This is a genomic window from Thermomicrobium sp. (assembly GCF_053493975.1).
Window position 1 is genome coordinate 1 of the sequence record NZ_JBRBZA010000031.1, and the last position, 56,909, is coordinate 56,909.

At 64.4% G+C, this 56,909-nt stretch carries 51 protein-coding genes, 1 tRNA gene and 1 pseudogene (1 of these 53 running past the window's edge); 27 read left to right on the top strand and 26 right to left on the bottom strand.

The window, feature by feature from the left end:
- Window positions 1-96: 96 nt before the first annotated feature.
- The 6 genes from ACWIVK_RS05680 to ACWIVK_RS05705 all read right to left on the bottom strand — a co-directional run bounded on the left by ACWIVK_RS05680 (window position 97) and on the right by ACWIVK_RS05705 (window position 7,513).
- Window positions 97-1,077, bottom strand: coding sequence for a hypothetical protein (locus ACWIVK_RS05680; protein WP_448575607.1), 981 nt, complete (start codon window positions 1,075-1,077; stop codon window positions 97-99).
- 46 nt (window positions 1,078-1,123) lie between these two features.
- Window positions 1,124-1,789: a DNA-3-methyladenine glycosylase gene (locus ACWIVK_RS05685; RefSeq protein WP_448575608.1), complete on the bottom strand. Its 666-nt coding sequence runs from the start codon at window positions 1,787-1,789 to the stop codon at window positions 1,124-1,126.
- Between the two features lie 200 nt (window positions 1,790-1,989).
- Window positions 1,990-4,668 (bottom strand): valine--tRNA ligase, encoded by a 2,679-nt coding sequence (locus ACWIVK_RS05690; RefSeq protein ID WP_448575609.1) that lies wholly within the window; start codon window positions 4,666-4,668, stop codon window positions 1,990-1,992.
- Window positions 4,669-5,182: 514 nt separating this feature from the next.
- A complete protein-coding gene (locus tag ACWIVK_RS05695) occupies window positions 5,183-5,479 on the bottom strand; it encodes a hypothetical protein (protein WP_448575610.1) in 297 nt (98 codons plus the stop codon).
- Window positions 5,480-5,492: 13 nt separating this feature from the next.
- The gene (locus ACWIVK_RS05700) at window positions 5,493-6,680 is read right to left on the bottom strand and encodes an aspartate aminotransferase family protein (protein WP_448575611.1); all 1,188 of its coding nucleotides are present in this window, start codon (window positions 6,678-6,680) and stop codon (window positions 5,493-5,495) included.
- Complete coding sequence (locus ACWIVK_RS05705; protein WP_448575612.1) at window positions 6,677-7,513, bottom strand: [LysW]-aminoadipate kinase; 837 nt, start codon at window positions 7,511-7,513, stop codon at window positions 6,677-6,679. The genes ACWIVK_RS05700 and ACWIVK_RS05705 overlap by 4 nt, the downstream gene beginning before the upstream one ends.
- A gap of 316 nt (window positions 7,514-7,829) precedes the next feature.
- Here ACWIVK_RS05705 and ACWIVK_RS05710 point away from each other — a divergent pair, with 316 nt between their 5' ends.
- Window positions 7,830-7,955 (top strand): hypothetical protein, encoded by a 126-nt coding sequence (locus ACWIVK_RS05710; protein ID WP_448575613.1) that lies wholly within the window; start codon window positions 7,830-7,832, stop codon window positions 7,953-7,955.
- Between the two features lie 227 nt (window positions 7,956-8,182).
- On the opposite strand, the gene argC is transcribed toward ACWIVK_RS05710, so the two are convergent.
- The 5 genes from argC to lysW are packed head-to-tail and all read right to left on the bottom strand — an operon-like array spanning window position 8,183 to window position 12,239.
- Entirely contained in the window at window positions 8,183-9,241 is a 1,059-nt protein-coding gene (gene argC, locus ACWIVK_RS05715) for an N-acetyl-gamma-glutamyl-phosphate reductase (protein WP_448575614.1), read from the bottom strand.
- A 34-nt stretch (window positions 9,242-9,275) separates the two neighbouring features.
- Entirely contained in the window at window positions 9,276-10,160 is an 885-nt protein-coding gene (gene lysX, locus ACWIVK_RS05720; protein WP_448575615.1) for a lysine biosynthesis protein LysX, read from the bottom strand.
- Window positions 10,157-11,251 carry a [LysW]-lysine hydrolase gene (locus ACWIVK_RS05725; RefSeq protein ID WP_448575616.1) on the bottom strand — a complete coding sequence of 365 codons (1,095 nt, stop codon included), beginning with the start codon at window positions 11,249-11,251 and terminating at the stop codon, window positions 10,157-10,159. The genes lysX and ACWIVK_RS05725 overlap by 4 nt, the downstream gene beginning before the upstream one ends.
- Window positions 11,248-12,081, bottom strand: coding sequence for an ATP-grasp domain-containing protein (locus ACWIVK_RS05730; protein WP_448575617.1), 834 nt, complete (start codon window positions 12,079-12,081; stop codon window positions 11,248-11,250). The genes ACWIVK_RS05725 and ACWIVK_RS05730 overlap by 4 nt, the downstream gene beginning before the upstream one ends.
- A gap of 2 nt (window positions 12,082-12,083) precedes the next feature.
- A complete protein-coding gene (gene lysW / locus ACWIVK_RS05735; RefSeq protein WP_015922469.1) occupies window positions 12,084-12,239 on the bottom strand; it encodes a lysine biosynthesis protein LysW in 156 nt (51 codons plus the stop codon).
- A gap of 532 nt (window positions 12,240-12,771) precedes the next feature.
- Here lysW and ACWIVK_RS05740 point away from each other — a divergent pair.
- From ACWIVK_RS05740 to ACWIVK_RS05765, 6 genes and pseudogenes are all read left to right on the top strand, one after another.
- Window positions 12,772-13,425, top strand: coding sequence for an ABC transporter substrate-binding protein (locus ACWIVK_RS05740; RefSeq protein ID WP_448575618.1), 654 nt, complete (start codon window positions 12,772-12,774; stop codon window positions 13,423-13,425).
- Window positions 13,406-14,446: pseudogene (locus ACWIVK_RS05745) on the top strand (ABC transporter substrate-binding protein). The gene ACWIVK_RS05740 and the pseudogene ACWIVK_RS05745 overlap by 20 nt, the downstream one beginning before the upstream one ends.
- A gap of 58 nt (window positions 14,447-14,504) precedes the next feature.
- The gene (locus tag ACWIVK_RS05750) at window positions 14,505-14,828 is read left to right on the top strand and encodes a hypothetical protein (RefSeq protein ID WP_448575619.1); all 324 of its coding nucleotides are present in this window, start codon (window positions 14,505-14,507) and stop codon (window positions 14,826-14,828) included.
- 71 nt (window positions 14,829-14,899) lie between these two features.
- A complete protein-coding gene (locus tag ACWIVK_RS05755; protein ID WP_448575620.1) occupies window positions 14,900-15,451 on the top strand; it encodes an ABC transporter permease in 552 nt (183 codons plus the stop codon).
- Window positions 15,452-15,465: 14 nt separating this feature from the next.
- The gene (locus ACWIVK_RS05760; protein ID WP_448575621.1) at window positions 15,466-16,365 is read left to right on the top strand and encodes an ABC transporter permease; all 900 of its coding nucleotides are present in this window, start codon (window positions 15,466-15,468) and stop codon (window positions 16,363-16,365) included.
- Between the two features lie 134 nt (window positions 16,366-16,499).
- Window positions 16,500-17,162: a helix-turn-helix transcriptional regulator gene (locus tag ACWIVK_RS05765; protein ID WP_448575622.1), complete on the top strand. Its 663-nt coding sequence runs from the start codon at window positions 16,500-16,502 to the stop codon at window positions 17,160-17,162.
- Window positions 17,163-17,166: 4 nt separating this feature from the next.
- On the opposite strand, the gene ACWIVK_RS05770 is transcribed toward ACWIVK_RS05765, so the two are convergent.
- From ACWIVK_RS05770 to ACWIVK_RS05780, 3 genes are read right to left on the bottom strand one after another with little or no spacing between them, the layout of a single operon-like run.
- Window positions 17,167-17,295, bottom strand: a complete 129-nt coding sequence (locus ACWIVK_RS05770) for a hypothetical protein (RefSeq protein ID WP_448575623.1) — start codon at window positions 17,293-17,295, stop codon at window positions 17,167-17,169.
- A 16-nt stretch (window positions 17,296-17,311) separates the two neighbouring features.
- On the bottom strand, window positions 17,312-19,411 hold the full coding sequence (locus ACWIVK_RS05775; RefSeq protein WP_448575624.1) for a heavy metal translocating P-type ATPase: 2,100 nt from the start codon (window positions 19,409-19,411) through the stop codon (window positions 17,312-17,314).
- Entirely contained in the window at window positions 19,386-19,757 is a 372-nt protein-coding gene (locus ACWIVK_RS05780; RefSeq protein ID WP_448575625.1) for an ArsR/SmtB family transcription factor, read from the bottom strand. The genes ACWIVK_RS05775 and ACWIVK_RS05780 overlap by 26 nt, the downstream gene beginning before the upstream one ends.
- Before the next feature lie 603 nt (window positions 19,758-20,360).
- Here ACWIVK_RS05780 and metG point away from each other — a divergent pair.
- Window positions 20,361-22,115, top strand: coding sequence for a methionine--tRNA ligase (gene metG / locus ACWIVK_RS05785; RefSeq protein WP_448575626.1), 1,755 nt, complete (start codon window positions 20,361-20,363; stop codon window positions 22,113-22,115).
- A 273-nt stretch (window positions 22,116-22,388) separates the two neighbouring features.
- On the opposite strand, the gene ACWIVK_RS05790 is transcribed toward metG, so the two are convergent.
- A complete protein-coding gene (locus tag ACWIVK_RS05790) occupies window positions 22,389-24,635 on the bottom strand; it encodes a lytic transglycosylase domain-containing protein (RefSeq protein WP_448575627.1) in 2,247 nt (748 codons plus the stop codon).
- Between the two features lie 134 nt (window positions 24,636-24,769).
- On the opposite strand from ACWIVK_RS05790, the gene ACWIVK_RS05795 reads away from it, so the two are divergent.
- The 5 genes from ACWIVK_RS05795 to ACWIVK_RS05815 all read left to right on the top strand — a co-directional run bounded on the left by ACWIVK_RS05795 (window position 24,770) and on the right by ACWIVK_RS05815 (window position 27,885).
- A complete protein-coding gene (locus tag ACWIVK_RS05795; RefSeq protein ID WP_448575628.1) occupies window positions 24,770-25,039 on the top strand; it encodes an SHOCT domain-containing protein in 270 nt (89 codons plus the stop codon).
- A 158-nt stretch (window positions 25,040-25,197) separates the two neighbouring features.
- Complete coding sequence (locus tag ACWIVK_RS05800; protein ID WP_448575629.1) at window positions 25,198-25,476, top strand: SHOCT domain-containing protein; 279 nt, start codon at window positions 25,198-25,200, stop codon at window positions 25,474-25,476.
- Complete coding sequence (locus ACWIVK_RS05805) at window positions 25,473-25,946, top strand: c-type cytochrome (RefSeq protein ID WP_448575630.1); 474 nt, start codon at window positions 25,473-25,475, stop codon at window positions 25,944-25,946. The genes ACWIVK_RS05800 and ACWIVK_RS05805 overlap by 4 nt, the downstream gene beginning before the upstream one ends.
- 82 nt (window positions 25,947-26,028) lie before the next feature.
- Window positions 26,029-26,820, top strand: a complete 792-nt coding sequence (locus ACWIVK_RS05810; protein WP_448575631.1) for a dolichyl-phosphate beta-glucosyltransferase — start codon at window positions 26,029-26,031, stop codon at window positions 26,818-26,820.
- 36 nt (window positions 26,821-26,856) lie between these two features.
- A complete protein-coding gene (locus ACWIVK_RS05815) occupies window positions 26,857-27,885 on the top strand; it encodes a WD40/YVTN/BNR-like repeat-containing protein (RefSeq protein WP_448575632.1) in 1,029 nt (342 codons plus the stop codon).
- Window positions 27,886-27,924: 39 nt separating this feature from the next.
- Here ACWIVK_RS05815 and ACWIVK_RS05820 read toward each other — a convergent pair whose 3' ends face one another.
- The gene (locus tag ACWIVK_RS05820; RefSeq protein WP_448575633.1) at window positions 27,925-29,172 is read right to left on the bottom strand and encodes a multidrug effflux MFS transporter; all 1,248 of its coding nucleotides are present in this window, start codon (window positions 29,170-29,172) and stop codon (window positions 27,925-27,927) included.
- Window positions 29,173-29,643: 471 nt separating this feature from the next.
- On the opposite strand from ACWIVK_RS05820, the gene ACWIVK_RS05825 reads away from it, so the two are divergent.
- Together ACWIVK_RS05825 and ACWIVK_RS05830 are read left to right on the top strand one after the other, a co-directional pair.
- Window positions 29,644-30,834 carry a DUF4352 domain-containing protein gene (locus ACWIVK_RS05825; protein WP_448575634.1) on the top strand — a complete coding sequence of 397 codons (1,191 nt, stop codon included), beginning with the start codon at window positions 29,644-29,646 and terminating at the stop codon, window positions 30,832-30,834.
- 68 nt (window positions 30,835-30,902) lie between these two features.
- A complete protein-coding gene (locus ACWIVK_RS05830; RefSeq protein WP_448575635.1) occupies window positions 30,903-31,253 on the top strand; it encodes a hypothetical protein in 351 nt (116 codons plus the stop codon).
- 262 nt (window positions 31,254-31,515) lie between these two features.
- On the opposite strand, the gene ACWIVK_RS05835 is transcribed toward ACWIVK_RS05830, so the two are convergent.
- The gene (locus ACWIVK_RS05835) at window positions 31,516-32,553 is read right to left on the bottom strand and encodes a helix-turn-helix transcriptional regulator (protein WP_448575636.1); all 1,038 of its coding nucleotides are present in this window, start codon (window positions 32,551-32,553) and stop codon (window positions 31,516-31,518) included.
- A 119-nt stretch (window positions 32,554-32,672) separates the two neighbouring features.
- Here ACWIVK_RS05835 and ACWIVK_RS05840 point away from each other — a divergent pair, with 119 nt between their 5' ends.
- The 3 genes from ACWIVK_RS05840 (at window position 32,673) to ACWIVK_RS05850 (ending at window position 35,037) form a co-directional block, all read left to right on the top strand.
- A complete protein-coding gene (locus ACWIVK_RS05840; RefSeq protein ID WP_448575637.1) occupies window positions 32,673-33,473 on the top strand; it encodes a WecB/TagA/CpsF family glycosyltransferase in 801 nt (266 codons plus the stop codon).
- 152 nt (window positions 33,474-33,625) lie between these two features.
- Complete coding sequence (locus ACWIVK_RS05845; protein WP_448575638.1) at window positions 33,626-34,021, top strand: B-box zinc finger protein; 396 nt, start codon at window positions 33,626-33,628, stop codon at window positions 34,019-34,021.
- A complete protein-coding gene (locus tag ACWIVK_RS05850) occupies window positions 34,018-35,037 on the top strand; it encodes a bifunctional heptose 7-phosphate kinase/heptose 1-phosphate adenyltransferase (protein ID WP_448575639.1) in 1,020 nt (339 codons plus the stop codon). Before ACWIVK_RS05845 ends, ACWIVK_RS05850 begins: the two co-directional genes overlap by 4 nt.
- Here the strand turns inward: ACWIVK_RS05850 and ACWIVK_RS05855 are convergent.
- The 3 genes from ACWIVK_RS05855 to ACWIVK_RS05865 form a co-directional block, all read right to left on the bottom strand.
- Window positions 35,034-36,905: an ABC transporter ATP-binding protein gene (locus ACWIVK_RS05855; protein ID WP_448575640.1), complete on the bottom strand. Its 1,872-nt coding sequence runs from the start codon at window positions 36,903-36,905 to the stop codon at window positions 35,034-35,036. The two genes, ACWIVK_RS05850 and ACWIVK_RS05855, sit on opposite strands and share 4 nt — an antisense overlap.
- Window positions 36,906-37,018: 113 nt before the next feature.
- On the bottom strand, window positions 37,019-37,204 hold the full coding sequence (locus tag ACWIVK_RS05860; RefSeq protein ID WP_448575641.1) for a hypothetical protein: 186 nt from the start codon (window positions 37,202-37,204) through the stop codon (window positions 37,019-37,021).
- 68 nt (window positions 37,205-37,272) lie between these two features.
- The gene (locus ACWIVK_RS05865; protein WP_448575642.1) at window positions 37,273-38,235 is read right to left on the bottom strand and encodes an LLM class flavin-dependent oxidoreductase; all 963 of its coding nucleotides are present in this window, start codon (window positions 38,233-38,235) and stop codon (window positions 37,273-37,275) included.
- 669 nt (window positions 38,236-38,904) lie between these two features.
- Here ACWIVK_RS05865 and ACWIVK_RS05870 point away from each other — a divergent pair.
- The 6 genes from ACWIVK_RS05870 to uvrB all read left to right on the top strand — a co-directional run bounded on the left by ACWIVK_RS05870 (window position 38,905) and on the right by uvrB (window position 46,695).
- Entirely contained in the window at window positions 38,905-40,080 is a 1,176-nt protein-coding gene (locus tag ACWIVK_RS05870; RefSeq protein WP_448575643.1) for an ABC transporter substrate-binding protein, read from the top strand.
- A 41-nt stretch (window positions 40,081-40,121) separates the two neighbouring features.
- Window positions 40,122-41,186, top strand: a complete 1,065-nt coding sequence (locus tag ACWIVK_RS05875; protein ID WP_448575644.1) for an ABC transporter ATP-binding protein — start codon at window positions 40,122-40,124, stop codon at window positions 41,184-41,186.
- Between the two features lie 4 nt (window positions 41,187-41,190).
- Window positions 41,191-42,096, top strand: a complete 906-nt coding sequence (locus ACWIVK_RS05880) for an ABC transporter permease (protein WP_448575645.1) — start codon at window positions 41,191-41,193, stop codon at window positions 42,094-42,096.
- Window positions 42,097-42,145: 49 nt separating this feature from the next.
- Entirely contained in the window at window positions 42,146-42,904 is a 759-nt protein-coding gene (locus ACWIVK_RS05885; protein WP_448575674.1) for an ABC transporter permease, read from the top strand.
- Window positions 42,905-43,149: 245 nt separating this feature from the next.
- On the top strand, window positions 43,150-44,256 hold the full coding sequence (locus ACWIVK_RS05890; protein ID WP_448575646.1) for a class II histone deacetylase: 1,107 nt from the start codon (window positions 43,150-43,152) through the stop codon (window positions 44,254-44,256).
- Window positions 44,257-44,688: 432 nt separating this feature from the next.
- On the top strand, window positions 44,689-46,695 hold the full coding sequence (uvrB, locus tag ACWIVK_RS05895) for an excinuclease ABC subunit UvrB (protein WP_448575647.1): 2,007 nt from the start codon (window positions 44,689-44,691) through the stop codon (window positions 46,693-46,695).
- A gap of 68 nt (window positions 46,696-46,763) precedes the next feature.
- On the opposite strand, the gene ACWIVK_RS05900 is transcribed toward uvrB, so the two are convergent.
- From ACWIVK_RS05900 to ACWIVK_RS05915, 4 genes are all read right to left on the bottom strand, one after another.
- Window positions 46,764-47,159: a DUF981 family protein gene (locus tag ACWIVK_RS05900; protein WP_448575648.1), complete on the bottom strand. Its 396-nt coding sequence runs from the start codon at window positions 47,157-47,159 to the stop codon at window positions 46,764-46,766.
- A 10-nt stretch (window positions 47,160-47,169) separates the two neighbouring features.
- Window positions 47,170-47,367, bottom strand: a complete 198-nt coding sequence (locus tag ACWIVK_RS05905; protein WP_448575649.1) for a DUF981 family protein — start codon at window positions 47,365-47,367, stop codon at window positions 47,170-47,172.
- A 330-nt stretch (window positions 47,368-47,697) separates the two neighbouring features.
- Entirely contained in the window at window positions 47,698-48,357 is a 660-nt protein-coding gene (locus ACWIVK_RS05910) for a response regulator (RefSeq protein WP_448575650.1), read from the bottom strand.
- Window positions 48,335-49,756 carry a GAF domain-containing sensor histidine kinase gene (locus tag ACWIVK_RS05915; RefSeq protein ID WP_448575651.1) on the bottom strand — a complete coding sequence of 474 codons (1,422 nt, stop codon included), beginning with the start codon at window positions 49,754-49,756 and terminating at the stop codon, window positions 48,335-48,337. Before ACWIVK_RS05915 ends, ACWIVK_RS05910 begins: the two co-directional genes overlap by 23 nt.
- 278 nt (window positions 49,757-50,034) lie before the next feature.
- Between ACWIVK_RS05915 and erpA the strand changes: the two genes are divergently transcribed.
- Together erpA and ACWIVK_RS05925 are read left to right on the top strand one after the other, a co-directional pair.
- On the top strand, window positions 50,035-50,418 hold the full coding sequence (gene erpA, locus ACWIVK_RS05920; protein ID WP_448575652.1) for an iron-sulfur cluster insertion protein ErpA: 384 nt from the start codon (window positions 50,035-50,037) through the stop codon (window positions 50,416-50,418).
- A gap of 87 nt (window positions 50,419-50,505) precedes the next feature.
- Window positions 50,506-50,588, top strand: a tRNA-Leu gene (locus ACWIVK_RS05925).
- 518 nt (window positions 50,589-51,106) lie between these two features.
- On the opposite strand, the gene glnA (ACWIVK_RS05930) is transcribed toward ACWIVK_RS05925, so the two are convergent.
- Together glnA (ACWIVK_RS05930) and glnA (ACWIVK_RS05935) are read right to left on the bottom strand one after the other, a co-directional pair.
- A complete protein-coding gene (gene glnA, locus ACWIVK_RS05930) occupies window positions 51,107-52,576 on the bottom strand; it encodes a type I glutamate--ammonia ligase (protein WP_448575653.1) in 1,470 nt (489 codons plus the stop codon).
- Between the two features lie 64 nt (window positions 52,577-52,640).
- Window positions 52,641-54,089 (bottom strand): type I glutamate--ammonia ligase, encoded by a 1,449-nt coding sequence (glnA, locus tag ACWIVK_RS05935; RefSeq protein ID WP_448575654.1) that lies wholly within the window; start codon window positions 54,087-54,089, stop codon window positions 52,641-52,643.
- Between the two features lie 563 nt (window positions 54,090-54,652).
- Between glnA (ACWIVK_RS05935) and ACWIVK_RS05940 the strand changes: the two genes are divergently transcribed.
- On the top strand, window positions 54,653-56,909 hold the 5' portion of the coding sequence (locus ACWIVK_RS05940) for a sensor domain-containing protein (RefSeq protein WP_448575655.1). Its footprint extends 770 nt past the window's final position; only the first 2,257 of its 3,027 coding nucleotides appear in the window; its start codon is at window positions 54,653-54,655; the stop codon falls past the right edge of the window.

Consider the following 56,909-nt stretch of genomic DNA (forward strand, 5'->3'; position numbering starts at 1 on the left):
TCGGCCTCTCGGACCGGCCGCTCGGGCTGCTCGGTCGGTCGGTCTACAGCTGATCGTTCATCTCGGTCGCGATCGCGCCGCCACCACCGTCGCATTTCACTCTTCCCCGACGGGCTCGAGAGCATCCGCTGCAGCGCGCAACCGGTGCAAGAGGGCGAGGAGGGGCGACGGGTCGGCGAAGAGCGCTTCCGGCGGAACGAGTGCCCGCCAACTCGCCCGTAACCTGGGCGGCTGTCCCGCCAGCGCTTCGACCTCCAAATCATTCGGCCGGTCACCGATGCGTGCCCGCAAGGAGCGCTGGCCCTTCGCTCCTCGCCAGGAGAGTTGGAGTTCGGGCTTGCCCCCGTTCTCCTGAACGGAGACTGCCAGCGATGGGTCATGCGTCCCGAGCTCCTCCACGGCCTCGGTCAGTTGCCGCCAAGCGAGCAGTCGCCGGTCGTGCTCGTCCAGCCGCCACGGCCAGCCGATCCGCGCCGAGACGCGCCAGCGGAGCCACCGACTCCGCCACAGGGCCAAACCGGTGAGCAGGAGCGCCCCATGCACTGCCCCGAGCACGACAACAGCCGATCGCGGCCCACTGTACAGCTGCGTCCAGTCACCCTGCATGCCGCTCGCGAGATCGAGTGCCGGGTAGAACACCAGCGTGGTCGCGAGGATCATCCCGCCGGCCGTCAGGAGCAGCGCGGCGACTGGCCGGCGCAGCGGAGCGAAGAGGCCAGCCCCGATAGCGACGAGCGAGAGGAACACACTGACGAGATTGCCGCTCGAGGCGATCCAGAACTGGGCGACCGGGTCCGTCACGCCGGTGTACTCGACCCAACCGAGAAACAGCAGGTACCCGAAGCCGACCACGCGTCCACCGGAAAGCCACACCGCGACCGCGTGCCCGAGTTCGTGCGCGAGGACACTGATCGGTACGAGCACGAACAGCGCCAATTCCACGAGCACCGCCAGTTGCTGGGCGGTCACCGGCTCCGCAAAGAGCTGGTGGCGGGCACGCCAGCCCCGCGCGATCGCGCGGACCGAGAGAGCCGCCAGCGCGACACTGACTAGTTGCGAAACCGGGAAACTCCACATCGGATGATCCGGTCCAGCAGGATCGCCTGGTCCTGCTCTCTCCAGTCTACTCCGTCGCGAGACGCGAAGGACGCCCGGAGACTGCCGGGTGGCCAGGAATCACGAACCGCCACAGGAACTCCTGACCGCGCGAGATCCCGATGCGAGGCGTGTTCGCGACACGCTGCGGCGATGAGCCAGACTGAATCCAGAACGGCGGTCGATCGAACGGCAACCCGTGATGATCGAGCGCGATCCCGAATGCCTGAGCGAGCGCTCCCGGCCCGCTCGCCAGCCGGTGCTCCGCCAATCGGTATCCGGCGCGACGCGACCGTTCCCGGCGTTGCTGCATGATCGCGTGGCCAACCAGCGGCATCGCGGCGCGGAGCAAGACAGCACCCGCCGTACCGTCCGGATCGGTGACGATGTTGCAGCAGGGGTAGACACCGTAGGCCCGATAGACGTAGGCATGGCCCGGTGGCCCCCACATCACCCGGGCCGGTCCGTTCCGATAACGGGCCGCGTGCGAGGCTGGATCCTCTGGCCCGCCATACGCCTCGACCTCGACGAGGACACCAGCGACCAGCTCTCCGCCGACCATGCTCACCAGGATTGCGCCGAGGAGATCGCGAGCGACCTCGACGGCCGGACGCGCGAACCAGTCGCGCGGTAAGGCTCGTGCCGGATCCAATGCGATCTGGCTTGTGTCGACCATCGTCCCGACACCGTCCATCGGTCACTCGTGCGTGCTCGCTCTCCCGCTCGGATGCTCGCTGCTGCGCGGCGAGCCGTGGTCTTCGTCTTCTGCTCGTGCTCTCGCCCGACTGCGCAGCACCGAGCCAGTCAACTCACGCGGGATAACCGGAACCCGGCGAGCCGAACGGTACCTTCCGCTCGCTCGAACGACTGCTCCGGCTGACGAAGCGAGTGGTCTCAAGCCAACTCGTCGAGCCGAGCGCGGATCAGCCGCAGGCGCTCCTCGGCATCGGCCAGCTTCGCACGGTGACGCTCCACCACGTGCGCGGGCGCTCGCGTGACGAACTGCTCATTAGCCAAGAGCGCCCGTGTCCGCTCGAGTTCGGCGAGGAGCTCCTCCAGTTCGCGCTGCAGGCGCTGTCGCTCGGCGTCGCTATCGAGCATCCCACGCAGCGGCAAGTAGATCACGGCGTCGTCCACGATGAGCGAGACGACCTGCTTCGGTGCCTCGAGAAGTTCTTCGACGTAGCTCAAACCGTCGCTCGCGATACGAGCCAGGAAGCGGAAGACGCCTTCGCTGTCCTGGAACGCGCGCCGATGCGAGCCTGGATAGACGATCGCCTGGATCCAGCGCGCTGGCTCGACACCAGCTTCGGCACGCGCGTTCCGTACTGCTCGGATAGCCTCCATCAAGAAGCCGAACTCGCGCTCCGCTTCCTCGTCGATCCGTGCCGCATCCGGTTGCGGCCAGGAAGCGACCATGATGCTCTCCCCAGCGTGCGGCAGCCGTTGCCAGAGCTCCTCGGTCACGAACGGCATGAAGGGATGCAGCAAGCGCAGCGCCCGCTCGAGGACGTACGCCAAGGTCTGCCGGGCTGCTCGCGCGCCGGGGCCACCAGCATTGATCGCCACCTTGCTCGCTTCGATGTACCAGTCGCAGAACTCCGACCACAGGAATTCGTAGAGGAGGTGCCCTGCCTCGTGGAACTGATAGCGTTCGAGTCGGTCGGTCACCTCCGCCGTCACGCGTTCGAGGCGACTATGAATCCAGCGATCAGCCAGACTCATCGCCGAGCGCTCAGGCGGTACGACCGAACCGTCCGGTGCTCGCTCGATCTCCCCACCCGCCAGCGCCCGGAGCGTGTAGCGCGTGGCGTTCCAGATCTTGTTGGCGAAGTTGCGGCTCGCCTCGACGCGGCTGAGGCTGAGCTTCATGTCTGTCCCCGGACCGGCCATGGTCACCAGCGTGAAGCGGAGCGCATCGGCGCCGTACTGCTGGGTGACCTCGGTCGGATCGATCACGTTCCCTTTCGTCTTGCTCATCCGCTGGCCACGCTCGTCCCGCACGGTTCCGTGCAGGTAGACCGTGTAGAAGGGCACCTCGCCCATGAACTCCAGACCCAGGAAGACCATCCGGGCCACCCAGAAGAAGAGGATGTCGTACCCGGTCTCCATCACTGAGCCAGGATAGAAGTAACGGAGATCGTCCGTGTCGTCAGGCCAACCCAGCGTGCTGAACGGCCAAAGCCCGCTGGAGAACCAGGTATCGAGTACGTCCGGATCCTGCTCGATCCGCGTGCTGCCGCAGTGCTCGCACCGCTCGATCGCTTCCTCAGCGGTCACGGTGAGTTGACCACAGTCCTGGCAATACCAGACCGGGATGCGATGCCCCCACCAGAGCTGCCGCGAGATGCACCAATCACGGACGTTCTCCAACCAGTGCAGGTAGACCGCGCGGAACCGTTCCGGAACGAACTGGAGTGTGCCGTTGCGCGCCACCTCGATCGCCGGCTGAGCGAGCGGCGCCATCTTGACGAACCATTGCTTGCTGATCAACGGCTCGACGACCGTGCCGCAGCGCTGGCAATGTCCTAAGCTGTAGCGGTGCGGCTCTGTCCGCACCAGGTATCCCTGGCGGTCCAGTTCCTCCACCACCCGCCGCCGCGCCTCCTGGATCGGGAGCCCAGCGAACGGCCCAGCGTTCTCGTTCAGCGTGCCGTTCGGATCGAGGATGTTGACCGGTGGCAGGCCGTGGCGCTGGGCGATCTCGAAGTCGGTGAAGTCGTGCGCTGGCGTCACCTTCACCGCACCGGTACCGAACGCCGGATCGACCGCCTCGTCAGCCACGATCATCAACCGCCGGCCGAGAAGCGGCAGGATGGCCGTCTTCCCAACCAGGTGGCGATACCGCTCGTCGTCCGGGTGCACAGCGACACCAGTATCGCCGAGCATCGTTTCCGGCCGCGTCGTCGCCACGACGACCGACTCGTCGCTCCCCTCGATCGGGTAACGCAAGTAGTAGAGCGTCCCCTCGATCTCCTCGTGATCGACCTCCAGATCGGAGAGTGCGGTCATGCAGCGCGGGCACCAGTTGATGAGCCGCTCTCCTCGATAGATGAGCCCTTTGTCGTACAGCCGCTTGAAAGCCGTGCGGACCGCCCGCGAGGGGCCGGGATCCATCGTGAAGCGGAAGCGTGTCCAGTCACAGGAAGCCCCGAGGATCCGCAACTGCTCGCGAATGCGACCGCGATAGCGGTTCATCCAGTCCCAAACGCGCTCGAGGAACCGTTCGCGTCCGAGATCGTGCCGGGTCAGTCCCTCTTTGAGCAGTTCGCGCTCGACGACCCACTGTCCTGCGATACCGGCGTGATCAGCTCCGGGGAGCCACAGCGTCGGATACCCTTGCATCCGTCGCCAGCGGATCATCAAGTCCTCGATGGCGACGAAGAGGGCGTGCCCCATGTGCAGCTCACCCGTGACGTTCGGTGGCGGCATGATGATGACGAATGGCTTCCGGTTCCAGTCGATAGCCGGGGTGAAGTAGCCACGCTGTTCCCACCAGTCGTACCATCGCGCTTCGACCGTTTGCGGCTGGTACGCCGGAGCCAGTTCGTCCGAATGGGCCACCTGCGTCATCGAGCCCCGCCTCCCTCTTTGGCACGCCGTTGCCTCGAGCCATTGTCAGACGAGTGGGTCGTGCAGCGCTGGATGCACGCGCTTTCCAAACACGAACCACCGTCCACTGGGACGGCCCTCGGAAAGGGTACCGACCAGCGTTGGAAACCGTCAACGCCGCACCATGCGGCTCGCTCGCATGACCGACTCGTGTCAGCCGGGACTGGTGCACGGTGGCAAAAGACGAACGCCTCTATCGACGAGAACCGTCATCTGCCAGAAGGGCGGGCTGACTCCTCACCCCATTCTCCACGAGAATGAACACAGCACAACAGGCCGCGAGACCAGCAAGCACTCGCAGTAACCAAGATAGGGCGCGATGAGCAGCAGTCTCCTCCTGGCGACGATGAGTCGAGCACGCCTCGCTGTCGGGGCAGCAGGTGAGCGAGCCAGCCTCCTGCCACGGCAGGACCCTCGTCTGTTGGTCCCGACGGCCACAGCACATGACCCGATGGGTCGCCGATCGCCGAGTGCGTCACTCCTCCGGTTCAGCGGGCATCGCGGGAAACCGCTGGGCCAGGTGCGCGCGGAGTTCCCCCAACGAGCGCTCCTGGAGGGAGAGCACCAGGTCGTTCACCTCGCGCAACCGGCGGGACAGACGAGCGGAGAGTGCGAGCGCCTGGACAGCCAGCTCGAGCGCTTCCTCCGACGTCATGTCGGAGAGCTGCGCTCGCTCGAGCAGCTGCGTCATCTGCTCCTCGAACGTCGTCACCATCACGCCGAAACTGCGCAGAACGATGCGCGTTCCCTCGCCTGGTCGCTGCTCGCTCATCGCACCCCCACGTTCAGCGCTCGCGGACCGCATCGAGTGCCTGCGCGATGCGCGTGACTGCCAGGTCGACGTCGTCGCGCGACAAGATGAGCGGTGGGAGGAGGCGGACGACCGTCGTCCCCGCTGGCAAGGCCAGGATGCCACGCTCTTGCAGCGCCTTCAAGACTGGGGTCGACCGGACCTTGAGATCCAGGCCGAGCATGAGCCCGATCCCGCGCACCTCGCGCACCAGGGGGTGACCGAGCGCCAGCAACTGCTGGCAGAAGTACAGACCGAGTTCCGCTGCTGCCGGAATGAGCCGGTCGTCCTCTAGCGTTTCCAGCGTGGCCAGACCTGCCGCACAGGCCAACGGATTCCCGCTGAACGTGCTCCCGTGCACCCCGGCCGGCAAGGCGACGGCGACATCTTCCGTCATCAAAGTCGCACCGATCGGCACGCCGTTGGCCAGCCCCTTGGCGACGCAGAGGAGATCCGGCGACACGCCAGCATGCTCGCAGGCGAACCAGGCTCCGGTGCGGAAGGCGGTCTGGACCTCGTCGAACACGAGCAGGGCTCCACGCTCGCGGGTGATCCGTCTCGCCTCCACGAGGTAGCTCGGCTCGGCCGGGTAGATGCCGCCCTCGCCCTGTACCGGCTCCAGGATCACCGCCGCCGTGTCGTGGTCCACTGACTCGGCTAGTGCAGCGACATCACCATAGGGGACGTGGACGACCTCCGGCAAGACGTCCAGGAACGGTTGCCGGTACTTGGGCTCACCGGTAGCCGCCAGCGCGCCGAGCGTCCGCCCGTGATACCCACGCTTCGCAGCGACGACTTTGCGCCGACCGGTCACAGCCCAGGCGAACTTGAGCGCAGCCTCGACCGCCTCGGCCCCCGAATTACTGAGGAACGCGCGCGCCAGACCATGGGGGACGACCGAAAGCAACTTCTCCAGAAAAGCCGCACGCACGTCGGAAGCGAACGATTGGTGACAGCTCACGAGCCGACTCGCCTGGGCCACGATCGCGGCCGTCACGCGCGGATGGGCATGTCCGAGGATGTTCACGCCGTAGTTGCTCATCAGGTCGAGATAACGCTGACCATCGCTGTCATAGAGCCACACGCCCTCGCCGCGGACCAGCGCGATACCGCGCTTGGCGTAAAGCGGCGGTTGCAACGACTCGTCGAGCCGCAGGATCGCTGACGTCGAATGTCCCGTCATGGCTGCACCTCGACCCGGCTTCCCGCCAGGAGCACCGTACCCTGGCCGGCCAGTGCCCGCTGGATCGGCTGGGACACGCGCGCATCGGCAAAGACCACTCGCCCGATCCCCGCTTGCACCGCCTTGCAGCCGGCCTCGACCTTTTTCTTCATGCGCCCTTGCGCTGCTGTCATCGCCGCCTCGACCGACGCAGGGTCGCTGACGTCGATCGTCGCGATGAGCGATGTCGGATCATGGAGGTCGCGCAGCAGGCCCGGGGTGTTGGAAAGGATGACCAGCGCCTCGGCACGCAAGGCGACCGCCAACTGCATCGCCAACTTGTCACCATCGACATTGATCGCCTCGCCTCGATCGCTCACCGCCGGCGGCGTCAACACCGGGAGATACCGATTGTCGAGCAGGAGCTCGAGCAGGCGCGTCTCCACGTGCTCGATGCTCCCCGCATGATCGCCGCGCAGGACCTTGGGCTTCCCGTTCTCGATCGCTCGCAGGATGTCCTTGCGTGGACCGCTCGCGATCCGGCCGTCCATCGCAGTGAGACCGACCGCATTGACGCCGCGCTGCTGCAAGCCTTCGACGAGCCGCTTGTTCACCAGACCAGCGTAGACCATCAACATGAGGTCCATCGTCTCCCGGTCGGTGAACCGGCTCACCTGTCCGGTCGACGAGGTGACCAGCCGGGGTTCGCGCCCCAGCCGGCGCATCCACTCGTCGAGCAGCGCGTTCGCGCCATGGATGAACACGATCCGCTGCTCTGGCCAGAGCGCTGCGAGATCGTCCAGTGTCGCGTTCGGGTCGATTCCCGCGCTTCCACCGAGCTTTACGACCAGCATCCTCGTCACGCCGCTCCCTTCGTCATCGATTCGACCGGTATTTCCCAGATCGTGGTGAGTCCCCAAAGGGATCGCCGGACGGTCGCCAGTTGCCGCCCCGCACCCTCTGCCAACTCTTATCCCCGCTGTTCCTGGATAAAGTGCGGACCACCGCAGTGCCCGACGTTCGCCAGTCGTCTGCCGGGACGGAGGGCAGCTGCCCACTCGGGCAACGCCGCTCCCGCATCCCCCGTCTCGCCGAGTACGGGGACGAACAACACGCGGTGATCGAAAGCGGGCTTCTGGGTCGCGAGCGTACCCCACGACCGAGCTCCGCATGCTGGAACCGGCAGGACGCCGAGCAGCCGCCTGCGGCCTGACGAACGTCGACTTCCTGCTCGCGGAGCTGCATATCGGCCACTGTCACCATGCCCTCCAGACCGACCCGCTCGGCCAAGGGTAAGGCCACTCGTCCTGGCCCCGCGCCCGCATCGAGCACGCGCATCCCTGACCGGACACCCAGCAGCGCAGCCAACTCTTCCGCTCGCCCCATCGCCTGCACGCCCGGCAGTGTCAGGAGCCAGGCGAGTCGCGTCGAGAACGGCCGACGGCGCGCCACCACCGCACCGGCGACGAGGCCAGTCGTCAGCACCGCGAGCCTGAGCCACCGACGCTCCATCATCGTCCCCATCAGAGCGGGTGAAGTCCTGGGAACTCCAGCCCCGACGTCTCTGGGAAACCGAGCCGGATGTTCATCGCCTGCACGGCCTGTCCAGCCGCCCCCTTCATCAGGTTGTCGATCGCCGACATCACGACCAGACGCTGGCGCCCACCGGGCAACTCGTCCAGTTCCCAGCCGATGTCGCAATAATTCGAACCGGCCAAGATCTTCGGTTCCGGATAGCGGTGAAGACCGCTGGCCTCTTTGACCAGGCGAATGAACGGCTCTTGCCCATACGCTGCCCGGTAGACCTGCCAAAGGTCACGGTCCGTCAGCGGCTGCTTGGGAAAGAGGTGAGCGGTCGCCAAGATCCCGCGCACTGCCTCCACGCTCGTCACCGACAGACCGAGCGAGGGGGTTCGCCCGCACACGGTGAGTTCCTGCAGCACTTCGGCGGTATGGCGGTGTCCACCCGGTTTGAAGGGGCGGATCACGCCGCTCCGCTCCGGATGATGACTGGCCGGCCCAGCCTCGCCACCAGCGCCCGATGAGCCGACCTTGCACTCGACGGTGACCGGCAAGTCGAGGTCGACCAAGCCAGCCCGGAACAGCGGGGCGAGACCGAGAATGACCGCGGTCGAATTGCAGCCCGGGCAAGCGATATAGCGCGCGTTGCGGATCTCCTCCCGATGCAACTCCGGAAGACCGTAGACGGCTCGTTCCAGGAGCTCGGGCCTCGGGTGCGTCCAGTGGTACCACCGCGCGTAGGCCGCCGGATCCCGCAACCGGAAGTCCGCCGAAAGGTCGATCACGATCGGCGCCAGCTCGAGAAGCCGGTCGACGATCGGTGCCGTTTCCCCGTGCGGCAAACAGGCAAAGAGCACATCGACCGGTTCGAGCGCTTCGGGCGGGACGAACTTGAGCGTCGTCCGCTTCCGCAGATTCGGATGCACGGTGTGCACGAACTTGCCCGCGCGCGACCGTGACGTGACCTGCTTCACCTCGACTTCGGGGTGGCTCAGCAGCAAGCGAAGCAATTCACCACCGGTATACCCAGAGCCACCCAGGATCGCGACCGAAACGACCATCCGTGACCGCCTCTCCCTCCCGTCGGCGAAAGCGTCAGCGACTCAATGCGATCGCGGGCGACGCTCCTCGCATCGCCCGCGCGAGCACGTAATCGGCGATGAGACCAGCGACATCGATATGTGTCGTCCGCATCAGGCCCTTGAACTCGACACCACCGTTGACTTCCAGCACCTCGAGTCCATCCGCGGTCTCGACGAGATCGACGCCAGCGATCTCCAAACCGATCGTCTGGACGGCCCGCAAGGCGAGATCAGCGAGCTCCGGTGTCACCGGGCAGGGGTGAGAAACCGCGCCGCGGGCGACATTGGTCACCCAGTGGTCGGCCTGACGATAGGAAGCAGCCACCACCCGGTCACCGACCACGAAGACGCGCACGTCGCGGCCCGGCTTGTCCACGTATTCCTGGAGATAGAAGACCCCATGGTGGAAAGAGCCGAGCGACCGCTTGTGCTGCAGCACAGCGCGAGCCGCCGTCGGTGAGTTGACGCGAGCGAGGAGCCGTCCCCAGGAACCGGTCACCGGCTTGATGACAGCTGGATACCCGAGCCGTTCCAGGGCTGCCAGCGCACTCTCGACGTCGAAGGCGACGAGTGTGCGGAGGGTCGGGATACCAGCTGCCGCGAGCAACCGCGTGGTCAGCACCTTGTCGTCAGCGATCGCCGTCGCCTGGCTCCGATTGATCGTCGGGACACCCGCCGACTCGAACAGGCGCAGCGCGACCTGCCCCCGGCTGTGCGCCATGCAGCGATCGAGTACCAGATCGACCCGGGGCCAGCTCCGCTCGTCCGTCAAGTCGAAGACCAGCTGCCGGTCGTAGAGGCGCACGACCTCGGCTCCCCGCTCGCTGAGCGCACGCAGGAGCAGCTTCTCCTCTTCCCGGACATGCGAGAGCAAGACACCGATACGCGGTGCACTCACGACTCGTCCCCCCATCGCCCACCCACGATCTGGGCTGCCACGCGTTCGATCACCCGCTGCAGGACCATGATGCCGCGCAGGAACTCCTCGATCGCGATATGCTCGTTCGGCGTGTGGTCCAACCGCGAGTCGCCTGGGCCATAGGCGACGATCGGGCATCCCCACACTGGTCCGACGATGTTCATGTCCGACGTTCCCGTCTTCACCTTGAGCTTCGGCTCGCCACCGACCTCGCGGATCGCCGAGAGGAACGCGGAGACGAGCGGAGAACGCTTCTCGACGCGGAATCCCGCTGCATTGACCGTCGTGACGACATCGCCGGCACCAGCCAGCCGCTGGGCCGCAGCGACCGCCTTCTCGGGCGGAAAGCCGGGGGGCAAGCGGAGATTCGCACGCAGCCAGGCCTGCTCGGTCAGGCCGTCCCCGTTGGTCACGATGCTCAAGAGGGTCGGCGTTACCCGGTCGAACTCGCGCGTGCGCCCGCTATTCTGCTCCGTGCACCAGGCGACCAGTGCATTCCAGAACGCCACCGCATCCTCCGCGGCGGTCGTGCTCGGTCCAGCAGCATGCGCGGACGGTCGCACGATGCGGTACTCGATCGCGACCGAGCCCTTGTAACCGAGGACGACACCATCCCATCCACTCGGCTCGCCGATGATGACGGCATCGGGGCGGGGATGATGCACGACCAGCCAATTGGCGCCGCGCGAACTCATCACTTCTTCCTCGACCGCGCCGACGACCGTCAAGCGGATACCGGGCGGCAGCTGCACTCGTGCCCCCGCCAAGACGAAGGCTGCCAGCGGTCCCTTGGCATCGACCGCTCCCCGCCCGTACAGCAGGCCGTCGACCTGGCGCACCGGTATCCGACCCGGCACGGTATCGATATGTCCGAGGAGCATCAACTCGCGCGGCCCGCTTCCGCGGGTCCCGACCGCGTTCCCGGCCTCATCGGGTCCCGCTGCATAGCCCAACTCGCTCATGCGCGAGCAGAGCCACTCGACGGCAGCAGCTTCCTGCCCCGACAAGCTCGGGATCCGGAGGAACGCTTCCAGAAATGCAGCCGCCTCGACAGCGAGTTCGGTGGTCATCGCGGTTCCTCGTGTTCCGAGCGCTCCACACGCACTTGTTCCAGAACGAACGCGGCGATCCGCTCCGCGACCGGCACACCCAACTCGGCGAGATCGCGGAACGCCTGCAGATTCTCGGCCGAAATGACGACCATCCCAGCTGGCGTCATCACAGCATCGATCGTGTACACGCCGCTGCCCAACCGACCGATCAGCGCCGACGCCAATGCGTGCCACGGGGCAAGGTCTTCCAGCGCCAGCGGCTCTTCTCCCCGTCCACGCACGACCGCGACGAGTTCGTTCCCCACGATCACCAGGCGCCGTACCGCCTCTGGCTCGGCGACCGCCTTCTGGACCAGCACGGCCCGTTCGTCACCGAGCACGCGCCGATGCTCGACCAATGCCTCGGCAGCATCTGGGTCCTCGACATAGGCGATCGGCATGCGCAGATCGACGACCAGCGGCTTGAGGTAGACCGGATAGCCGAGCGCCTCGATCGCGCGGAAGGTCGCTGCTTCGCCGAAGGCGACCAGCGTCGGCGGCGTAGGGATCCGCGCCAGCACGAGATGCCGGAGAAACGCCAACCGGTCAGCCAGCAAGCGAGTCGTGGCTGGGCGATTGACGATGACTGTGCCACGCGCGGCGAGCAAGGCCGCCAGCGCCGTCGCCTCGCTCGTCGCTCGTTCGCGATCGAGGGCGACCGCTGGAAAATCGATCGCCTCCTCGCTGAGCGGGATCGCGAGCTCGCTCGGATCGCGCAGCTGTGCCTCCCAGCCTACGGCAGCGAACGCCTGCTGCAGGAGGCGCTCCTCGACCCGCAACCGCTCAGCGAGGAGTGCAACCGTCCTCATGATCACTCGCCCCAGTCCTCTTCCTCGGCCGGCGCCAAGCCGAGCTCGAGCGGGTCGACCGAGAGCACTTCCAAATCAGCGCCGCATTCCGGGCAAGAGACGATCTCCCCGACCTCGACGTCCTTGAGTCCGAGATCCGCACCGCACTCTGGGCACATAGCTCGACACTCCCTCCTACTCCTGTACGACTCGCAAAACGAATCGGCGGTGAGCTTGTGGGCCCACCGCCGCTCCGGCTCGACGCTCGCGTGTCAGGTCAACACGACCATCCGCAGGCGCTTCCGGTTGCGGCAGGAGCCCCCAGGCACCTGGGGGCGGGGATAGGTGCGGGGATCACCATCGCGGGCTCAGCAACGCACCGACCGAGCGGCTGACTTGGCGTTATCCGTTTGGCCTGTCGCGTTCGCTGTCCCATCGCCCCGCTCACTCACCGCACCGGAGCGCTCACTGGCCACTCTACCACAACCATCGACAGCTGACAAGGGTTCCGGCATCCGGTAAACCGCCCCACCGTGAAGAACGTTCGAACACGAGCGCAGGGACGGGAGACGAATCCACAGATGCATGCCGTGCCGGGATTCATCACCTGTCTCAGGGATCAGTCTTAACGTCCAGGATTCTCTCGGGTAGTGTGCGGACTACCAGGGAAAGTCGGCGAACCATGTCGGGCAACGCGATTGGAGGGAAAGTATGCACAAGGGTCACTCGCTCACCCGACGCGATCTCCTCCGCCGTGGGGCGATCCTCGTCGGAAACACCACCGTCTTCTCCGGCCTCCTCGCCTCATGCCGAGGTGCCACACCAGAAGCATCCCCGACGGCAGCTCCAGCACCTGCTGCACTGGCAACACCCACACCGATGACCATGGCTACTCCAGCCGCTTCCCCGACGCCAGCAGCGGCCGCGAAGCGTGGAGGAACGCTGCGGGTCGCCATCATCGGCGAACTGCCGGCACTCGACCCGCAGTTCACCACTGCGACTATTGCGGCGAACATTACCTGGCACATGTTCGAGGCTCTGTTCTATCGGGACAAGCAATTCTCTCCGAAGCCTCTTCTCGCCGAGTCGTACGAATTCACGGAGAACAACAAAGTTTTGACGATCAAACTCCGATCGAACGTGAAGTTTCATGACGGGCGGCCACTGACTGCGGACGATGCGATCGCTTCGCTCCTTCGGTACTCGAAACTCTCGGGGCGCGGGCGCAATCTCTTCACCCGTGTCGCCAATCTCGACAAGGTCGACTCGCACACCATTCGTTTCGAGTCCAAAGAGCCAACCGGTATCGCGCTGAATTTACTTAGCCCAGGTCGATTCCTTCATCATGCCGAAGGATCTTGCTGAAGCCTACCCGGACAAGGGTTTGGAGCAATTCATCGGAACGGGACCATTCAAGTTCAAGGAGCGCTTGCCGGACCGCTACATCGCGCTCGTCCGCAACGAGGACTATACGCCTCTCGATGGCGGCCCTGATGGATACGGCGGCACGAAGATTCCCTACTTCGATGAAATCCGGTTCATCCCGGTTCCCGAGCAAGCTGTTCGTGGTGACGGACTCGTCACCGGCGAGCTCGATTTTGCCGAACAGCTCAGCCTCGACAACTTTGACGCCTTTAAGGCAGAACCGAACTTGTCGCTCCAGGTTACGTTACCCTAGTATTTCTACGGAGCACATTTCAACAAATCGAAAGAAAGTATCATGTCCAACCCGAAGTTGCGCCACGCACTTCTCGCAGCAGTCGATGTCGAGCCGGTCGCCCGAGCGGGATTTTCGCGTCCCGAATTCTATCGTCTCTACTCTAGTCAGTCGGCGCCGGAGACACCCTGGCATACCGACGGCGGAGCGGAGTATTACAACCAGCGCAATCCCGCGAAAGCAAAGCAGCTGCTCGCCGAAGCAGGATATGACGGTCGTCCGATTCGCTGGCTATCGACGAAGGAATACTCGTACAACTACAACATGGCTCTCGTCTTGAAGCAGCAGCTGGAAGCGATCGGCGTGACGATCGATTTGCAAGTCATGGACTGGGCGACGCTCGTCAAGACCCGCAGCCAGCGCGATGCCTGGGATATCTTCATCACCGGTCACGAGTCGTACCAACATCCAGTTCTCCAACCCTACATGAACCCGACCTGGCCTGGTTTTTGGGAAAATGCACAGCGGGATCAGTTGGTCCAGCAGCTCATGGGAGAGACGGACGAGGCTCGGATCAAAGAACTGGCTCGCGAACTCGACCGCGTTTGGTGGGAGGATGCGGTGATGATCAAGGTCTGTGAAGGCGCGACGCTCCGCGGATATACGAAGAAACTGCAGGGGTACGCAAATCTTCCGGACTGGTTCTTCTGGAACTGCTGGTTCGCTTGACGGAGTCCAATCAAGCACCAGTCTGCCGAGAAAGTAGTGAGCCGAGCGAGGGTGCTCGATGACGGCATATATCGTGCGGCGACTTCTCCTCGCCATTCCGGTCATGGTACTCGTGGCAACGGCAACGTTTCTCTTGCTGCACATGACGCCGGGGGATCCCGTCGCTGTCTTGCTCGGCCCGGACGCGACAACGGAACAGATCGCCGAGTTGCGACGCGAACTCGGCCTGAACGACCCTCTATACGTCCAGTACGGCCGCTGGGTGGCAGGAGCGCTGCGCGGCGATCTCGGCAAAGCATCTTCCTCAATAAGCCAGTCACGACAGCCATTGTCGAGCGCCTGGCACCGACGGCCCAGCTCAGTATTCTCGCCTCGCTCGTAGCCATCGTCATCGGCCTCTCGCTCGGCATCCTGTCAGCCGTTCGCCACGGCACAGCACTCGATCTCGGCGCGATGCTCATCGCCATGATCGGTATTTCGATGCCCACATTCTGGCTGGGCCTCAACCTCATTTTCGTCTTCGCTGTGTCGTTCCGCCTGCTTCCACCACAGGGGTATCAACCACTCCACGAGGGGCTCTGGGATAACCTGAGCCGCATGATTCTGCCAGCGATCACTCTCGGCGCCGGGCAGGGAGCTTTTCTGGCTCGGATTACCCGCTCGGTCGTGCTCGAAACGCTCCGAGAGGACTACGTTCGTACAGCCCGGGCCAAAGGCCTCAGTGAACGGCGAGTCCTTTTCGGACACGTGCTGAGAAATGGCCTGATCCCGCTCACGACAGTCATCGGCCTCACGTTCGCTATCCTGATGGGTGGAGCAGTGGTAACAGAACAGGTATTCAATATTCCAGGAATCGGGCGCCTTCTCATCCAGGCAGTCCTGAGACGCGACTTTCCTCTCATTCAGGGCATCGTTTTATTCATCGCATTCCTTTATGTCCTGATCAATCTCGTGATCGACATTCTCTACGCCTTTCTCGATCCGCGTATCCGGTACGCTGAGTGAGGAGGCGAACTCGCGTGACCACAACAGCGTCGACACCGAGGATCATGGGAGAAGCATTCCGCACCCGCCGGTCGCCAGCACGCCGACTCGTCCTGCTGATCCGGCGGTATCCTGGTGGAGTGCTCGGTATCTCGCTCCTCGCCGTGGTCCTCTTCGTCGCCCTTTTCGCTGGCCAATTGACCGACAAGAGTCCGTTGAGCGTCGATCCGATCAATCGTTTGAGTCCGCCCATGCCAGGGCATCCCTTCGGAACCGATAACTTCGGGCGAGACGTCTATGCCCGTACGCTCTATGGAGCACGTACGTCGCTGCTCGCTGGCTTCGGTGTCGCGATCGTCGCTTTGCTGGGTGGAATCGTGTTTGGATTACTCGCAGGGTACTATCGACGGCTGGACACCGTTCTCATGCGCATCATGGACGCGGTGATGGCTTTCCCGGGCATCATCTTGGCTATCGGTATCGTCGCGGCTCGCGGTCCCAGTCTCACGAACGTCATTATCGCGCTCGGTTTCATCTTCATCCCCCGGGTAGCACGCGTCGTCCGCAGTATCGTGCTCGCTGTTCGGGAGTATCAATTTGTCGAAGCTGCCCGTACACTCGGTGCAAGCGACGTACGCATTTTGCTCCGTCACGTTCTTCCCAATGCGTGGTCAGTGGTCGCTATCCAGGGAACGTTCATTTTCGCTGAGGGTGTGCTCGGCGAAGCGACACTCAGCTTTTTGGGTGTCGGGCCTCCACCAGAGTTTCCGAGCTGGGGCAATATCCTCGGTGAAGCTCGACTGTACATCCGCGAGGCACCCTGGCTCATGTTCCTGCCTGGTCTCGCCCTCACACTGACCGTTTTGTCACTGAATCTCATCGGTGACGCGGTTCGTGATGCTCTCGATCCGAGAAGTCGCCGGCGCGTGGCGTAATAACCGTCATTGACCAACAGTGGAGATTACCGCCGATCGTCTCTGCCGAGCGCAGGCCGCGTTTCTGCATGCACTGCTGTCTTCCTTCTTTCTTTACCGTTCTGCTATGCTTGGTAAACAAGGGAGGTAGAACCATGCGCCAAACCACCATCGTACCCGATCGGCCCTCCACACGCGATCAGCTCCTCACCTTGCTCAAGAAGAGCGAAGGGTTGACTGCCGACCAGCTCGCACGCCGACTCGGAATCACCTCCATGGCCGTGCGCAAGCACCTCACCGCGTTGGAACGCGATGGCCTCATCACCACATCGCTCCAGCGCCGCAAGATCGGTCGCCCAGCTCGCCTCTATCGCTTGAGCGAACGCGCTGACGCTCTCTTTCCCCAGCATTATGACACCATGCTGAGTGACGTTCTCCACGATCTCGAGACGCTCGATGGATCAGAGAAGGTCGAACTGGTTCTGCACCGCCGAGTGCAACGGCTCGGCGAGCAACTCGCCGAACGACTCGAGCGGACTCCCACATTGCGTGATCGCGTCCGATACTTGGCCGAAACGCTCGATGCCCTCGGCTACTACACCAGTTGGGAACAGTTGGACGGCGAGACATTCCGTCTCTGTCAGTACCACTGTCCGATCCGGCGCGTCGCCGCTGAGTTTCCAGTAACCTGCGAGGCGGAAGCGGAGTTGTACCGCATCTTGCTCCGAGCTCAGGTGGAACGGCAGTGCCACTTGGCGACTGGCGACGCCTGTTGCTCCTACCTGATCCGTGCACCGGAGATCGTTGCCGCACGGTGAACGATCAGCGCAGCGATCCTAGTAAGAGCCCGATCAACGCGAGACTCCCCGCGAGTGCTGCACAGGTCAGAAGACCGAACAGGACGCCGAGCAGCGCCGCTCGTCGGATGCTGGCCGAGCGTCTCGGCTCCACGGGAATCTTCCCCCCGTCATCGCTTCTCGAAACCCAATCGGGCACTGTTCCCCAGGATGAAGACGTCCGGCACGACTTGTGCCGTCGCCGCGAGCGTCGGCGGTAGGAGACCCAACGCTGCCAGACTCAATCCGACCAGATTATAGAATGCCGTCCCGGCCAGATTCACCCACGCCGTCCGCAGAGCTCGTCGAGCAGCACGGATCGTCTCGGGAATGCGTGCCCAGTCCTCGCGCAAGAGCACCACATCCGCTGTCTCAGCCGCCAAGGCCGTACCCAGCTGCCCCATCGCGATCCCGACATCGGCCTGGGCCAGAGCTGGTGCATCGTTGATGCCGTCGCCCACCATCACGACCACATGCCCCTGCGTTTGGTAAGCCGCGACGATCGCCAGCTTGTCTTCGGGCAGGAGGCGAGCCCGCCAGCTGATCCCGAGCGGCCGAGCCAATGCTTCTGCTGCTCGCTCATGATCGCCCGTCAGGATTTCGATGGTCCGGAATCCCAAGCGACGCAGCTCAGCGACCGCCTCAGCGATCCCTGGTCGGAGTTCGTCGGCGAACGCGACGATCCCGATCGCTTCCTCATCGCGCTCGATGATGACGACTGTCTTCCCTGCTTCCTGGAACGCGGCGATCTCCGGCACCGAAACCTCGTCCGGGTGCGGTGCCCGCACCTGGATCGACCGACCAGCCACCCGTGCGCGGACCCCGATGCCTGGATCGACCACCGACCACTCGGGACGCACCAGAGCGACTCCCCGCTCGCGCGCCGCGATGCGCAGGGCTTCGGCGAGCGGATGCGTCGCAGCGTGTTCAGCTGCCGCTGCCAGACTCAAGAGTTCTTCCACTGAGCAGCGACCGGCCAGCGGCACCACGTCAGTCACCACCGGGCGACCGAGCGTGAGCGTGCCGGTCTTGTCCAGGAGGAGGACATCGGCACGGGCGAGTCGCTCCAGAATCGCCCCACCCTTGATCAGGACACCGCGACGCGCCGCTCGACCGATCGTCGCCACGAACGCCATCGGCGTCGCCAGCGCGAACGCACAGGAGCACGACACGACGAGAACCGCAGCGACCGCCAACGCATCCCGCCGCAGGACCAGTGTCAGCAGGGCGACTCCGACCACGACCGGGAGGTACCAGCCGGAGAAGCGGTCGGCCACTCGTTGCAATCGTCCAGCCTGTCCCTCCGCTGCCTCGACGAGTCGGACGATCCGCGCGAAGGTCGAGCCGGCCGCTTCCGCTGTCGCGCGGACCCGCAACGATCCCGAACGCACGACCGTCGCGGCATAGACTGGGTCACCCGCAGCGACCGCACGGGGCAGCGGTTCTCCGGTCAGCGCTGCCTCATCGACGAGCGCTGTCCCCTCCAGCACGGTCCCATCGACTGGAATCGCTTCACCGGTGCGGACGAGCACGATCTCTCCTCGTGAGACGCTTCCGGCAGGCACCTCGAGCTCGCTTCCGTCCCGCTCCACGCGCGCCAGTTGCGGGGCGAGTGCCGCGAGTTCTCGCAGGGCACGGCCGGCCTGCCGACCTGTCACGTCTTCGAGTGCCGAACCGAGACGCATGAACAGAACGACAATGGTAGCGGCCGCCCACGCACCGACCACCATCGCGGCGAACGCACCGATCGTCATTAGGGTATGAGCGGTGACGCGCCGCTGCCAGCTCGCACGCGCCACGTCCCGGAAAACCGGCCAGCCGCCGAACGCGATCCCGAGTAGCCAGATCGGCCAAGGAATCACCCGGTTCGCGCGCTCCACCAGTCCCACGAGCTCGGCCACGACGACTCCCAGCACGACCGCGACCGCGACACCGCTCAGCACCGCGACTCGGCGCCATGCCCGCTGGGTGTCCGCCGCCGGTTCGCTGCCGACGGTGTAACCGGCGCGAGCCAGCGCACGCGCGATCGCTACCCGGTCGACTCGCGTGGGATCGAGCACGACAGCGACCTTGCGGGCGACCGGGAAACCCTCGACATCGAGCACGCCCGGCACCGTCCGGAGGGCCTGCTCGACGTGCTGTGCGCACTCCGCGCAATCCAGCTCCGCCACCGGGAGAATGAGGGTCGTCCAGCGCTTCTGTTCGTCAGCGGAGCGCACCGACTCGGCCATCGCCGACCTCCAGACGCTCTTCGCCCCGATCATGACGCGGGCAGGCAGCAACTCCGGTCGCGCTCTCCGCGAGCACCCGTTCCGCCAGTTCCAAGAGTGTAGCGACACGCTGGTCGCTCAAGCTGTAGCGGACACGCTGCCCGTCTCGCTGGCGCACGACCAATCCGCAGTCGCGCAAGCAGCGGAGATGATTGGAGACGTTGGAGAGCCTCTGGCCGGTCGAGACAGCGATTTCCCCCACCGTCGCCGGTGCCGAACGGAGGACTTCCAGGATGGCCAGTCGGCTCGGATCGGTGAATGGGCGAAAGAGCTTGTCCTTGATTGCCAACCGTCGCCGGTCGACCATATGTCCTCCAGCATGTCAGCAATGACTGCATTTCAACATACCCGATCGCCCGAGTGCGCGGTAACGATCGATGTGACGAGTCACCGCGATGCGCGCTGACCGAAATCCGCCGAAAGAGACATCGAGGAAATGCGCCCGGCGGAGTGACCCCGTCATCGGCTCGGTGCGAACGACCTCCTGTTGGCGTGCACCGCTCGGGGCAGTTCAGGCCAGAAAAAGCAGGAGCACGGTATCGAGGGCTGCCGAAGTGCGTCGCCGCCTCACCACCGACGCTGGATGCGTGCCGCCGCGGGCAACGCTGGTTCAGCCGGTTCGAGCAGGATGCGCGCAGCCACGACCACCCCAGCCACTGGCGCGCCGGATCACTGCAGTGAACTACCTTCCCTTCTCGAGAGGCGGCGCGACCCAAATCGTCCCCAGGAGCTGAGCTCGTACAGTCGTACTCAGGATGTGGTCGCGGACACCGCGCTCGCGACGCGCCGGAAGGGTTCGAGGAATGCAGCCACACGGGCAGCGAGAACCGGTGTGTCAGAGGGCATCAGCGATCTGCTTTAATCGAAAGGCGAAGCGAACGGGACGGCAGAGTGGCAGGAGCAAAGAACGATGCCAGAAACGATCGGCGTCTTCGTCGCCTGGCCCTACGCCAACGGTGATCTCCATCTCGGTCATGTCGCCGGTGTCTACATTCCCGCCGATACCTTCGCCCGCTATCACCGGTTGCGCGGCAACCGCGTTCTCATGGTGAGCGGGAGCGACGCGCATGGGACGCCGATCACGGTGGCCGCAGAGCGCGAAGGTGTGACACCAGAAGCGATCTTCAAGCGGTACCACCGGCGCTTTTTGGAGACCTATCAGCAACTGGGGATCTCCTTCGATCTCTTTACCCATACGCATACTGCGAATCATTTCCGGGTCGCACAAGAGATTTTCCGTACTCTGTACGAGAAGGGATACATCTTTACACAGACGCAAACCCAGCTCTATTGTGAGTACGATCGACGGTTCTTGCCCGATCGGTACGTCGAAGGTACCTGCCCGTATTGCGGGTACCCCAACGCGCGCGGTGACCAGTGCGACCATTGCGGCCGAACGCTCGATGCGATCGATTTGATCGATCCGCGCTGCCGGCTCTGCGGGCAACGACCCGTTCCCCGCGAGACCGAGCATTTCTTTTTCGATCTCCCCGCTTTCACCGACCGCTTGCTCGCCTATTTGGAACGCCAGACGCACTGGCGGCCCAATGTCCAGCACTTCGTCCGCAACTTCATCCAAGATGGCCTCAAACCGCGCCCCGTCTCGCGGGACTTGGAGTGGGGCATCCCGCTTCCTCTTCCCGGCTACGAGCACAAGGTCATGTATGTGTGGTTCGAGGCGGTCATCGGCTACCTCTCAGCGAGCATCGAGTGGGCACTCGCCGAGGGCCAGCCGGAGGCCTGGCAAGCCTGGTGGCGGGATCCGGGGGCTCGCGGCTATTACTTCATCGGCAAGGACAACATTCCTTTCCACGCGATCATCTGGCCAGCCGAGCTCATGGGTTACGACGAATCGCTCAATCTCCCCTACGACATCCCGGCTAACGAGTTCCTCAATTTGGAGGGCCAGCAGTTCTCGACGAGCCGCAACTGGGCCATCTGGGTCCCCGACTTCCTCTCGCGCTATGCGCCCGATCCCTTGCGCGACTACCTCACCAGCATCGCTCCAGAGACGCGCGACAGCGAGTTCACCTGGCAAGGTTTCGTCGAGCGCAACAACAACGAACTCTTGGCGACCTGGGGCAATCTCGTCCACCGCATCCTGACCTTCGTCCAGGCCCGCTTCGAAGGATGCGTGCCGGAACCCGGCGAACTCGATGGCCGTGACCATCTCCTGCTCGACCAGATCGCTACCGGATTCCAGCGGATCGGTGACCTCTATGCGCGCGTCGAACTGAAAGCGGCTCAGCGCGAAGCGATGGCGCTGGCCCGCGAGGTCAATCGGTACCTCGACGAGAAAGCGCCCTGGTTCCAGATCAGGGAGGATCGCGCCGCCGCAGCGACCACCCTCTTCGTCGCGCTGCGCGCCATCGACTCGCTCAAGCTCCTTCTCGCCCCGATCCTTCCGTTCACCAGCGAGCAGCTGCACCGCCTGCTCGGCTATCGCGACCGGCTGTTCGGTGACATCGTGATCGAGCCCGGGCCGGAGACCGGCGGGCACGAGGTGCTGCGCTATCGGCCAGCCGCGAGCGAGGGACGAGATCGCTGGGCACCGAGCGAGCTGGAGGCTGGTCGCCCGCTGCTTACTCCGCACCCGCTCTACCAGAAGCTCGAGGAGAGCGTGATCGAGGAAGAGCGACAGCGGCTCTTGGCGCAGTCACGCTGAGGCGGTTCGTCGCGGGAAGCTCGCGCGACTCCGTCACGAGGCTTCCCTTCCGGCCTGCTGTTTCCTCCTCTACGCCGCCGTCGGCAGCCGGCGCGGATGCGCTCACCCGCCACGACACCCGCCTGACCAGCCGTGTCCCGGCACGCTCGCTGAGCGTCCGCTGTCCTGTGGTGGGAGAACCAGCCGAGCGAGGAGAACCCTACCCGCCCGCGAACCGTGTCCCTCCGTCGTTCGGCGATCCGCTAGGCGACAGGCGACACGCTGGCTCGCTCGTTAGCCAAGGCGGGCCAACTCCTGATACCGGCGATAGCCGGCATAGACGCGTTGGACGTACTCAGCCGTTTCCCGATACGGAATCCACGCAACGAAGAGATCGGGGTCACTGGTCGGTCGTTCAGCGAGCCACTGTTGGACGGCTCCCGGCCCTGCGTTGTAGCTCGCGAGGGCAAGAACGAGGTCACCACTGAATTGGCGCAGGCGCTGGGCAAGCTCCGCTGCCCCGAGCACGATGCTCGTCTGCGGGCGGAAGGCATCCGCTGGATCCCAGTTGGGGAAGCCCAGCTGCCGAGCCAGGGCCGCTGCCGTTTCCGGCATGACCTGCGTCAGTCCGCGGGCACCAGCTGGCGAGACGGCAGTCGGCTCGAACCCGCTCTCCTGCCGGATCAACGCGGCGAGCAGCAAGGGATCGATGCCAAAACGCTCGCTGGCCGCAACGAGTACTTCCGGATAAGGAATCGGCGCCAGGAAACGTGCCCGAACCCGCTCAGGCACTCGTTCGTCGGTCGCCAGGTCTCTTGCGATGCGATAGGCGTACGCTGCCTCACCACGCTCCAGGAGAAGCCATCCGAAGACGGCGAGCGACACCGGCCGATCCCGTAATTCCTCCCGGGCAGCATCGATTTCCCAGCCAGCAGCCTCTCGCAGCCCAGCATCGAGGAGCACGAGTGCCCGCCGGGGCGCACCGGTTCGGTCGATGTCCTGCCGAACCGCAGCGAGATCTTCGCCTCTGCTGACCAGCCAAGCACGCACCACATCGGCCTCCGAGTCGAGCGAGAGTGATCCAACCGGCTGCTGCAGGGTCGCCGTGCGGCCGGACAGCAGATCCGCGGCCCGCTGTCCCCAAAAGCTGTCAGGATCGCGCTGAGAGGCGCGAGACCACCATTCGCGTGCTTCGGCGGGCTCGCCGCTCGCTGCCAGAGCCTTGCCGTACCAGTAGGCCGCGCGGGGATCGCCCGCCTCCGCCTCCACGCGCCAGAGATCGCGGGCCTGGTCGTACGCACCACGCGCAAAGGCGAGGAGACCGAGCCGGAAACGGGCCTCGCGTGCTGCCACCGTCTCTGGATACTGTGCCAGGACGCGGCGGTACAGCGCCTCCGCCGCCGGTTCGTTCCTCCACTCGAGGAGCGTCCCAGCGGTCACCAGGGCATCCGGCGTTCGTGCGTCTTGCGGGTAGCGATCCGCCATCGCGGCGAGTTCTTCGATGCCTGCGACGAGATCGCCTGCGCGCACCCGCGCGATCGCCCGTTGGTACCAGGCCTCGGCTCGCGTCGGATCGCTCGCCAGGAGAGCAGTGAAGGCAGCGACCGCCTCCCGGTACCGTCCCGCCGAGAAGAAGATCGCCGCGCGTCGCTCGATCGGCACCGTCTCCGCTGCCCCGAGCGCAGCCAGTTCGTCGAACGCCTGCGCGGCAGCCGGACTGGTCGGTGCCTCGTCGATCGCCCGTGCGAAGTCGGCCCGGGCGGCTGCCGCATTCCCGCGCTGCTGCTCGACACGACCGCGCTGGAGCAAGAGCGAAGCGCGATAGCTGGGGATCGTCGCCAGATCGAGCAGGCGATGGAGTGTCGCGCCGAGCACTGGGAGATCGCCGCGCTGTTCGGCCCGGGCACGCCGCCATTCCAGGGCGGCCACCGCGAGCCGCCGGAGCGGCGCTGTCGCCACGATCTGCTCGACCAACGCTTCCGCCTCGTCCGCACGACCAGCCTGCACGAGCGGATCGAGCGCACGATACTCGAGATAGGGCGCGATCTCAGGCAACAACGCGCGAGCAGCCAAGAACTCCTCGGCTGCTCGGTCAGGTTGGCCACGCGCCAGCAGCGCCTCGCCGGCGATCACGAGTGCCAACCCCGTCTCCCGCGTGGCGGAAGCCTGCCGTGCCACCGCCGCAGCGAGCTCCAGCGCTGCCGCGGCATCCCCACCAGCGAGCATCGCGCGAGCCAACACCAAGCGCGCTCGGGTCCGCAACGTCGGATCGCTCGCCCCCAAGGCAGGCGCGACGACCCGGGAAGCCCGTGCCGGCGATCCGGCCGCCAACAGTCGCTCCGCCCGGAGGAGCGCCTCGGTTGGATCGTCCGGGGTCGGCAGCGTGTCGCTCTCACCCGGTTGGGCGACGATCCCGCCCTGCTGCTCGCTGGCCGGCAGGCCCGAGGAGTGCTCGCCCGACCAGGGAACGGTAGCGAGGACGACGAGCACCGCGAGCGCGAGTAGCCCGGTGTGCACCAGTCCGCGGCGTATCCCGCCCATGTTCTCCACCCTGCTCAGCGAGGCCCTGGTTTCAGGATAGACGGAAACGCTTCGGGAGACATGACACCGACCGTGCCCGTTTACCTTCCGGTTACCGAACGCGTGCCATGCTCGACCGAGGAAGGAGGAAATGCATGCACGGCTGGTTCCATGGGCCAGGGCGTTTTCCGGTTCGCGACTTCACCGACTGGATGTGGATCGGGGTCATCCAAGCGCTCGTCTGGTTACTCGTCGTGGCTGCTGCGATTCTTCTGCTTGCTTGGCTGCTCCGGAGAGTCAGCCGCGAACGGGCTCCGGTGACCAGCGACCGGGCACGTGCCATCCTGGACGAGCGGTACGCGCGTGGTGAGCTGACGCGTGAGGAGTACCTGGCGATGCGCCGCGATCTCGAAGGGAGTTCCTGAACGCGGTCGATAGCGGCGCGAGCAGCGGAAAGACCTCGCCAGTGCCTGCTGGAACGATCGATTGCCCGCAGGGCCCGCGTCAGACGCTCGTCGCTAAAGCGTCGACCGAATACACCCCTGGGGTATAATGCGTTTCGAACGGAAGGAGAGACGCCTTGATGCCGTGCCCGGGCTGTGGCCCTTGGGGTGGAATGTGGGGTTGGGGTGCCTGGTGGTGGGGGCTCGTCATGCTCGTGTTCTGGATCCTGATTCTGGTTGGCGTCGTTCTCCTCATCATTTGGCTGGTCCGCCAGTTCACGCAGACCGGTGGAGCAGGCAGTCGGAGCGGAACGAGCCGCGCGCTGGAGATTCTCCAGGAGCGATACGCTCGGGGAGAGATCACCCGCGAGCAATACGAAGCGATGCGTCGGGATCTCCTCGGGGAAAGCTCGTCGTGAGTCGCACGCTTCTGGTCAGTGGAATCGCGCTTCTGCTCGTGGGCTTCGCCGGCCTGGGGGTCACGAGCGCCGTCCTGACCCGACCGCCCGGTTCGGACCATGCGGTCGTCCGCGGCCAGTGGATCTTTTTGACCGGCACCGACCCTGATACCGGTCTGCCGATTCCATCCAGCGGCGGACCGATGATGCTGATAGCCTGCGCCGACTGCTACGGTCCGGATGGACGCGGGTTGCGGACGCCGATGTTCGTCAGTCCGGATATCCGATACCGGAATCTGACCGATCCCGCCGGCATGGTCGAGCCTGACGGCACCCGTGGCCCACAGTACCGGTCCGATGAGGAGATCCGACGCGCGATCACGGACGGCATCGGCCCAGATGGCGAGGCTCTGGCCTGGCCGATGCCTCGCTGGCACCTGACCGACCAGCAATTCGCTGATCTCCTCGCGTATCTGAAGGCGCTCCCCTGAATGGCGAACAAGTGATCGCGGTGCTCCCCCACGGAACTGCTACTGCTACAATCGCTGCCGATGGTGCACCGTGGAGCCAGCGATGACGGTCGATATCAGTCTGGTGATTCCCGCCTACAACGAGGAGCAGCGATTGCCGCGCTCGCTCGAGGTCATCGCCGCCTACTTGACGAGGCAACCCTGGAACTGGGAAGTCATCGTCGCCGATGACGGCAGCGAGGACACCACGCCCGATATCGTCTGGGCATGGAGCGCGCGCGATCCGCGCTTCGTCCTGCTTCGTCTACCGCACCAGGGGAAAGCTGCTGCCGTGCGGAGCGGTGTCCTGGCGGCCCGCGGCCGCTTCATCCTTTTCACCGATGCCGACCTCTCGACACCCATCGAGTACGTCGAGCCAGCCCTCGCCTTGCTCCGCGAGGGTTGGGACATCGTCATCGGGTCGCGGGAGGGCGCAGCAGCTCGGCGGATCGGCGAACCTTGGCACCGTCACGCTATGGGGCGGGTGTACAACTGGCTGGTGCAGTTGCTGCTCCTCCCGGGCATCGAGGATACCCAGTGCGGTTTCAAGGGGTTCCGGCGCGAGGTCGCGCACGATCTCTTCCAGCGCACGCAGCTCTATCGCGATGGTCAGCGCCCGATCCGCGGACCGCGCGTCACCGGCTTCGACGTCGAAGTGCTCTACATCGCTCGCCGGCGCGGCTACCGGTTGGCCGTGCTACCTGTCACGTGGCGACACGTCGAGGGCTCGAAAGTCCGCCCAGCTGTCGATTCCCTCCTCATGCTGCGTGACGTCCTCGTGGTCCGCTGGAATGCCTGGCGGGGCGCTTACGAGAGCGAAGCGGCTCCCGTCCAGGAACGGCTCCCCGGTGATTGAACCCATCATCGCCACTCGACATCCGGAGGATCGGCCATGACGACACTCTACGCGATCACCGGGAACGATGTCGTCCTCCTGCGGGAGTCGCCCCGCGGCTGGCGGGCCGAGCCGCTCCTGCGCGACGTCGGTGCCCAATGCATCGCGGTCGACCCGCAGGATCCGATTCGGCTGGTCGTCGGCACCTTCGATCGCGGGCTCTTCCTGAGCGAGGACGCTGGCTGGTCATGGCGGCAAGCGACCGGGCTGCCGGCGCAGCGCGTTCTCGCGGTCGCGATCAGCCCCTCGCGCGTCGTCGGCGGGCGCGGGGTCATCTTTGCCGGAGCCGAGCCGAGCGCGCTCTACTGGAGCGAAGACAACGGATCATCGTGGCAGGAGGCAGCCAGCCTCCGCGCATTGCCTAGTGCTCCCAGTTGGTCGTTTCCACCGCGCCCCTGGACCTCGCACGTCCGGGCGATCGCCGTTTCACCCAGGGACCCGAACCTGATCCTAGTCGGTATCGAGCTCGGTGGCGTCCTCCGCAGTACCGACGGTGGAGTCACGTGGGCCGATCAACGCCCCGGGTGCTACCTCGACTGCCACGCACTGCTACTGCACCCAGCAGCACCGAACCTGGTCTACGAAGCGGCTGGCGGTGGAGTGGCGGTCAGCCGTGACGCCGGAGACACCTGGCGCGCCGAGGACGAGGGAATCGACCGTCGTTACGTGTGGGCACTCGCCTCTCCACCGGACGATCCAGCTCTCTGGTTCGTTTCCGCCGCCCCCGGGCCACGCGAGGCGCACGGTCCGGGGCCGCGCCGCGATGCGATCCCGATCCGCGTGGGGGAAGCGCACGCCCGCATCTTCCGGCGAATCGCCGATGAACCCTGGCGACCGGTCGAAGGGTTGCCGGATCCGCTCCCTTCGATGCCGTATGCGCTGCTCATCCCACCCGGGGAACCACGAACGCTCTACATCGGCCTCCGAGATGGTCGTCTGTGGCGCGGTCGCGAATGGGGATCGATCTGGGAAGAATTGCCAGTTCGTCTCGATTCCGTCCTGGTGCTCGCCGCTGCGGTCGCGTGAGCGCCGGATCCCTGGCTGCGAACCCCGAACCTCGGAGTGTCACAGCGTGGCTGATCGCTGGCGTGTCCAGCCGAGACGGAACAACCAGGCCAGCACGACCAGGTTGAACAGGGAGAGCAGCCACAGGCCGAGCGCGAATCGGTGCGGCTCTCCGGCGCTGAGTTGCCCGATCGCTGTGCCGAAGATGCTCGCCAGCACCGTGCTCCCAAAGCCGACGAGGCTGCTCGCGAATCCGGCAATCCGGCCGAGCGACTCGAGCGCCGCGCTGTTGGCATTCGGGAAGATCAGGGCGATCGCGAAAAACATGAGCACCACACCTGCCCAAAAAGCGAGGAACTGCGGCCTCGCGGCGCTGGTCACGACGAGCGCGGTGGTCGCCAGCGCGAGGAGCACGAGCGCGGCCGGCAGAACGCGTCGGAGTCCGAGCCGCGTAACGAGCGAGCCGTTGGTGAGCGTCCCCACCACTTGCGCGAAGCCACCAGCCGCGAAGGCGAGCGCGAACGCCTCGTTCGAAAATCCGAAGTACCCCTTGACCAGTTGCGGGGCACTGGCCAGATAGGCCTGCAGCACACCATAGCTGGCGCCCAGGACGAGTGTGAAGGCGATGCTCGGTTTCGCTGCCCAGAAAGCGCGTGCCGCACGCCAGAGATGATCGGGATTCTGACGAGCGCGACGACTCGGCGGTAACGTCTCCGGAACGCGCAGGAGCACCCACCCGAGCAGACACACGGCGAGGACCACCAGGAAGGCGAAGGGAGCACGCCATCCCCAGCGCAAGAGCAGGACGCCGAGCGAAGGGGCGAACAGGGGAGCCGCCAAAAGCACCATGAAGGCGAAGGAGAGAATCCGCGCCATCGCCTCTCCACGAAAGGCATCGCGGACCATAGCAGTTCCGGTCGCGCGTAGCCCGGACGCGAAACATCCTTGAACGAAGCGCAGAGCGAGCAACAGCCCGAAGGTCGGCGCGAACAGGATCGCGAGAACGGCGACCCCGTAGCCACCGGCAGCGAGGAGCAAGGGAACACGACGCCCGATCTGGTCACTGAGTGGACCGAAGAACAGCTGGCCGATCGCGAACCCCAAGAAGTAGACGTTCACGACCAGCTGGGCACGCGTCTCGTCGATCCGGAAGGCGAACGCGATGTCTCGTAGAGCCGGGAGCATGATGTCGATGGCGAAGGCACTCATCGCCATGAGCAGACCGAGCACGGCCGTCAGTTCCCAGACCGGGAGCACCCGGCTGCGAGCCGTTTCGGTCGGGACTGTCGCTGATCGGCCATCTCCCATGATCACCCCCGTGCGCTGCCCGGGCGAGTATACGCTGCACAGCGCCGCAGCAGGACACGACCGTTTCGCACGGAATCGATCCAGCACTCCATCCATCGCGCGCCTTGTTCCCCGGCGGGCATGGCGCGACTTCCGCAGATGCGTGCGACCGGATCGTGTCCCGTCCGGTTCCTCGGTGGGCGGAGATCGGCTCGCACTGACGGACGCCCGCGTCTCGTCAACCCGCGAACGCGGGTAGTCGCGAGAGGTCGGCCGCCGGTCGCGCTTCGGGCTCGCGAGCCGTTGCCCCTGCCGTGGACACCCTCCCCACAGATGCTCGCCGTCCGTCACCGCAGTCCGCCTGGACACCCCGAGCGTGCCATCTCGTCACGAACTCCCTCCCCCACGGGAACACCTGTGTTCCCGTCTCGTGACGATACTGACAACAGGGAGTGGGCCCAACTCCTGCACGACAACCGAACGAGGAGGTGGATGGTGCGACGCTTTCTGAAGGTGCTCTTGATCGGAGCAGGCGGGCTCCTGGCGATCTGTGTGCTCATCGCTGTGATGGTCTTGGGTGGCGGGGAAGGCGGGGGAACACCGACTCCGGCGACGGCGAGCGGACAAGCCGAGATGACGGCTGCAGCCCCAGCGACGAGTCCTGCCGCGCCGGGTGAGCGCGCCGCGACCGCGACGCCTGCGCCGCAGGCCACCCCGACCCTCCCTTGGGGAACGAGCAAAGAGGATGTCCACGCCACACTGGCCGAAGGGCAGACGGCCGAACTCCGTGACGGCAAGATGGTTTATCGCCTCGCCCTCGAGCGGATCGTCGATGGTGCGACGTCGACGAACTCCCTGCAGCGGCCCAAAGAGGGGAACCGGTATTATCTGTTGGTCGTCGTCGTCGAGAACGCCGGTGACCGCTCGAAGTTCTTCTCGGCGAGCAACTTCCAGCTGCGCACGACGGCTGGCTTCGACTACGAGCCAGTTTTCGCCCCAGTCGGCTTTTCGGAAGGGGAAGGGTTGTCCCAAGAGGTCGGTCCCGGGGGGAAGGCGCGCGGGATCGTGGTCTTCGAGCTACCGGAAGGGGAACAGCCGCTCTTTCTGAAGTTCGATCCCAATCCCTTCACCGCCGCAGAACTGTACTTCGATGCACCGAACGCGCTCGAACTCGTCCAGTCCGGCGCAGTGAGCCAGCCTGCCCCGGCCGCCCCGGAGGGAACCCCGGGCGATCGAGCGGGAAAGAGCTGGGGAACCAGCAAGAACGACCGGCACGTTCCGTTGGCACCCGGTCAGAGCGGCGCGATCGCAGACGGGAAGCAGGTCTACCGGGTCACTATCCTCGCTATCGTGGACGGCGCCACGTCCAGCAACATGTTCGTCCGGCCCAAGGAAGGGCAGAAGTTCTGGCTCGTCCAAGTCCTGTTCGAGAATGCCGGTCCGAGATCGATCAGCCTCTTCCCGACGAACTGGACGCTGCGCACGCAGGATGGGTTCGACCACGAGGCCGAGATCATGGCGGCCGGCTTTGCGGAGGGCGAACTCCTCAGTGGCGAAGCCGGACCTGGCGGGAAGCTGCAAGGGATCGTCGTCTTCCAGATCCCGCAGGACGCCCAGCCGCTCTTCCTCAAGTTCGACCCGAATCCGCTGACCAGCGCCGAGCTCTACTTCGACGCACAATGAGTCGGTCAGGCGAGGGGCGGGCCGCTCGGCTCGCCCCTCGCGCATCGAACAGGAATCGGAGGACATTCGTGCGGATCGCGGGACTCGTTTTCGGTCTGCTGGGTGGATTCCTCGGCGTGCTCGCCGGCCTGCTCGCACTCGGCATCGGTGGATTGGGCGCGGCCTTCTCGGCTGAGGGCACAGGAATGATTCTCGGTGGCGGCTTGGGAGCCATCGTCATCGCTGCATGCGGTCTTGTCGGTGCAGTCCTCGCTCTGAGCCGTCCGGGTACCAGCGCGGTACTCCAGATTCTGGCGGCATTAGCCGGCCTCATCGCTGTCTCGCTCTTCTGGATCCCGTCAGCACTGCTGTTCGCGCTCGGCGCGCTCGCAGCGGTACTCAGCCGCCGCGGGCACGCGAGCCACCAACCCCGCGACTGAGCGGTGCGGCTGGTTCACGACTGACCCTCGATCGGAGCAGAAAGGAAGGGAGACCATTGGCAAGAAGGCGACGCTCGTCTCCACCGCACCGGCTGTTCGTCACACGGCACAGTCGGACGCGATCACATCCGACCGAGCGAGTCGAGCAGGAAGGACAGGAGCAGCATCGACCGGACACACCGAAGGAGGAATCGCGTTCCGAGCGCGCGGCGCCCCCGACAAGCTCCCCGCCCCAGGGACTGCTCGCCGCTGATTGACTCCGCTATCGCGCGGCCTCGGCAGTGCTCAGCTGTCCTGTCTCGCGGACACCGTAGTGGCGCAGGATTCCGCGCGCTTGCGCGAGCACTTGCTCCCGCAGCGAGTCCGGACGGACGACTGTCACGTCGACGCCATAGTTGAGTACCCAGCGGACGAAATCGGGAGTTACCGGTATGCGCACCCGGAACCGGATACGCCCGTCCGGCAACGGCTCGATCTCTTGGGACGGGTGCCACTCTTCTTCGGCGATCCAGGGGGCGGCCGTCCGCGAGAACTCGAGTTCGACTTCCTCGGTCGGGAGCTCGCGCGTTTCGAATACCCCCCAACTCTTGGTCAAGAACTCGCGCAGCGAGAACTCGGGCCGGACGCGAAATGGTACGCGCGTGTCCCGAAGGTGCTCGATGCGGTCCACCTTGAAGGTGCGAACAGCGGATCGCAAGTGGCACCAGCCGATCACGTACCACGAGCGGCCGAAGGGCACGACGCAGTACGGATCGACGTGACGACTCACCGGCTGGTTCCCGCGCGAGGCTGTCCGGTACGTCATCTCGACCGTGTGCTGGAGCGCCATCGCTTCCAACAGAGCGAACAAGCGCTTCCGTCGCTGCTCGTCCAGTCGACTCGGTCGGCGCGCCTGGAACGCATGCTCCAAGAGTGTCCGCATCTTGTCTGGCAAGATGGCCCGGAGCCGCTCGAGCGCTGCACTCAACTCCTGAGACGGGATGCCCGGAATCATGTGCCCAGCTTCCGCTGCCAGGAGGAGCGCTAGCGCTTGAGGAAGCTCGAGCTGCAGCGAGGGAAGGCGTGGAACGGAGACCAGGTAGTATCCGCCACCAGGAGCGCGCTCGATCACCAAGCCAAGGCGCTCGCGGAGGAACTGGAGATCCTTGCCGATCTGTCGTTCGCTTACCTGGTACCGTGCCGCCAGCTCCCGACGGGTATACCGCTTCGGGAACTGCGCGAGCGTCAAAAGAAGATCGACCAGCCGAGCGACTCGATCACCCTCGCCGAGGCGCTCGATAACTGCCGCTCCACTGCTCACCGTGGACCCACCCTTTCGGTCGATAGCTCCAGTATACGAGAAGCAGCTCGTGTTCGAAAAAGGCGACCAGTATCCTTACCATCGGAAGTCGAGTGCGACTGGAGAACGCGACGGGCCGAATGACCGAGAGACTGGGACCCACCGGCTGGAAACCACGCTGTGTGACTATCCTCGGCCTGCCGGTCCACGACGTCACACTCGCGGAAGCCGTCCAGCTCATCCGTGCTTGGAGCCGGGAGGCAAGCGACCTGCAGCAAGTGATCACGCTCAATCCGGAGATGGTGATGGTCGCTCGTCGCGACCCGGCCTTTCGCACCGTCGTCGAACAGGCCGCGCTGGTGACACCGGATGGGATCGGCCTGATCCTGGCGGCCCATTGGCGCGGGACACCGTTGCGTGGGCGGGTGACCGGCGTCGACCTCGTCGAAGCGTTGGCCAGGACCGAAGTCCGCCTCTTCTTCCTGGGTGCAGCGCCTGGAGTCGCCGAGCGTGCGGCAGCCATCCTGGCTCGCTCGGCTGGAGCGACCATCGTCGGTACCTGGGCTGGCTCGCCGCGCCCCGAAGATGCCCCCGAGGCACTCGCGCGCATCGCCGCGGCTCGCCCGGAGGTCCTCTGTGTCGCCTATGGGGCACCGGCCCAGGACTGCTGGATCGCTCGACATCGCGCCGAACTCGCTGCGGCGGGCGTGCGGGTTGCCCTCGGCGTCGGTGGAACCTTCGACTATATCGCCGGCATCGTCCCGCGTCCCCCGCGCCTCGTCCGGCAACTCGGCTTGGAATGGTTGTATCGTTTGCTGCGGCAGCCGTGGCGGTGGCGACGGCAGCTGGCGTTGCCGTATTTCGCGGTCCTCGCCCTCGCCGATGGACTGGCAAGACGGCTCGCCGGCAGGGAGAAGGAAGAACCGGAGGCCATACCGTGACGAGCCTGCTGGACGAACAGCCCTGTCCGCGTCACCCCAGGATTTCGACGCGTCTCCGCTGCAGCAAGTGCGGGACACCGATCTGTCCTCGCTGCATGGTCGAAACACCGGTCGGGTACCGTTGCCCTACCTGCGCCGGGCTCTCGAGTCGCGTGTGGAGTGACCTCCCTGGTTCGCTCCTCGTGCGGGCAGCGGTCGCTGGGCTCTTCGTCGCCCTCGTCGTCGGTTGGCTTTGGAGTCGCATTCCGGAGTGGCAATTCTACCTGGCGCTCCTCCTCGGCTTCGGTGTCGCCGAAGCGATGGCCAACGCGGCCCGCTTGCGGCGTGGGCAGGCCCTCCAGGCAGTGGGAATCGCCTGCGTCGCGGTCGGACTCCTCACCTCGCGCTTCCTCCTGCTCGCCGAACTCGGCCTCGAGACGTCAGGGCTTCCGAGCGGATGGAACGATCCCCGCTTCATCGCTGCCCTCCAGCTCCGTCCCATCCCCGACCTCCTGTTCGCCGCGCTCGCGCTTCTCATCCCGTTCATCCGCTTCCGGGGAGCACGATGAGCGAACTGCGCCGACGCCTGCTGCGGATCCTCGACGAGGTGACGACCAAACGCTTCCTGGTCGTCGGTGACTTGTATCTCGATCGGTACATCTTCGGCGAACCAACACGCATCTCGCGGGAAGCACCGGTTCTCGTCCTCGAGGAGCGGCAGATCGAGCATCGGCCAGGCGGCGGGGCAGCACCCGGACTCGCGTTGGTCGCATTGGGCGCCAACGTCCAGCAAGCCGGCGTGATCGGTAACGATCCGGAAGGCGCGCTCCTGCGCCAGCTGCTCGTCGAGCGGGCCGTCGGAGTGGACAGCATCGTCGTCGATCCGACGCGCCCGACGACCGTCAAGACCCGCATCGTCGCCACCGGGCCGTACAACGTTCTCCCGCAGCAGTTGGTCCGCGTGGACCGTCAGGTGCGTCGGCCCCTGCGCCCGGCCGAGGAGGAGCAGCTCGTCTCCGCCATCGCCAGCGCTGCACCCGACGTGGACGCCATCGTCCTCTCCGATTACCGGAGCGGCGTACTGACTTCCCGAGTCATCGCCACGGCTCTGGCATCCGGCAAGCTGACCGCGGTCGACTCGCAAGGTCGCCTGGATGCCTTCCGTCGGGCCACGGTCATCAAGTGCAACCGTGCCGAGGCGGAGCGTTTCCTCGAACGCTCGCTCGCCGATCGGGCGGAACGGGCCCGAACGCTGCCGGTGCTCTGGCAGGAACTCGCCTGCCAGGCGCTCGTCGTGACGCTGGGCGGTGAGGGTGCTGCCCTCGTCACCGCCGAGGGATATCGCGAGTTCCCGCCGCCCGCCGTCCGAACCGTCTTCGACGTCACCGGCGCGGGCGATACCGTCCTGGCCGTCCTCGCGGGTGCGCTGGCTTGCGCGGCGACACCGAGCGAGGCGCTCGCCCTGGCTCAGCTGGCGGCCAGCATCGTGATCGGGAAATTCGGGAATGCCCAGGCGACTGCCGAGGAACTCCGCAGCGCCCTCGAGCGCGATGAGCTCGTGGAATCGCCAGGCTCCGAGCGCTAGGCTGCTGGCTCGACCGCGAACTGCAAGCGGTACAGACGCGCGTAGAGTCCACCCTGCGCCAGAAGCTCGTCGTGCGTCCCCTGCTCGACGATCCGACCACCCTCCATGACGAGGATGCGATCGGCCGCCAGAATCGTGGAAAGCCGGTGGGCGATCACCAACGTGGTCCGGCCACGCATCAGGGTCGCGAGCGCTTCTTGCACGAGGCGCTCCGATTCGGAATCGAGCGAGGAGGTCGCCTCGTCGAGCACGAGAACCGGTGGATCGGCCAAGAAGAGGCGTGCTAGGGCGAGGCGCTGCTTTTCTCCACCGGAGAGGCGATACCCTCGCTCGCCGACGACCGTCTGGTACCCCTGCGGGAGCTGGAGGATCCGCTCGTGGATCTGGGCGGCCCGCGCAGCGGCCTCGAGCTCTGCCTGCGTCGCTTCCGGCCGCGCGTAGCGCAGGTTCGCAGCGACGGTATCGTGGAAGAGATACGGCTCCTGCGTCACCATCCCGATCGCCCGAGCCACGGTGTCGAGCGCGAGCTCGCGGAGATCGTACCCATCGAGCGTGATCCGGCCTCGGGTCGGATCGAACAACCTGGCGAGAAGATACGTGACCGTCGTCTTGCCGGCGCCGCTCGGGCCGACCAAGGCGACCAGCTGACCCGGCTCGATCCGGAAGGAAACACCGGCGAGCGCCCAATAGCGCAGCGACTCGCTCCGCGCGCCGTCGCGCCCCGCCAAGGGAAGGAGTTCGCTCGGCTCGCTCGGTTCGGCCAAATAGCTGAACCACACGTCCTCGAACGCGATCGCGCCACGCGGGCGCTCGATGCGGACAGCGTTCTCGCGCTCGCGGATCTCGATCGGTCGATCGAGTAGCTGATAGATCCGCTCGAAACTGACGAGCGAAGTCGCGAGATCGACGTGGGTGTTGAGCAGCGCGGTCACTGGCCCGTAGAGGCGCGCCAGATACACGATGAAGGCCACCAACTCACCCGTCGTCAGGCCGCCGCGGAGCGCCAGCACCCCTCCGGACCAGGTCACGACCGCTGTGCCGACCGCTGCGGCCATCCCGTAGAACACCATGAGCCAGCGTCCCGCGACAGCCAGCTCGATGCCGATGTCGCGCACGGCAGCTGCTCGCTCGCGGAATCGTGCCACCTCATCGGCGCGGCGACCGAACAGCTTGACCAGCAATGCCCCACTGATGCCCAGCGTTTCGGTGAGTTGAGCCGTCATCGCGGCATTCCGCTCCATCTGTGCTCGCGTCAATGCACGCAAGCGATTCCCGAAACGACGGGTGGGCAAGACGAGTACTGGAAAAACGAGAAAGGCCAAGAGTGTCAAGCGCCAGTCCATGGCCAGCATCATGGCCAGCGAGACAGCGATCACCGCGACATTGCTCACCAAGTTGGTCACCGTACTCGTCACGGCGCGCTGGGCACCGACGACATCGTTAGTGAGACGCGAGACGAGCTCGCCCGCCCGGACTCCAGTGAAGAACCGGAAGCCCTGCTGCAGGAGACGCTCGTAGAGGGCAGCACGGAGATCGAAGATGATCCCTTCCCCGACGCGCGCGCTCAACTGGCGTTGCCACACCCCGATGAGGCCACCGAAGAACGGCAACGCCACCATCCCGATGCTGAGCAGCGTGAGCAAGAGGAAGTCACCCGGTCGCCCAGGAGCCGGGAGCGCACGATCGACGAGGAGCCGCACCAGTTGCGGCTGGAGCGCCTCAGTAGCCGAGGCGAGCAGGATCGCCAAGACCATGAGGCCGATCGACCAGCGATAGGGAAGAGCCGAGTGCAGGACGCGTCGGAGGAGCGCACGGTCGAACGATACCCGCCGCTCCGCCTCGGGACCGCGCCAGAATCCGTGCCACATCGGAGGTGGAATACCGAGCATCCGTCACCAGCCAGGAGAAAAGTCGTGCCGGGGAGAAGAAACCGGCTGGAGCATTCCAGCCGGCGATCAGCTTCTGGCTGCCCGAGACCAGGTCATCCGAAGAGACCGACGACGATCATGATCACAGCCATGACCACGATGACCGCGATCGCGATCCATCCGATCATTGCCAAGCGCGGGAGCCCCAGTCGTCGCGCACGAACCGCTCCGGGTACGCTCCACAGCGCGGCGAACAGCGCCAAGATCCCCATCGAAACCATCGCCGGATTGTCCGCCATGACCGTGCTTCTCCTCCCGTCCGCGGCCACAACGCCCGCTCTATCCTACCGCAGCGCAGCCCCGATCGTCACTCGCTCCAGCCAAAGCGCCGGTCGAGCGCTGCCAGCACGGCGGCGAGCTCCGCCTCCTCGGCCAGGTGGTCGGCGACTGGGATGAGCATCGTCAGCAACTCGTCGATGCCACCCTCGAGCAGTTGCGCCAGCCGTTCTCCTACCGTGTCCCGATCACCCCAGACCACCAAATGGTCGAGCAGGGCATCGCTCGGAGTGCCGTTTTCCAGCGGGAACCCGGCCGTCTCGAACATGTGGGCATAGAAGGGCATGCGCCCATAGAGACCGACGACTGGTCGTGCTTTTTCCCGCATGACCGCGACATCGGTCGTCATCACCACTGGCACCTGCACGACGAGACGCGGCCGGCGGGTGCGTCCGGCAGCGCGGGCACCGTTCTCCAGCGCCGGAACCGCGCGCTCGTGGATGTATCTGGGCGGGCACATCCAGGAGATCACGCCATCGGCGATTTCGCCGGCGAGCTGGAACGCTTTCGGGCGCAGCGCGGAGGTGTAGATCGGCACTGGTGCGGTCTCCGGGAGACGCTGCCGGACTCGGAAAAATTCGCCTTGGAAGTCGACCTGTCCGTCCCAGAGGAGACCGCGCACGATCGTCACGTACTCTCGCAGATGCGCCAGCGGGCGCTCCATCGGGATACCGAGCGAGCCCTCGATGATCGGCCGATGGCTCGGCCCGAGTCCCAAGCGAATGCGGCCTGGCGCCAACTGATGCACGGCGAGTGTCTGTTGCGCCGTCACGAACGGGTGGCGAGGATAGGTCGGGATGATTCCCGTACCCAGGATGATCCGCTCGGATCGTACGGCGGCGGCCCCGTAGACGGTCAAGGCATCGATCGTCCGGCCACCAGTCACGGTCCAGAGGGCAGGTACTCCGGCCGCCTCCAAGCGTTGGATCGCGGCCAGAGCGCCCACGGCATTGTTGCGATCAGGCTGGTCGATGGCGACGCGCGGCCACGGCATCCTGCTCTGCCTCCCTCCGTGGGACGACCGCTCCCGCACGAGTTACCCGCGCCAGTCTAGCATGACTGCAACGGCGGCAAGCGACAGTCGAGCACGCGATCGAGCAAGGAACTCGATTGCTCGGCATCTTCCGGCTTGTCAGAGGCTGCGCGCCATCGGCACGCGTCGGAACCGTCTTCAGCTCACTACAGTGTCGGTGACGAGTCGCCCTGCCGTTGCTGGTCGCTCGGACAGGAACGACGCTGCGGAAAGAGCCTGGGGCCTGCACACAGCTCTCCTGCGCCTGACGCCGCCGACCTGCCCACAGCTGCGCGGCGCGTTGGCTCCCAACTCGGACCGCATACCGCTTTCCTGCATCGGAGCGACTGCCACGAAATGCGGCGAACCCATATCCTATCCACTTTCTTCAATCCTCAGTCTAGGCCAAGGACAAGCTGGTCACGAGAGCTGAACGCGCTGCTTGCGAGTTCTCGCTTCTATCCGTATAGTCGGTGAGGGTAGCAAATTCGAGCCCCGGCGAGCGCACGATTCGTAAGACGGTATGGTGGGATCGTGACCGAACGAGAGAGCAAGGGAGGCAGGGGAGAACCTGCCATGGACTCGGATTCCACTGGAGAGACAGAAGAGACGGCGCTATCAGATTCCAGTCCTTACGTGGAGGAGGGTACCATGAGAGTCTACGAGCGACGACCGGAAGCGGCACGGCTGCGACGGCGGGATCTCCTGCGTGCGGTGGCAGGTTCGCTCGCCTTGTCCGCAGTGGGTGGTCTCCTCGCCGCGTGCGGTGGCGGGACATCGGTGACCCCCACGCCCGCGATGAGCGCGCCGAGCCCGACTGCAGCGCCGACTACCGCTGGCAGCACCAACGTTGGCAGCAGCGGACGAGGAGAAGTGGTCGTTTACAGTTGGTATCAGAAGTGGATCAAGGAGGACGTGATTCCTGCCTTCGAGCAGGAGACCGGCATTACGGTGAAGTATCTAGGCGCGTATGCGTCGAACGATGAATGGTGGGCCAAACTCCAAGCGGGCGAGTCTTGGGATGTCTTCATACCCTCGACCAGCTATGTCATTCGGGCAATGGCTGCTGACCTGCTCACTCCTCTGGATCTCGGGCAAATCCCGAACTACAAGAATCTGTTGCCAGAATATCAAAATCTCGATTACTACGTGAAAGAAGGCAAAACCTATGCAGTGCCGTTCGACCGGGTATTCTACGCGTTAGCCTATCGCACCGATGTCTTCAGTAGCCCCCCCGATTCGTGGGCGATCACGTGGGACAAGACCCATGCCGGACAGATCGCCTTGCATGACAACGCCTATTCGCGCGTCGCTTACGCTGCACTCGTGATCGGCGATGATCCGCTGCGACCGACACGATGGGACGAGATTCGGCAGAAGCTCATCGAGCAGAAGGCGCTCGTGAAAAAGTACTGGAAAGACTACCAGAATGGCATGGAACTCTTCATCAATAAGGAAGCAGTCGTCGGACAATTGACCGACGGACGGGTACGCATGGCCCAAGATCTCGGGGCTCCTGTCGGCTGGACTGTGCCAAAGGAAGGCGCACTCATTTTCATTGACACGTTTGCCATTCCCAAGACAGCGAAGAACGTGGAGAATGCTCACAAATTTATAGACTTTCTGCTGAGACCGGATATCCAGCTCAAGCAGCTGCGAGGAATGCGGTACGATGCCGTGAACGCTGCAGCTCGGCAGCAGCTTGCACCAGACGAATTGAAGCGGTTCGAGCCACCAGCGGGAGCCAAGCTTATTCTGGGAGACTTGGCTCCGGCAGAAGTGCTGCAGAAGGCCAGCGAAATCTGGAACGAGGTAAAGCTCGCCTGACAAGTCTGCCTGCGGGAGTGCGAGGATTGACGAGATCGGACGTGCAGTACGACGTCGAGCTTCAACGTGTGGTGAAGCGATTCGGCTCGCTGATCGCTGTCGACCACCTGGATCTCGCGGTGGCTCGGGGCCAATTTCTGACTTTGTTGGGTCCCTCGGGTTGTGGAAAGACCACCACGCTGCGGATGATTGGCGGCTTCGAATACCCAGATGCCGGCGAGATCGTTATCCGTGGGCAACCGATGGGACGAACACCGCCTTACCGTCGCCCTACCTCCATGGTATTTCAGAATTACGCGCTCTTTCCTCACCTCACGGTGAAAGAAAACATCGCCTATGGGCTCCGCGAACGAGGTTTGGATCGACACACAATCGAGCGGCGCGTACGCGAGATGCTCGATCTCGTTTCGCTCAGCGGCTTTGGCGACCGCTACCCACGTCAACTGTCGGGTGGACAGCAGCAGCGCGTCGCTCTCGCACGCTCACTGGTGATCGAACCAGCAGTTCTGCTGCTCGACGAGCCACTCGGAGCACTTGACTTGAAACTGCGACAGCAGATGCAGCTCGAATTGAAACGCATTCAGTTACAAGTAGGTATCACTTTCATTTACGTGACCCACGATCAAGAAGAAGCGATGACAATGTCGGATGTCATCGCTGTCATGAATCACGGTCGGATCGAACAGCTCGGTCCACCGGAAGAACTGTTCGAGCGTCCCAAAACCCGCTTCGTCGCTGAGTTCCTCGGTGCTGCCAACGTCCTGCCGGCGACGGTCTGCGCTGCTGACAGCCGAGGAGCCTGCCTCAAGGTTGCTGGGCAATCGATCACCGTGCACGAGTCCGGTCTCCAGGCAGGGGACACGGTCTTCATCGTCTTACGACCGCACTGGCTCCGATTGACTGCGCCAGACTGTCATGAGAGTGTGTGGCAAGGCACCGTGATCGACCGGGTGTATCGGGGTGCCGTCATGACAGTGCGGGTCGCTCTTGGGTCCGATACCGCTCTCAACGTCGACATACCGACCGGTACTGTTCCTTCGCCACAACTCGGCGACGCGGTCGGGGTCGCTCTTCTCCCCGACCATCTGTGTGTCGTGCGGGAGTGACGTGATGGCTGTGCGAGTGCATCCCGAACGCGCGCGCGTCAAGCGTCTCCTTTCTCCCAGCCAGGCACTTGTCCTCCCAGCGCTTCTTCTTCTCACCTTGTTCCTCGTGCTTCCCTTACTGCTTATCGCGGTCTATAGCTTTTATTCGACTGATCCCATTACTGGCCTGATGCGTGCCGAGGGAACGCTCGAGCAGTATCGACGTCTCATCTCGTCGCCAATCTATCGCCGCGTCTTTTTCCGCTCTTTGGAAATCGCCGCCACCAGTACGGCAATTGCACTTCTGCTCGCCTATCCGGTTGGATACACGCTCGGACGACTGGTCCCACGCCGCTACCAGCCGGCCGGTCTCTTGCTCGTTCTCGTACCATTCTGGACCAGCTATATCGTTCGCACCTACGGTTGGATTGGCTTCCTACAGAACGGCGGATTCCTCGACAGTGTCTTGAGTTTGCTGCTTCCCGGACGTGTGCAGCTGGACCTCCTGTATACCCGCGCTGCTGTTCTCATCGGTTTTATCCACGTCTATATGCCGCTCGTCATCTTGCCGATCTTTGCCGTGACGCGTTCGTTAGACACCCGCCTCCTCGAAGCATCAGCCGATCTCGGTGCTCCCCCATGGCGCACGTTCTGGCGCGTGACCCTCCCTCTGACATTGCCGGGTATCGTTGCTGGAGGTAGCCTGTTCTTCATCGCGGTTTTTGGATCATTTGTCACACCTCAACTTTTGGGGGGGACAGGTGATCTGATGATCGGCAACCTGATCGCCGATCAGTTCGGTGAGGCCTTCAACTGGCCGTTCGGAGCGGCTCTGGCCATCGTTATAACGCTCGTGGTCTTGCTTGGCCTGGTCATGCTTTTCCGGTTCGCGCGCCTCGAGGGATTCAATGAGACAGCAGTGGGTCAGTAGCTTTGTGGCAAAACCTCGCGTGCGGCACCGATCGTCGCTGACAACGGTGATGCTCAGTCTCCTCACGCTCCTCGTGTACGCCTATCTCTTTGCACCGATTCTCGTCGTGATCATCGCCTCATTCAATACGACGGGACTCACGTCCTTTCCGCCGGCCGGCTTCACTGTCGACTGGTATCGTGAGCTGCTGCGCGATAGGGATCTTCTCGATGCTCTGCGAAGGTCCTTCATGATCGCTGTGACGACGGCACTGCTCACCGCTGCTTTGGCTACGGCGACAGCCCTCGGCTTGCAGCGAGTCGCACCACGCTGGCGTCGCTTTCTCCAAGCCTACTTCTATCTCCCCATTGTCGTCCCTGGCATCGTCACCGGAATCGCTCTCGTCTTCTGGTTCAAACGCGTCGGTGTTCCGCTCGGCTACCCGAGCATTCTCCTCGCCCACATCGTGCATGCCTTCCCCTACGCCCTGGCCCTCGTCCTCGCTGCCTTCAGCAGCTTCGACCCTCGGTTGGAAGAGGCGTCGCTCGACCTGGGCGCGACGCCGTGGCGTACGTTCCGGCGCGTGACTCTACCCCTCATTGCGCCAGGCGTGCTGGGAGGAATGCTGCTCGCTTTCACTCTGTCTTTCGATGAGTTCGTGTTGACCTTTTTCGTGACCGGCGGGGGCATCACGACCCTGCCACTGGAGATTTACAACCGCATTCGGTTCCTCATCTCTCCCGTCGTCAATGCTGTCGCCGCGTTTGTCCTCCTCGTCTCCATGACTATCGTGCTCGTGACTCAACTCTTGGTGATTCGTCGCCGCTAGCCCGTCAGCCTCCTCGCAACAGCCACGGAGCATGCGCTCGCGCTCACCCTCTGCTAGGCTGTTCCGTTCGTCCTCCGACCTACTGCCGCTGGCCTGACCGGTATCCACCCGATCACCTCTCGACCCACACCGTTCCGTGCGGAGCCATCTTTCCTGCCAAATGAATAGCACTTGCGTGGTGGCGGTCGCTTTGCCATGCTGGTCGCTGAAGACAGTGCTGGGACCGGATGGGAGGGAACAGTCCGATGTCGCTCGCCTACTGCTACGACGAACGGTTCCTCCAACACGACACGGGCCTCGATGCCCACCGCTTGCCGGACGGCTCGCTTCTCGATCCAGTCGAGCACCCCTCCAGCGCACGCATCATCCGCCGGACTGCCCAGCTCATCGCTGCCTCGGGTCTACTCGAGGGAGCACTCCTGGTGGCGGCTCGCCCGGCGACGGAGGACGAACTCACCGCCTACCATACGCCCGAGTACATCGCGCACGTCCAGCAGGTGACCAACAGCGGCGGAGGCTGGCTCGATCCGGAGACTCCGGTCGTCCCCGGCTCGTGGGAAGCTGCCCTGCTCGCCGCGGGTGCCGCTCTCGAGCTCACCGACGCCGTCCTCGATGGTCGCGCCTCGTGCGCCTTCGGCCTGCTGCGGCCGCCCGGGCACCACGCGATGCGCGATCAGGGCATGGGCTTTTGCGTCTTCAACAACGTCGTGCTCGCCGCCCGCCATGCCCAGCGACGGGGTGTCCAACGCATCATGGTACTGGACTGGGATGTCCACCACGGCAACGGTACCCAAGCCGCCTTTTGGGACGACCCCTCGGTGTTGTTCGTCTCGCTCCATCAGGACAACTGGTACCCGGAGGGTTGGGGCGCCGTCGACCAGGTCGGTGGGCCGGGTAGCGAGGGGACCACGGTGAACATCCCGCTCCCACCGGGGACGGGCAATCGCGGCTACCTGGCAGCCCTGGAGCGGATCGTCATCCCGATCGCCCGCCAGTTCCGACCGGAGATGATCTTCGTCTCCGCGGGACAAGATGCCAGCATGGAGGACCCGCTCGGGCGCATGCTGGTCACCATGCGCGGTTACCGCGCGATGGCGCGACTGGTTCGCGATCTGGCTGACGAGCTCTGCGGTGGACGCTTGGTCGTGCTGATGGAGGGTGGATACTCCCTCCGTTATGTCCCCTTCTGCACCCTGGCTGTCATCGAGGGAATGATCGGGCGCGAGAGCGGCATCACCGATCCGCACGAGGGGACGAGCGAGCTCCCGCAGGCAGAGCGCGAGTTTCGCCCAGATCAGGAGGCAGCGATCGAGGCTGCTCGTCAGGTCTTGTCGCGCTACTGGCGACTCTGAACGAGTTGGTCGACTCCTCGTCTGCTGCACTGAGCTCGCCAGGTCCGGTAACAGCCAGGAACCCATGATGGCCGGCAACCTCCGCAGGACAAGCGTCGGGGGACGCTCAGCACACTCACCAATGCTCGGTCCTCCTCCGTGCCGTGCGGTCAGCAGCTCGCTCAGCGTGCGCGCAGCCCGCCGCTGAACGTCCGGGCAGCAGCGACCAGCGGGCTTCCTCGACCGACGCGCGCTTTCCCATCCGCCGCGCGACGGGCACCGCGACCCCGATCCATCGATGGGCTCGACGGCGGAGCGAGTCGGCTTCGCTCGGCGAGTGCAGTCGACTGCACCCTGTCCTTCGCCAGGGGCCAGCTCGAGCGACGCGGATCGATCGGCAGCGGCGGCTATACTTGATGCGCGCGAGCAGGGCCGAAAGGTGTAGACCGATCGATGAGCCGCTTCGAACTCGTCACTGATTTCCAACCGACCGGCGACCAGCCCCAAGCGATCGAGCAGTTAGTGGAGGGTCTCCAGCGCGGATACAAACACCAAACGCTGCTCGGCGCGACCGGGACGGGGAAGACGTTCACCATGGCTTGCGTCATCGCCCGATGGCAACGGCCGACGCTCGTCCTCGCGCCGAACAAGACGCTCGCTGCACAGCTCTACGCGGAGTTCCGCGAGTTCTTCCCACGCAATGCCGTCGAGTACTTCGTGAGCTACTACGACTACTACCAGCCCGAGGCCTACATCCCGCAGACCGACACCTATATCGAAAAGGAAACGGAAATCAACGACGAGATCGACCGCTTGCGCCTCGCCGCGACGCGCGCCGTCCGGACGCGGCGCGACGTGATCATCGTCGCCAGCGTGTCCTGTATCTATGGCATCGGTTCACCAGAGGAGTGGGACAAATCGATCCTCGCCTTGCGGCGCGGCCAAGTCGTCCGGCGCGACAAGATCCTCCGCCACCTGGTCGACTTGCAGTACGACCGCAACGACATGACGCTCGTCCGCGGAACCTTCCGCGCACGCGGCGACCTCATCGAGGTCTTTCCGGCCTACGAGGAGTTCGCGGTGCGCATCGAGCTGTGGGGCGACGAGGTCGAACGGATCGTCGAGTTCGATCCCTTGACTGGCGAGATCCTGGCCACACGCGAGGTGATGGAAATCTTTCCCGCTAAGCACTGGGTCACGAGTGGCGAACGGCTGGAAGCAGCTATCCGGAGTATCGAGGCTGAGTTGGAGGAGCGCCTCGCCGAACTCCGCGCCCAAGGGAAGCTCCTCGAGGCCCAACGGCTCGAGCAGCGGACCCGCTACGACATCGAGATGCTCCGCGAGGTCGGCTACTGCAGCGGCATCGAGAACTATTCCCGGCACCTCTCGGGACGCAAGCCGGGCGAGCCACCGTGGACGCTCCTCGACTACTTCCCTGACGACTACCTGCTGTTCATCGACGAGTCGCACTTGGCGATCCCGCAGGTGCGCGGCATGTACCATGGTGACCGCTCGCGCAAGGATATCCTGGTCGAGTACGGTTTCCGGCTCCCCTCGGCACGCGACAACCGCCCCTTGACGTTCGAGGAGTTCCTGGAGCGCATCAACCAGGTGATCTATGTCTCCGCCACACCGGGTCCATGGGAGCGGGAAGTGAGCCAGCAGATCGTCGAGCAAGTGATCCGGCCCACCGGCATCCTGGATCCGGAGATCTCCGTGCGGCCGACTAAGGGGCAGATCGACGATCTCCTGCACGAGATCCGTGAACGCGTCGCGCGCGGCGAGCGCGCCCTCGTCACCACGCTCACCAAGAAGATGGCCGAGGACTTAGCTGATTACCTGAAGGAAATCGGGATCCGCACCCACTACCTGCACAGCGAAATCGATACCATCGAGCGCGTCGAGATTCTCCGCGATCTTCGGCTCGGCGTCTACGATGTGGTGGTCGGCATCAATCTCCTGCGCGAGGGACTGGACCTGCCGGAGGTCTCGTTGGTCGCCATCCTCGATGCCGACAAAGAGGGCTATCTCCGCTCCGAGAGCGCACTCATCCAAATGATCGGTCGTGCTGCCCGACACGTGAACGGGCACGTCATCATGTATGCCGATACGATCACTCCCTCGATGCAGAAAGCGATCGAGGAGACCTATCGGCGGCGCCAGATCCAGATGGCCTACAACCGTCAACACGGAATCGAACCGCGCAGCATCGTCAAACAGGTGCGCGACCTCACGGACCGCATTCGGCAGGTAGCAGAGGAGCGCGCCCCGTACGACGCCGCTGTCCCTGTGCCCCATGCCGGAGCCATCGGCGAACTCGCGCCCGACGAGCTTGCGCGGCTGATCCGCGATCTCGAGCGACAGATGAAGGAAGCAGCCAAACAGCTGGAATTCGAGAAGGCCGCCCTCCTGCGCGACCAGATTTTCGAGCTCCGTCGCCTCCAAGAAGTCCTGCGCTGAGCCATGCCCCGAGAACGAAGACGACTGGCCCAGGCAGGGGGCCAGTCACGCCGATCCTCGTCCGAGGATCAGCCAGCTGACCGGAAGCCCACCCAGGAGCGCAGCGGGAGTGGCCGCCACTGTCCGAAATTATCCGGACCAGGATGTTCGAGATAGGCGCCAACAGCGCCGATCGCGAAGATCGCTGCGCCGACGACGAGCAGGACTGCAGCGATCAGGCGAAGGGGCGGAATGCGGAAGCTCACCGGCACGAGTATGCCGGCGATCCCGATCGTCCCATAGGCGATCGCCCACATCGCTGGGCTGCGCGTGAGCCCATGCTGGAGAATGGCGCCAGCGATCACGACGAGCACGATGCCTCCGGGTAGACTCAGCCAGGCCAGTGGCCGGAGATCGTGCCCAATCAAGATAATCAGCCCAGCGAGCGACAGCAGCACCCCGAAGTAAAGAGCTGGCTCACCCATGATGATGTCGTTACCACCCGGCAACGGCCAAGTTGAGCGTCAGATGCAAGGCCGGTATCGCGAGGAGCAATCCGGTCGCCAGGAAACTCCAACCCCAGGGCCGCACGAGTTCAGCGGGAGCATCAACAAAGCGCCACCCATACCACGCAGCCAGCAACGTCCCCACCACGACAGCGACCATCATGATGGTCAGGTAATCGATGAACATTGTCCCGCCCCTCCCTGTCTTTCCAGGAGTCTATCGAATGCGAGCAGACGTGACGTGACAAAACCGTTACAGCAAGAGATGCTGAGTAGGTCTCGACATGAATAGTGCCTGTTCGCCCGGGCGTGTGGTCGCTGGCCGGCTTACCTGGGAGATCGATCTTCAGAATTCTCTATCACTATTCGGACCATGCGAAAAGAAGAGAAAGTGGCGGGATTTCCAAGGGGAACCCTACCCTCGACTGAGAACCTTTCGTCGCTGTGGGGCAGACAGGTTCAGGAGTCGCACGCGATGCACAGCGCACAACATCATGGAATCGGACATCGACGCCGATCAGGAACGCGCTGGCTCGTCGGGCCGGGTGCGGACGAGGCCAGTCCGGAGAGCGTACGCGATCACCTGTGCCCGATTTTCCAAGTGCAGTTTGGCCATGATGTTGCGTAGGTGATACTTGACCGTGTTCTCGCTGATGAAGAGCCGCTGGGCGAGTTCTCGGTTCGAGGTCACACCTTGCACCAGCAGTTCCAAGATTTCGCGTTCGCGTTCCGTCAAAACCGCTCCGTCGGCACGGTGCACTCCCTCCCGACCGAACTCTTGCAACACCCGTCGTGCGAGATGGGGAGTGAAGACCGGTAGACCCGAGCGGACTGCTTCGAGAGCGCGGAAGAACTCGTCTGCCTCCAAGTTCTTGAGTAAGTACCCGTACGCACCCGACTTGATCGACTCGAAGAGATCTGCCTCGTCGTCCGAGGCGGTGAGCACGACGACTTTCACTTCCGGGAGTTCCGTCACCAGAATGCGTGTCGCCGTCAAGCCATCGACTTCTGGCATCGTGAGATCCATGAGCACGATATCCGGTTTCAGCTGGCGCGCGAGCTCCACCGCCTCGCGTCCATTGGCCGCCTCGCCGACGACCTCGATACCCCGTGCTTCCAAGAGGCTCCGCAGGCCATCGCGAAAGAGCGCATGGTCATCGACGATCAAGAGACGCATCTCGTCCTCCACTCGCTTCAGCTAGGACGATGCCGACCGGAAGCACCGCCTCGACCGTCGTTCCCTTCCCTGGAACCGAGATGACCTGCAAGCTCCCTCCCACCGCTTCGGCACGCTCCCGCATCGTCGCGAGCCCAAAACGTGGGAACTGCCCGCGCTCCAACGCTCCTGGATCGAAACCGATCCCATTGTCCACCACACGAACGCACACCGTACCATCGAGTCGAGCGAGCTGGACCGTGACTTCGGTCGCTCGCGCATGCTTGCGGACATTCGTCAGTGCTTCCTGGACGATGCGGAGCAGTTGGAGCTCTGCCATCGGCTGGAGACCGCGCAAGCTGTCGTCCGAGGGTTCGACGATGAGTCGAGCGGTGACGCCGCTCTGGTCCTGCCACCGCTCCACGTAACTCCGCAACGCATCGACGAGGCTCCGGTTCGGAGCGAGGCCGGTCCGAAGTCCGAGAATCGCTTCGCGAACGTCTGCGTAGGCGTCTCGCGCTGCTCTTTCGAGTTGCTCCAAATGACGCGTTGCCTCTGCGAGACGATCCGGCTGACGCAGGAGTTCACGCAACGCCGACACCTTCGTGATGACGTACCCCAAGACCTGGGCGAGACTGTCGTGCATCTCTCGGGCGATTCGCTCGCGCTCCTCGTGCACCGCCAGACTCATCAGGCGACGATGCAGCCGGGCATTCGCGATCGCGAGCGCAGCTTGTGTCGCGAACCGCTCCAGCCGCGAGCGATCATGCTCATCGAACGGCTGACCATCCTCGCGATCGGCCAGATAGAGACCACCGAGCACCCCCTCTTGTGAGCGGATGGGCACCCCGAGCAAGCTGCGCATGGTCGGATGCCCCTCGGGATAGCGCCGCGTCCCGGGATATCGATCGAGATCGTCGATGTTGAGCGGACGATCGTCCCGCAGTACCGCCTCCAAAATGCCGTGCTCTCCCATCGTGCTCTGCTCACAGCGGGCGGTGCGCGGATAACCCGAGGTGAAGAGCGTGCGCTGCCCCTGATCGTCCAAGACGATCAAAAGGCCATACCGCGCGCCGGCCAGCCGACGAGCTTCGTCGATCACTCGCTGCAACACCAGAGCGAGATCGAGATCAGCGGTGATCGCCACGCCAGCTTCGTGCAGGGCAGCCAGTTCCGCATGTTGCACGAGGAGACGGCGGTAGAGTTCACCGATCAGGCGGAAGATCCAGTCGGCAAAGACGACTACCCCCACAACTGCCAGCGTTCCACCGACGATCCATGCCCAGGTCGCGCCGAGCACCGGAACGAGCGCGTGGCCGATTGCCACGAGCGCGGCCAAGAAGGCGAGCGGCAGCACGATGCCCAGCCGCTTCAGCCTGGCCATCGCCCGGTCGAGCTCGTGCTTCGAACGCTCGGTCATCGCCGCCCTCGCTGCGTCGTTATCCTACTCGATACCGAGGATATCAGGTCCTGGCAAGCAGTTCGCGATCGACCACACGGCTGGCTGACGTACCGTCGAACGAGCGTCGTCCCGACACGTTCTCTTCCGCTCTTCACCTCCGTTCACTCGCCATCGCGCAACCGACATGCCCTCGGTGATGCACGACGGAGTAGACTTGTACTTGACAGCACTGCGCTGCGGTGTAAGATCCATAACAGCGTGGTTGCGAAAGCACGGAAGGATGTGGAGCGAACGCCATGCAGCAGACGACGCTCATCACGATGACACCCGAGGCGGTGCGCCGCTTGAAGCAGTTCATGGACGAACAGGGCATGCCGGATGCGTACCTGCGCGTGTTCGTCGCGCCGGGTGGATGCTCGGGCCTCCAATACGGGATGGCACTCGAGGAGTCCGCGGAGGAAGACGACTTCACATTCGAGATCGACGGTGTCCGCGTGATCGTCGATCCCTTCAGTGCGACGTATCTGGAGGGTGCCGAGATCGACTATGTCAACAGCCTCATGGGAGGCGGATTCACGGTCCACAATCCGAACGCCGTCGCCACGTGTGCCTGTGGCCATAGCTTCGATGCTGGTGGCAATGCCGGCACGGCCCAAGGGTGCGGGTGCGGCAGCTGGTGAATCACTGAACCATCGAAGAGGCATGGGCCGGCAGCCGAACGTGGCTGCCGGTATACTTTCTTCGGTCGCGCTGCGCGTTCCTGCCGCGGGGGAATGCCGGAATTGGCAGACGGGCGTGACTTAGGATCACGTGCCGATGAGGCGTGTGGGTTCGAGTCCCACTTCCCCCACCGACCAGCCAGTCGAAGGCTGCGCTCGCCGGTCGCTCGTCGAGCGATCCCGTCGTCTCCGCCGCGGGCACTCGTGCGATGCGGCCGCACACACTCCAGCGCTGGTCACCGCGACTGTCCCTCGACCGCAATCCACCCACGGCGAGGATCGAGCGCGAGAGGCAACACGGTATGCTCGTCGCGAGCTGGGTACCATGGTGGTATCCAGTTCAGAGCGACAACCCTTCTCCGGACACGAGCGCACACCGAGAGACGAGACGACCGCGGGTAGCACTCGGGACATGACGACCGATAACTGACGCGCGATGGGATGCGGTCGTTGCTCACCGCGAGGGCTGTGCAGGCACGGGATGGTGGCTGCACGTACCGGGCAAGCCCCGCTCACGCCACCGTTCGGATGCTCGCCTTTCCGCTTCACCGGTCGCCGGCACCGGACGATGAGGATGAGCGGTAGGAGAACGTTACGCGCGGATGAAAAGCGACGCCCCGGCGTGCCGGGGCGTCGCTCGAGCTGTCTGTCAATAAATTTCGAGGTAACGATCCAGTTCCCACTGGGTGACGTACTGCCGAAAAGTGTCCCAGTCGCGCTTCTGCGCCTCGCGCACTCGCTCGAAGACATGCTCGCCGAGCGCCTCGCGGATCACCTCGTCCTTTTCGAGTTCGGCCATCGCTTCGCCGAGGGTCGCCGGCAGCGTTTGGATGTTGCGTCGCTTGAGGTCCTCGTCGGTGAAGTGGTAGACATTCTCCTCCACCGGCTCGGGAAGTGGCAGCTTGCGCTCGATCCCATCCAACCCGGCCGCCAGCATGACCGCATAGGCGAGATAGGGGTTGGCGGAGGGATCAGGACAGCGCAATTCGATACGCGTCGCCTGCAAGCGACCGTGGCGTACGGCGGGGACGCGGATGAGCGCGGAGCGGTTCTGTCGCGCCCAGCTGATGTACACCGGTGCCTCGTATCCGGGAACCAGTCGCTTGTAGCTGTTGACGAGCGGTGCCAGCACCGCGCACATCCCGCGCGCGTGCGCGAGCTGCCCGGCGATGAAGTGTTTGGCGAGATCGGAAAGACCGTACGGATCCTCGACATCGACGAAGAGATTGGCACCGGTCTCGAGCGAGGCCAGGCTTTGGTGCGTATGCATGCCGCTGCCATTGATCCCGGCGATCGGCTTGGGCATGAAGGTGGCATGCAAGTCATGCTGTTGAGCGATCGCTTTCAAGGTGTACTTGAAGGTGATCGCATTGTCGGCTGTCGTCAGCGCATCGGAATACTCGAAGTCGATCTCGTGCTGACCGATGGCGACCTCGTGGTGACCAGCCTCGACCTTGATGCCGAAGGCCTGCAAGGCCCGGATCATGTCCTTGCGCACCTCAGCAGCCAAGTCGGTGGTCAAGTCGAAGTAGCTCCCCTGGTCATGCGGGAGCGGCATGATCTTGCCGTTCTCCTTGCGGAACAGAAAGAACTCCAGTTCAGGGCCGGTATTGTAGACGAAGCCGAGCTTGGCTGCCCGCTCGAGCTGACGCAGCAGGACGACCCGCGGGTCACCGGGAAACAGCTCGCCGTTCGGATTGTAGACCCAGCAGATGACGCGAGCGGTCTGGGGATCCCAGGGAATGGGGGCGAAGGTCGAGAGGTCGGGCATGAGATACATGTCGCTTTCCGCGATGCGCGCGAACCCCTCGATCGACGAACCATCGAACCACTGACCTTGCTCGATGACATGAGGAAACACGTCGATGGGGATCTGGACGTTCTTGACGATCCCCATGATGTCGGTGAATTGCAGACTGACGAACTCGATCTTGAGCTCTTCCGCGCGCCGGAGCACTTCCTCCGGACTCGGGGTAGCAGCACGACGACCGATCACGCTCGTATCGACGATCAACGCAAACCCTCCTTCACGGACTCGACCATCACTGCCGATCCGCCTGCGACGCCACTGCACACCCGCCCAGCGGGTGGCCGCACCGTGGCCCTCATGGCCCTGCATCAGTGTACTCCTTTCACGGCCCCACCGGAGCACCTCCCATCCCCACCCACCATCTTTCTGGTCGTTACACATCGAAGTATAGGTAAAATTCGTACGGGTGCGGTCGAATGGCTACTTCTCGGAGTTCCTTCTCGCGCTTATAGTTCACCCAGGTTTCCAAGAGATCACGGGTGAAGACGTTCCCTTCCAGCAGCCAGTCGTGATCGCGCTCGAGCGCCTCGAGGGCGGCCCCGAGCGAGCCCGGTACGCTCTTCACCTGTGCTGCCTGCTCGGGAGGCAACTGATAGGTATTGACGTCGAGCGGGCCGAATCGGCTCGCATCGAGTCGCCGCTGCACTCCATCCAGACCAGCCATCAGCATGGCAGCGAAGGCCAGATAGGGATTGCAACTCGGGTCGGGAGGACGGAACTCGACCCGCTTGGCCGCAGCATTCTCCGGTCCAGTCGTATACATCGGGATCCGGATGCAGGCGCTGCGATTGCGCTTGGAGAAGGCCACGTTGACCGGAGCCTCGTAGTGCGGCACGAGCCGCTTGTACGAGTTGGTCGTCGGGCTCGTCAATGCCAGGAGGGCGTCGACATGAGTCAGCAAACCAGCGATGTAGGAGAGGGCAAGGTCGGAGAGTTCAGCATAATGGCACGCCGCGTAGAACAAGTTCGTTCCATCACGCCACAAGCTCTGATGCGTGTGCATGCCGTTGCCGTTATCGCCGAAGAGCGGCTTCGGCATGAAGGTCGCTAGGCAGCCATGTTTTCGGGCAACGTTCTTGATGACATACTTGTAGATCAATACCTTGTCGGCCATCGCAGTCAGCGTATCGCGCCGCAGGTCGATCTCGCCTTGGCCCGCGGTCGCTACTTCGTGATGGTGCATCTCGACGGGAACACCGATCTGCTCGAGAATCAAGGCCGCCTCGCTGCGGATGTCTTGAAAGGTATCGTGAGGAGGAGCTGGGAAGTATCCCTCCTTGGGACGGATGGTATAGCCGAGATTCGGAGTCCCGTCGTTGCGACCACTGTTCCAGTACCCTTCGCGCGAGTCGATCGCGAAGCCCATGCGATAGGGCAAGACCTCGTAACTGACGTGGTCGAAGATGAAAAACTCGATTTCCGGTCCCCAGAAACTCGTGTCGGCGATCCCCAGGTCGCGCAGGTAGCGCTCGGCTTTCTGGGCAACGTAGCGCGGATCGCGCGCATACGGTTGACGCGTCTCCGGATCGACGACGTTACAAATCATGACGAGCGTCGGGACAGCCGCGAACGGATCGATGAAGGCCGTCGTCGGATCAGGAACGAGCAACATATCGCTTTCTTCGATGGTCTGGAAACCGCGGATACTCGACCCATCGAAGCCGATGCCACGCTCGAAATCGGCCAAGCTGAGCTGGCTCGCGGGCAGCGACGCATGCTGCCACGTGCCGGGAAGATCCGTAAAGCGCAAATCGACGATCTGGATACCACGTGACCGGATCAGATCGAGAACGTGTTCTGGCGATGTGCACGACCCGTACATGGTTCTCCTCCTGCCCCGCGCGCTCACCGCGCCTCGAGCACGCCTCACCTATGACCCAGCATAGGACAGCAGGAGCACGCCACCTTCGGCGTTCTGCTCAGGATAGCGGAGAACCCTTGTGCACAGTGCACAAAAGACAAGGGACATGAGGACAACAGGAGAAGACACGACCCTGACCGGCAGCCTCGCGACCAGCGCACCCTCGATACTCTCATTGGCCCGCGGTGCCGGTTCATCACCGGGCCCCGCGACCGCCAATGGCGGCTCGGTGAGAGCCAGGGCCGGTCGGCTTTCGCCGACCGTTGCGCCGGCCGCGCACTCACCCGTCAGGGCCGTGCATAGCAAGACTAGCACATCGTTCGCGCCTCTGTCAAGCTTCCCCAGTTGCTCACTCTGCCCACGCACTCGAGCACGAGCCCGCTGCCATTGGAGCGTCGCGTGCACTGGCGCTCGGGTACTGCTGCTCGTGACGAGCGAGCCCCAGCGATCACCCTTCAGCCCGAACGGCTCACTGCCGAAAAGAGAAGACTGAGCACCGCCTCGCCTGGCACCTGGAGGACACGGTGAACGAGGACATCGAACAGGGGTCGGAGAAAGGGTCCGGCCCGATGCTCGCCACACACCGAACTCCCGGGGGCAGCTCGGGCATTCCGGAACCCGTCGCGGCGCTCTGGAACAGTAGCGAGCCGCAGCTGCTGATCGACCCGGAGGACGGGCGCATCGTCGACGCCAACGATGCCGCCGTGCGCTTCTACGGGTGGACTCGCGATGTCCTGCGCTCTTTCACCATCGATCGCATCGACACGCTCCCGCCTGCCGAGATCCGAGCCCGACTCACCGAGGCCACCCAACGCCCCCGCACGCGTTTCATTTTTCCCCACCGCTTTGCGGATGGGCGCGTTCGCTCGGTCGAAGTGATCACTGGACCGGTACGCGTCGGCGAGCGCATCCTCCTCTGGTCGACGCTCCACGACCTGAGCGACCTCGTCCATCATTCCCCGGAATTCGAGACGCTCGTGCACCGCTATCAGACACTAGTGGAAAACCTCCCAGCTGTGGTCTACCTCGAAGAGGCCCATCCACCTCACCGCAAGATCTACGTGAGTCCGGCGGCCGAGCGACTCCTCGGTTGGCCTGCGCACGAACTCCAGGTCGATCGGGCGACCTGGTACGAGCGGTTCGTGGCACCGGACGATCGCGCGTGGGCGCTCGCCGAGCGAGAGCGAATCGATCGTGCCGGTGAAGCCTTGCGCCTGGTGTACCGGTTCCGCACCGGCGATGGTCGAACAATCTGGCTCCGCGACGAGGCGGTCCTCATCCGCGACCGTCTGGGACACCCCTGGGCTCGGCATGGGCTCCTGACCGACGTGACCAGTCAGAAGCGCCTCGAAGCCCGTCTGCAGCGGGAGCTCGCTTTTCACAACCTCCTGCTCGGAATCGCCAGTCGCCTGGTGACGGCGAGCAGCGACGAGCTCGAGGACGTCGTAGCCGCGACCTTAGCCGAGCTCGGATCGTTTCTCGCGATCGATCATCTGGTGCTTTTGGAGTGCGAAGGAACGGACATCGTGCTCCTGAGCCGGTGGCAGGCTCCCGGCATCGAGTCATCGGTACGGTGTCTAGGTCGGCAAGCGATGCCGAGCCTTCCCTCGCTCCGGTCGCAGCTCGAGCGCGGCGAACTGGTCGTCGTACCGCGTCTCGAGGCGCTCGACACGGAGGCCGACGATGTGCGGAGGTTCTGCACACACTTCGGCCTGCGATCGCTCCTCGCGGTTCCGCTCCTGGCAGCTGGACGCCTGATCGGCTGTCTCCTCGCTGCTCAGCAACGCGACGAGCGGCTGTGGGGTGAGGAGGAACTGGATCTCTTCACGCTCGTGAGCCAACTCTACGCGACGTCGATCCAGCAGCGGCGGGCAGAACGAGCGGAGGCCCAGCATCACGCTTGGCTCCGTGCGACGGTTCTCGCTGCGCCAGACGCCCTGCTCGTCCTCGACGCCAATGGTATCGTTCGCTTCGCCTCGCCCGCGGCCCGGACCGTCCTCGGGCTGGCGCCGGACCAGCTGGTCGGTCGCTCGCTCGCGGACCTGACGACCACCCCCGAGCGAGTCACCAACTGGGCACTCGACGGGCTTCGACCCGAGCGAGCGGACCGCATCGAAGTCCAGTTGGCGCACCAGCCGACGCGCACGGTCGAACTCTCGGGTGTCGATCTCCGCAGCGACCGGCACATCGCGGGCATCGTGCTATCCGCCCGCGATGTCACCGAGCGCAAGCGAGCCGAGCAGCTGCTCCGCGAGCGGGCAACGCGCGACCAGCTGACCGGACTGCTGAGCCGCTTCGGATTTCTCGAGGCACTCGAAGCACTCCTCCACACGACCACCGAAGAAACGATCGGCATCCTCTGCTGTGATCTCGAGCGTTTTTCGGCATTGAACGATGCGCTGAGCTGGGAAGCTGGTGATGCGATCCTCCGCGCGGTCGCCGAGCGGATCCGCCGCGTAACCGGAGCACTGGCCGCTGCTCGCCTGGAAGCCGACCGGTTCGCGGTCGCACTGACCGCGCCCGACCGGACGAGGCTCGTCCGACTCGCCGAGGAACTCTTGCATGAGCTCAGCGGCTGGTACGAGGTGGGCCGTGACGAAGTCTACGCCCGCATGCGCGGTGGGCTGGCTTGCGTGGAAGAAGGAATCGACGCGACCACCGCGCTCCGTCGGGCGGAAATCGCCTTCCAAGTCGGCAAGCGTGCCGGTCAGGAGCGTTTGTCCGTTTTCGATCCAGTGCTCTATCAGGCGAGCGTCGAGCGACAGTTCCTCGAGCGCGACC

Excerpts from the sequence above, each read along its gene's own strand:
- ACWIVK_RS05680 (WP_448575607.1), bottom strand. The coding sequence starts at position 1,077 with ATGTGGAGTTTCCCGGTTTCGCAACTAGTCAGTGTCGCGCTGGCGGCT.
- ACWIVK_RS05685 (WP_448575608.1), bottom strand. The coding sequence starts at position 1,789 with ATGGACGGTGTCGGGACGATGGTCGACACAAGCCAGATCGCATTGGAT.
- ACWIVK_RS05690 (WP_448575609.1), bottom strand. The coding sequence starts at position 4,668 with ATGACGCAGGTGGCCCATTCGGACGAACTGGCTCCGGCGTACCAGCCG.
- ACWIVK_RS05695 (WP_448575610.1), bottom strand. The coding sequence starts at position 5,479 with ATGAGCGAGCAGCGACCAGGCGAGGGAACGCGCATCGTTCTGCGCAGT.
- ACWIVK_RS05700 (WP_448575611.1), bottom strand. The coding sequence starts at position 6,680 with ATGACGGGACATTCGACGTCAGCGATCCTGCGGCTCGACGAGTCGTTG.
- ACWIVK_RS05705 (WP_448575612.1), bottom strand. The coding sequence starts at position 7,513 with ATGCTGGTCGTAAAGCTCGGTGGAAGCGCGGGAATCGACCCGAACGCG.
- ACWIVK_RS05710 (WP_448575613.1), top strand. The coding sequence starts at position 7,830 with ATGCTGGAACCGGCAGGACGCCGAGCAGCCGCCTGCGGCCTGACGAAC.
- argC (WP_448575614.1), bottom strand. The coding sequence starts at position 9,241 with ATGGTCGTTTCGGTCGCGATCCTGGGTGGCTCTGGGTATACCGGTGGT.
- ACWIVK_RS05725 (WP_448575616.1), bottom strand. The coding sequence starts at position 11,251 with ATGACCACCGAACTCGCTGTCGAGGCGGCTGCATTTCTGGAAGCGTTC.
- ACWIVK_RS05730 (WP_448575617.1), bottom strand. The coding sequence starts at position 12,081 with ATGAGGACGGTTGCACTCCTCGCTGAGCGGTTGCGGGTCGAGGAGCGC.
- lysW (WP_015922469.1), bottom strand. The coding sequence starts at position 12,239 with ATGTGCCCAGAGTGCGGTGCGGATCTCGGACTCAAGGACGTCGAGGTC.
- ACWIVK_RS05740 (WP_448575618.1), top strand. The coding sequence starts at position 12,772 with ATGCACAAGGGTCACTCGCTCACCCGACGCGATCTCCTCCGCCGTGGG.
- ACWIVK_RS05750 (WP_448575619.1), top strand. The coding sequence starts at position 14,505 with ATGACGGCATATATCGTGCGGCGACTTCTCCTCGCCATTCCGGTCATG.
- ACWIVK_RS05755 (WP_448575620.1), top strand. The coding sequence starts at position 14,900 with ATGCTCATCGCCATGATCGGTATTTCGATGCCCACATTCTGGCTGGGC.
- ACWIVK_RS05765 (WP_448575622.1), top strand. The coding sequence starts at position 16,500 with ATGCGCCAAACCACCATCGTACCCGATCGGCCCTCCACACGCGATCAG.
- ACWIVK_RS05775 (WP_448575624.1), bottom strand. The coding sequence starts at position 19,411 with ATGGCCGAGTCGGTGCGCTCCGCTGACGAACAGAAGCGCTGGACGACC.
- ACWIVK_RS05780 (WP_448575625.1), bottom strand. The coding sequence starts at position 19,757 with ATGGTCGACCGGCGACGGTTGGCAATCAAGGACAAGCTCTTTCGCCCA.
- metG (WP_448575626.1), top strand. The coding sequence starts at position 20,361 with ATGCCAGAAACGATCGGCGTCTTCGTCGCCTGGCCCTACGCCAACGGT.
- ACWIVK_RS05790 (WP_448575627.1), bottom strand. The coding sequence starts at position 24,635 with ATGGGCGGGATACGCCGCGGACTGGTGCACACCGGGCTACTCGCGCTC.
- ACWIVK_RS05795 (WP_448575628.1), top strand. The coding sequence starts at position 24,770 with ATGCACGGCTGGTTCCATGGGCCAGGGCGTTTTCCGGTTCGCGACTTC.
- ACWIVK_RS05800 (WP_448575629.1), top strand. The coding sequence starts at position 25,198 with ATGCCGTGCCCGGGCTGTGGCCCTTGGGGTGGAATGTGGGGTTGGGGT.
- ACWIVK_RS05810 (WP_448575631.1), top strand. The coding sequence starts at position 26,029 with ATGACGGTCGATATCAGTCTGGTGATTCCCGCCTACAACGAGGAGCAG.
- ACWIVK_RS05815 (WP_448575632.1), top strand. The coding sequence starts at position 26,857 with ATGACGACACTCTACGCGATCACCGGGAACGATGTCGTCCTCCTGCGG.
- ACWIVK_RS05820 (WP_448575633.1), bottom strand. The coding sequence starts at position 29,172 with ATGGGAGATGGCCGATCAGCGACAGTCCCGACCGAAACGGCTCGCAGC.
- ACWIVK_RS05825 (WP_448575634.1), top strand. The coding sequence starts at position 29,644 with ATGGTGCGACGCTTTCTGAAGGTGCTCTTGATCGGAGCAGGCGGGCTC.
- ACWIVK_RS05840 (WP_448575637.1), top strand. The coding sequence starts at position 32,673 with ATGACCGAGAGACTGGGACCCACCGGCTGGAAACCACGCTGTGTGACT.
- ACWIVK_RS05850 (WP_448575639.1), top strand. The coding sequence starts at position 34,018 with ATGAGCGAACTGCGCCGACGCCTGCTGCGGATCCTCGACGAGGTGACG.
- ACWIVK_RS05855 (WP_448575640.1), bottom strand. The coding sequence starts at position 36,905 with ATGTGGCACGGATTCTGGCGCGGTCCCGAGGCGGAGCGGCGGGTATCG.
- ACWIVK_RS05860 (WP_448575641.1), bottom strand. The coding sequence starts at position 37,204 with ATGGCGGACAATCCGGCGATGGTTTCGATGGGGATCTTGGCGCTGTTC.
- ACWIVK_RS05865 (WP_448575642.1), bottom strand. The coding sequence starts at position 38,235 with ATGCCGTGGCCGCGCGTCGCCATCGACCAGCCTGATCGCAACAATGCC.
- ACWIVK_RS05870 (WP_448575643.1), top strand. The coding sequence starts at position 38,905 with ATGAGAGTCTACGAGCGACGACCGGAAGCGGCACGGCTGCGACGGCGG.
- ACWIVK_RS05880 (WP_448575645.1), top strand. The coding sequence starts at position 41,191 with ATGGCTGTGCGAGTGCATCCCGAACGCGCGCGCGTCAAGCGTCTCCTT.
- ACWIVK_RS05885 (WP_448575674.1), top strand. The coding sequence starts at position 42,146 with ATGCTCAGTCTCCTCACGCTCCTCGTGTACGCCTATCTCTTTGCACCG.
- ACWIVK_RS05890 (WP_448575646.1), top strand. The coding sequence starts at position 43,150 with ATGTCGCTCGCCTACTGCTACGACGAACGGTTCCTCCAACACGACACG.
- uvrB (WP_448575647.1), top strand. The coding sequence starts at position 44,689 with ATGAGCCGCTTCGAACTCGTCACTGATTTCCAACCGACCGGCGACCAG.
- ACWIVK_RS05900 (WP_448575648.1), bottom strand. The coding sequence starts at position 47,159 with ATGGGTGAGCCAGCTCTTTACTTCGGGGTGCTGCTGTCGCTCGCTGGG.
- ACWIVK_RS05905 (WP_448575649.1), bottom strand. The coding sequence starts at position 47,367 with ATGTTCATCGATTACCTGACCATCATGATGGTCGCTGTCGTGGTGGGG.
- ACWIVK_RS05910 (WP_448575650.1), bottom strand. The coding sequence starts at position 48,357 with ATGCGTCTCTTGATCGTCGATGACCATGCGCTCTTTCGCGATGGCCTG.
- ACWIVK_RS05915 (WP_448575651.1), bottom strand. The coding sequence starts at position 49,756 with ATGACCGAGCGTTCGAAGCACGAGCTCGACCGGGCGATGGCCAGGCTG.
- erpA (WP_448575652.1), top strand. The coding sequence starts at position 50,035 with ATGCAGCAGACGACGCTCATCACGATGACACCCGAGGCGGTGCGCCGC.
- glnA (WP_448575653.1), bottom strand. The coding sequence starts at position 52,576 with ATGCAGGGCCATGAGGGCCACGGTGCGGCCACCCGCTGGGCGGGTGTG.
- glnA (WP_448575654.1), bottom strand. The coding sequence starts at position 54,089 with ATGTACGGGTCGTGCACATCGCCAGAACACGTTCTCGATCTGATCCGG.